At 60.7% G+C, this 54150-nt stretch carries 64 protein-coding genes, 1 tRNA gene and 1 pseudogene (1 of these 66 only partly in view); 33 read left to right on the forward strand and 33 right to left on the reverse strand.

Annotated elements, in window-relative coordinates; genetic code table 11:
• The 3 genes in view from TNEU_RS00930 to TNEU_RS10175 are tightly spaced (at most 48 nt apart) and all read right to left on the reverse strand, a layout consistent with a single transcriptional unit that may run on beyond the window.
• Positions 1-51, reverse strand: partial view of a helix-turn-helix domain-containing protein gene (locus tag TNEU_RS00930; RefSeq protein ID WP_012349563.1) — the start only. It extends 681 nt beyond the left edge of the window; 51 of the gene's 732 nt are visible here — the first part of the coding sequence; its start codon is at positions 49-51; its stop codon lies off the left edge, out of view.
• 48 nt (positions 52-99) lie between these two features.
• Positions 100-846, reverse strand: coding sequence for a HesA/MoeB/ThiF family protein (locus TNEU_RS00935; protein ID WP_012349564.1), 747 nt, complete (start codon positions 844-846; stop codon positions 100-102).
• Positions 824-982 carry a hypothetical protein gene (locus TNEU_RS10175; RefSeq protein WP_187146727.1) on the reverse strand — a complete coding sequence of 53 codons (159 nt, stop codon included), beginning with the start codon at positions 980-982 and terminating at the stop codon, positions 824-826. The genes TNEU_RS00935 and TNEU_RS10175 overlap by 23 nt, the downstream gene beginning before the upstream one ends.
• Positions 983-1031: 49 nt before the next feature.
• Here TNEU_RS10175 and TNEU_RS00940 point away from each other — a divergent pair, with 49 nt between their 5' ends.
• The 3 genes from TNEU_RS00940 to TNEU_RS00950 all read left to right on the forward strand — a co-directional run bounded on the left by TNEU_RS00940 (position 1032) and on the right by TNEU_RS00950 (position 3937).
• Positions 1032-1715, forward strand: a complete 684-nt coding sequence (locus tag TNEU_RS00940) for a glycerophosphodiester phosphodiesterase (RefSeq protein ID WP_012349565.1) — start codon at positions 1032-1034, stop codon at positions 1713-1715.
• A gap of 123 nt (positions 1716-1838) precedes the next feature.
• Positions 1839-3215, forward strand: a complete 1377-nt coding sequence (locus tag TNEU_RS00945) for an ABC transporter permease subunit (RefSeq protein ID WP_012349566.1) — start codon at positions 1839-1841, stop codon at positions 3213-3215.
• On the forward strand, positions 3203-3937 hold the full coding sequence (locus TNEU_RS00950; protein WP_012349567.1) for an ABC transporter ATP-binding protein: 735 nt from the start codon (positions 3203-3205) through the stop codon (positions 3935-3937). Before TNEU_RS00945 ends, TNEU_RS00950 begins: the two co-directional genes overlap by 13 nt.
• On the opposite strand, the gene TNEU_RS00955 is transcribed toward TNEU_RS00950, so the two are convergent.
• Both TNEU_RS00955 and TNEU_RS00960 read right to left on the reverse strand, forming a co-directional pair.
• Positions 3934-4380, reverse strand: a complete 447-nt coding sequence (locus tag TNEU_RS00955; RefSeq protein WP_012349568.1) for an AAA-associated domain-containing protein — start codon at positions 4378-4380, stop codon at positions 3934-3936. The two genes, TNEU_RS00950 and TNEU_RS00955, sit on opposite strands and share 4 nt — an antisense overlap.
• Before the next feature lie 90 nt (positions 4381-4470).
• The gene (locus TNEU_RS00960; RefSeq protein ID WP_012349569.1) at positions 4471-4764 is read right to left on the reverse strand and encodes a translation initiation factor aIF-1A; all 294 of its coding nucleotides are present in this window, start codon (positions 4762-4764) and stop codon (positions 4471-4473) included.
• A 66-nt stretch (positions 4765-4830) separates the two neighbouring features.
• Between TNEU_RS00960 and TNEU_RS00965 the strand changes: the two genes are divergently transcribed.
• Both TNEU_RS00965 and TNEU_RS00970 read left to right on the forward strand, forming a co-directional pair.
• On the forward strand, positions 4831-5562 hold the full coding sequence (locus TNEU_RS00965) for a zinc ribbon domain-containing protein (protein ID WP_012349570.1): 732 nt from the start codon (positions 4831-4833) through the stop codon (positions 5560-5562).
• A gap of 22 nt (positions 5563-5584) precedes the next feature.
• Positions 5585-6211, forward strand: coding sequence for a metallophosphoesterase (locus TNEU_RS00970; protein ID WP_012349571.1), 627 nt, complete (start codon positions 5585-5587; stop codon positions 6209-6211).
• Here TNEU_RS00970 and TNEU_RS00975 read toward each other — a convergent pair.
• A complete protein-coding gene (locus tag TNEU_RS00975; protein ID WP_012349572.1) occupies positions 6198-6977 on the reverse strand; it encodes an RAD55 family ATPase in 780 nt (259 codons plus the stop codon). The two genes, TNEU_RS00970 and TNEU_RS00975, sit on opposite strands and share 14 nt — an antisense overlap.
• On the opposite strand from TNEU_RS00975, the gene TNEU_RS00980 reads away from it, so the two are divergent.
• From TNEU_RS00980 to TNEU_RS00995, 4 genes are all read left to right on the forward strand, one after another.
• On the forward strand, positions 6976-7917 hold the full coding sequence (locus TNEU_RS00980) for an SPL family radical SAM protein (protein WP_148682259.1): 942 nt from the start codon (positions 6976-6978) through the stop codon (positions 7915-7917). The genes TNEU_RS00975 and TNEU_RS00980 overlap by 2 nt on opposite strands.
• Positions 7918-7982: 65 nt before the next feature.
• Positions 7983-8957 carry a hypothetical protein gene (locus TNEU_RS00985; RefSeq protein ID WP_012349574.1) on the forward strand — a complete coding sequence of 325 codons (975 nt, stop codon included), beginning with the start codon at positions 7983-7985 and terminating at the stop codon, positions 8955-8957.
• A gap of 31 nt (positions 8958-8988) precedes the next feature.
• Positions 8989-9906 (forward strand): helix-turn-helix transcriptional regulator, encoded by a 918-nt coding sequence (locus tag TNEU_RS00990; protein ID WP_012349575.1) that lies wholly within the window; start codon positions 8989-8991, stop codon positions 9904-9906.
• 28 nt (positions 9907-9934) lie between these two features.
• The gene (locus TNEU_RS00995; protein ID WP_012349576.1) at positions 9935-10633 is read left to right on the forward strand and encodes a rhomboid family intramembrane serine protease; all 699 of its coding nucleotides are present in this window, start codon (positions 9935-9937) and stop codon (positions 10631-10633) included.
• 354 nt (positions 10634-10987) lie between these two features.
• On the opposite strand, the gene TNEU_RS01000 is transcribed toward TNEU_RS00995, so the two are convergent.
• Positions 10988-11248 (reverse strand): winged helix-turn-helix domain-containing protein, encoded by a 261-nt coding sequence (locus TNEU_RS01000; protein ID WP_012349577.1) that lies wholly within the window; start codon positions 11246-11248, stop codon positions 10988-10990.
• A 212-nt stretch (positions 11249-11460) separates the two neighbouring features.
• On the opposite strand from TNEU_RS01000, the gene TNEU_RS01005 reads away from it, so the two are divergent.
• Positions 11461-11907 carry a class I SAM-dependent methyltransferase gene (locus TNEU_RS01005; protein WP_012349578.1) on the forward strand — a complete coding sequence of 149 codons (447 nt, stop codon included), beginning with the start codon at positions 11461-11463 and terminating at the stop codon, positions 11905-11907.
• A 28-nt stretch (positions 11908-11935) separates the two neighbouring features.
• Positions 11936-14773 (forward strand): leucine--tRNA ligase, encoded by a 2838-nt coding sequence (leuS, locus tag TNEU_RS01010; protein ID WP_012349579.1) that lies wholly within the window; start codon positions 11936-11938, stop codon positions 14771-14773.
• Here the strand turns inward: leuS and rgy are convergent.
• Entirely contained in the window at positions 14758-18453 is a 3696-nt protein-coding gene (gene rgy, locus TNEU_RS01015; RefSeq protein ID WP_012349580.1) for a reverse gyrase, read from the reverse strand. The genes leuS and rgy overlap by 16 nt on opposite strands.
• Before the next feature lie 73 nt (positions 18454-18526).
• Between rgy and TNEU_RS01020 the strand changes: the two genes are divergently transcribed.
• On the forward strand, positions 18527-18919 hold the full coding sequence (locus tag TNEU_RS01020) for a hypothetical protein (RefSeq protein ID WP_012349581.1): 393 nt from the start codon (positions 18527-18529) through the stop codon (positions 18917-18919).
• Here TNEU_RS01020 and TNEU_RS01025 read toward each other — a convergent pair.
• Complete coding sequence (locus TNEU_RS01025; RefSeq protein ID WP_012349582.1) at positions 18912-19448, reverse strand: ADP-ribose-binding protein; 537 nt, start codon at positions 19446-19448, stop codon at positions 18912-18914. The two genes, TNEU_RS01020 and TNEU_RS01025, sit on opposite strands and share 8 nt — an antisense overlap.
• A 31-nt stretch (positions 19449-19479) precedes the next feature.
• Positions 19480-19588, reverse strand: a tRNA-Ile gene (locus TNEU_RS01030).
• Between the two features lie 69 nt (positions 19589-19657).
• On the opposite strand from TNEU_RS01030, the gene TNEU_RS01035 reads away from it, so the two are divergent.
• Positions 19658-20062 (forward strand): SRPBCC family protein, encoded by a 405-nt coding sequence (locus TNEU_RS01035; protein ID WP_012349583.1) that lies wholly within the window; start codon positions 19658-19660, stop codon positions 20060-20062.
• Between the two features lie 105 nt (positions 20063-20167).
• On the opposite strand, the gene TNEU_RS01040 is transcribed toward TNEU_RS01035, so the two are convergent.
• Together TNEU_RS01040 and TNEU_RS01045 are read right to left on the reverse strand one after the other, a co-directional pair.
• Positions 20168-20557, reverse strand: a complete 390-nt coding sequence (locus TNEU_RS01040) for a hypothetical protein (RefSeq protein ID WP_012349584.1) — start codon at positions 20555-20557, stop codon at positions 20168-20170.
• A gap of 133 nt (positions 20558-20690) precedes the next feature.
• Entirely contained in the window at positions 20691-22094 is a 1404-nt protein-coding gene (locus TNEU_RS01045; RefSeq protein ID WP_012349585.1) for a V-type ATP synthase subunit B, read from the reverse strand.
• Positions 22095-22139: 45 nt separating this feature from the next.
• Between TNEU_RS01045 and TNEU_RS01050 the strand changes: the two genes are divergently transcribed.
• A complete protein-coding gene (locus TNEU_RS01050; RefSeq protein ID WP_012349586.1) occupies positions 22140-22994 on the forward strand; it encodes an NAD(P)-dependent oxidoreductase in 855 nt (284 codons plus the stop codon).
• Between the two features lie 254 nt (positions 22995-23248).
• Here the strand turns inward: TNEU_RS01050 and TNEU_RS01055 are convergent, their stop codons facing one another.
• Positions 23249-23521 (reverse strand): hypothetical protein, encoded by a 273-nt coding sequence (locus tag TNEU_RS01055; RefSeq protein ID WP_012349587.1) that lies wholly within the window; start codon positions 23519-23521, stop codon positions 23249-23251.
• Positions 23522-23541: 20 nt separating this feature from the next.
• Positions 23542-24228 (reverse strand): GNAT family N-acetyltransferase, encoded by a 687-nt coding sequence (locus TNEU_RS01060; protein WP_012349588.1) that lies wholly within the window; start codon positions 24226-24228, stop codon positions 23542-23544.
• Between the two features lie 24 nt (positions 24229-24252).
• Between TNEU_RS01060 and TNEU_RS01065 the strand changes: the two genes are divergently transcribed.
• A complete protein-coding gene (locus tag TNEU_RS01065) occupies positions 24253-25020 on the forward strand; it encodes a tRNA pseudouridine synthase A (protein ID WP_012349589.1) in 768 nt (255 codons plus the stop codon).
• Positions 25021-25049: 29 nt separating this feature from the next.
• Positions 25050-25697: a hypothetical protein gene (locus TNEU_RS01070; RefSeq protein WP_012349590.1), complete on the forward strand. Its 648-nt coding sequence runs from the start codon at positions 25050-25052 to the stop codon at positions 25695-25697.
• A 4-nt stretch (positions 25698-25701) separates the two neighbouring features.
• Here the strand turns inward: TNEU_RS01070 and TNEU_RS01075 are convergent, their stop codons facing one another.
• Positions 25702-26175 (reverse strand): molybdopterin-binding protein, encoded by a 474-nt coding sequence (locus TNEU_RS01075; protein ID WP_012349591.1) that lies wholly within the window; start codon positions 26173-26175, stop codon positions 25702-25704.
• Between the two features lie 41 nt (positions 26176-26216).
• On the opposite strand from TNEU_RS01075, the gene TNEU_RS01080 reads away from it, so the two are divergent.
• From TNEU_RS01080 to TNEU_RS01090, 3 genes are read left to right on the forward strand one after another with little or no spacing between them, the layout of a single operon-like run.
• The gene (locus TNEU_RS01080) at positions 26217-26978 is read left to right on the forward strand and encodes an SAM-dependent methyltransferase (protein WP_012349592.1); all 762 of its coding nucleotides are present in this window, start codon (positions 26217-26219) and stop codon (positions 26976-26978) included.
• 8 nt (positions 26979-26986) lie between these two features.
• Positions 26987-27514 (forward strand): hypothetical protein, encoded by a 528-nt coding sequence (locus TNEU_RS01085; protein WP_012349593.1) that lies wholly within the window; start codon positions 26987-26989, stop codon positions 27512-27514.
• 41 nt (positions 27515-27555) lie between these two features.
• The gene (locus tag TNEU_RS01090; protein WP_012349594.1) at positions 27556-27912 is read left to right on the forward strand and encodes a hypothetical protein; all 357 of its coding nucleotides are present in this window, start codon (positions 27556-27558) and stop codon (positions 27910-27912) included.
• Here the strand turns inward: TNEU_RS01090 and TNEU_RS01095 are convergent.
• Positions 27909-28712 carry a KaiC domain-containing protein gene (locus tag TNEU_RS01095; protein ID WP_012349595.1) on the reverse strand — a complete coding sequence of 268 codons (804 nt, stop codon included), beginning with the start codon at positions 28710-28712 and terminating at the stop codon, positions 27909-27911. The genes TNEU_RS01090 and TNEU_RS01095 overlap by 4 nt on opposite strands.
• 44 nt (positions 28713-28756) lie before the next feature.
• Here TNEU_RS01095 and TNEU_RS01100 point away from each other — a divergent pair, with 44 nt between their 5' ends.
• Positions 28757-29059, forward strand: coding sequence for an MTH1187 family thiamine-binding protein (locus TNEU_RS01100; RefSeq protein WP_012349596.1), 303 nt, complete (start codon positions 28757-28759; stop codon positions 29057-29059).
• Positions 29060-29133: 74 nt separating this feature from the next.
• Here TNEU_RS01100 and TNEU_RS01105 read toward each other — a convergent pair whose 3' ends face one another.
• Positions 29134-30108, reverse strand: a complete 975-nt coding sequence (locus TNEU_RS01105) for a hypothetical protein (RefSeq protein WP_012349597.1) — start codon at positions 30106-30108, stop codon at positions 29134-29136.
• A complete protein-coding gene (locus TNEU_RS01110) occupies positions 30098-31159 on the reverse strand; it encodes a CofH family radical SAM protein (RefSeq protein ID WP_012349598.1) in 1062 nt (353 codons plus the stop codon). Before TNEU_RS01110 ends, TNEU_RS01105 begins: the two co-directional genes overlap by 11 nt.
• 309 nt (positions 31160-31468) lie before the next feature.
• On the opposite strand from TNEU_RS01110, the gene TNEU_RS10180 reads away from it, so the two are divergent.
• From TNEU_RS10180 to TNEU_RS01120, 3 genes are all read left to right on the forward strand, one after another.
• Positions 31469-31609 (forward strand): hypothetical protein, encoded by a 141-nt coding sequence (locus TNEU_RS10180; protein ID WP_187146728.1) that lies wholly within the window; start codon positions 31469-31471, stop codon positions 31607-31609.
• 523 nt (positions 31610-32132) lie between these two features.
• Complete coding sequence (mqnC, locus tag TNEU_RS01115) at positions 32133-33191, forward strand: cyclic dehypoxanthinyl futalosine synthase (RefSeq protein WP_148682261.1); 1059 nt, start codon at positions 32133-32135, stop codon at positions 33189-33191.
• Positions 33169-33888, forward strand: coding sequence for an MqnA/MqnD/SBP family protein (locus TNEU_RS01120; protein ID WP_012349600.1), 720 nt, complete (start codon positions 33169-33171; stop codon positions 33886-33888). The genes mqnC and TNEU_RS01120 overlap by 23 nt, the downstream gene beginning before the upstream one ends.
• On the opposite strand, the gene TNEU_RS01125 is transcribed toward TNEU_RS01120, so the two are convergent.
• Both TNEU_RS01125 and TNEU_RS01130 read right to left on the reverse strand, forming a co-directional pair.
• Positions 33836-34573 (reverse strand): ABC transporter ATP-binding protein, encoded by a 738-nt coding sequence (locus tag TNEU_RS01125; protein ID WP_012349601.1) that lies wholly within the window; start codon positions 34571-34573, stop codon positions 33836-33838. The genes TNEU_RS01120 and TNEU_RS01125 overlap by 53 nt on opposite strands.
• Entirely contained in the window at positions 34570-35721 is a 1152-nt protein-coding gene (locus TNEU_RS01130; RefSeq protein WP_012349602.1) for an ABC transporter permease, read from the reverse strand. Before TNEU_RS01130 ends, TNEU_RS01125 begins: the two co-directional genes overlap by 4 nt.
• Before the next feature lie 28 nt (positions 35722-35749).
• Between TNEU_RS01130 and TNEU_RS01135 the strand changes: the two genes are divergently transcribed.
• Both TNEU_RS01135 and TNEU_RS10380 read left to right on the forward strand, forming a co-directional pair.
• On the forward strand, positions 35750-36877 hold the full coding sequence (locus TNEU_RS01135; RefSeq protein WP_012349603.1) for a fucose isomerase: 1128 nt from the start codon (positions 35750-35752) through the stop codon (positions 36875-36877).
• A 108-nt stretch (positions 36878-36985) separates the two neighbouring features.
• Positions 36986-37198 (forward strand): hypothetical protein, encoded by a 213-nt coding sequence (locus tag TNEU_RS10380; RefSeq protein ID WP_245521966.1) that lies wholly within the window; start codon positions 36986-36988, stop codon positions 37196-37198.
• Between the two features lie 768 nt (positions 37199-37966).
• On the opposite strand, the gene TNEU_RS01145 is transcribed toward TNEU_RS10380, so the two are convergent.
• From TNEU_RS01145 to TNEU_RS01155, 3 genes are all read right to left on the reverse strand, one after another.
• Positions 37967-38515 carry a PaREP1 family protein gene (locus TNEU_RS01145; protein WP_012349604.1) on the reverse strand — a complete coding sequence of 183 codons (549 nt, stop codon included), beginning with the start codon at positions 38513-38515 and terminating at the stop codon, positions 37967-37969.
• 64 nt (positions 38516-38579) lie between these two features.
• The gene (locus tag TNEU_RS01150) at positions 38580-39017 is read right to left on the reverse strand and encodes a type II toxin-antitoxin system VapC family toxin (protein ID WP_012349605.1); all 438 of its coding nucleotides are present in this window, start codon (positions 39015-39017) and stop codon (positions 38580-38582) included.
• The gene (locus TNEU_RS01155; protein WP_012349606.1) at positions 39014-39289 is read right to left on the reverse strand and encodes a DUF6364 family protein; all 276 of its coding nucleotides are present in this window, start codon (positions 39287-39289) and stop codon (positions 39014-39016) included. The genes TNEU_RS01150 and TNEU_RS01155 overlap by 4 nt, the downstream gene beginning before the upstream one ends.
• A gap of 367 nt (positions 39290-39656) precedes the next feature.
• Between TNEU_RS01155 and TNEU_RS10535 the strand changes: the two are divergent.
• The 3 genes and pseudogenes from TNEU_RS10535 to TNEU_RS01170 all read left to right on the forward strand — a co-directional run.
• A pseudogene (locus TNEU_RS10535) lies at positions 39657-39785 on the forward strand (sulredoxin); the annotation flags it as partial.
• A gap of 236 nt (positions 39786-40021) precedes the next feature.
• On the forward strand, positions 40022-40927 hold the full coding sequence (locus tag TNEU_RS01165) for a 2-hydroxyacid dehydrogenase (protein WP_012349607.1): 906 nt from the start codon (positions 40022-40024) through the stop codon (positions 40925-40927).
• A 16-nt stretch (positions 40928-40943) separates the two neighbouring features.
• A complete protein-coding gene (locus tag TNEU_RS01170; protein WP_012349608.1) occupies positions 40944-41186 on the forward strand; it encodes a hypothetical protein in 243 nt (80 codons plus the stop codon).
• A 72-nt stretch (positions 41187-41258) separates the two neighbouring features.
• Here the strand turns inward: TNEU_RS01170 and malQ are convergent, their stop codons facing one another.
• Together malQ and TNEU_RS01180 are read right to left on the reverse strand one after the other, a co-directional pair.
• On the reverse strand, positions 41259-42698 hold the full coding sequence (gene malQ, locus TNEU_RS01175; protein ID WP_012349609.1) for a 4-alpha-glucanotransferase: 1440 nt from the start codon (positions 42696-42698) through the stop codon (positions 41259-41261).
• Positions 42699-43130, reverse strand: coding sequence for a hypothetical protein (locus tag TNEU_RS01180; RefSeq protein ID WP_012349610.1), 432 nt, complete (start codon positions 43128-43130; stop codon positions 42699-42701).
• 57 nt (positions 43131-43187) lie between these two features.
• Between TNEU_RS01180 and TNEU_RS01185 the strand changes: the two genes are divergently transcribed.
• Complete coding sequence (locus TNEU_RS01185) at positions 43188-43901, forward strand: transcriptional regulator (RefSeq protein ID WP_012349611.1); 714 nt, start codon at positions 43188-43190, stop codon at positions 43899-43901.
• Here TNEU_RS01185 and coaBC read toward each other — a convergent pair.
• Genes coaBC through TNEU_RS01200 form a run of 3 tightly spaced genes read right to left on the reverse strand, consistent with a single transcriptional unit; the run spans position 43872 to position 47683 of the window.
• Positions 43872-45077: a bifunctional phosphopantothenoylcysteine decarboxylase/phosphopantothenate--cysteine ligase CoaBC gene (gene coaBC, locus TNEU_RS01190; RefSeq protein ID WP_012349612.1), complete on the reverse strand. Its 1206-nt coding sequence runs from the start codon at positions 45075-45077 to the stop codon at positions 43872-43874. The genes TNEU_RS01185 and coaBC overlap by 30 nt on opposite strands.
• On the reverse strand, positions 45070-45945 hold the full coding sequence (locus tag TNEU_RS01195) for a spermine/spermidine synthase domain-containing protein (RefSeq protein ID WP_012349613.1): 876 nt from the start codon (positions 45943-45945) through the stop codon (positions 45070-45072). The genes coaBC and TNEU_RS01195 overlap by 8 nt, the downstream gene beginning before the upstream one ends.
• 19 nt (positions 45946-45964) lie before the next feature.
• Positions 45965-47683: a S9 family peptidase gene (locus TNEU_RS01200; protein WP_012349614.1), complete on the reverse strand. Its 1719-nt coding sequence runs from the start codon at positions 47681-47683 to the stop codon at positions 45965-45967.
• A gap of 194 nt (positions 47684-47877) precedes the next feature.
• Here TNEU_RS01200 and TNEU_RS01205 point away from each other — a divergent pair, with 194 nt between their 5' ends.
• Together TNEU_RS01205 and TNEU_RS01210 are read left to right on the forward strand one after the other, a co-directional pair.
• Positions 47878-48126: a hypothetical protein gene (locus TNEU_RS01205; protein ID WP_245521967.1), complete on the forward strand. Its 249-nt coding sequence runs from the start codon at positions 47878-47880 to the stop codon at positions 48124-48126.
• Positions 48127-48146: 20 nt separating this feature from the next.
• Positions 48147-48752, forward strand: a complete 606-nt coding sequence (locus tag TNEU_RS01210; RefSeq protein WP_012349616.1) for a site-2 protease family protein — start codon at positions 48147-48149, stop codon at positions 48750-48752.
• A gap of 48 nt (positions 48753-48800) precedes the next feature.
• Here TNEU_RS01210 and TNEU_RS01215 read toward each other — a convergent pair whose 3' ends face one another.
• A complete protein-coding gene (locus TNEU_RS01215; protein ID WP_012349617.1) occupies positions 48801-49952 on the reverse strand; it encodes a cystathionine gamma-synthase family protein in 1152 nt (383 codons plus the stop codon).
• A gap of 230 nt (positions 49953-50182) precedes the next feature.
• Between TNEU_RS01215 and TNEU_RS01220 the strand changes: the two genes are divergently transcribed.
• On the forward strand, positions 50183-50812 hold the full coding sequence (locus TNEU_RS01220) for a TrkA C-terminal domain-containing protein (RefSeq protein WP_012349618.1): 630 nt from the start codon (positions 50183-50185) through the stop codon (positions 50810-50812).
• A gap of 48 nt (positions 50813-50860) precedes the next feature.
• Here the strand turns inward: TNEU_RS01220 and rnhB are convergent, their stop codons facing one another.
• Positions 50861-51457 carry a ribonuclease HII gene (rnhB, locus tag TNEU_RS01225; RefSeq protein WP_012349619.1) on the reverse strand — a complete coding sequence of 199 codons (597 nt, stop codon included), beginning with the start codon at positions 51455-51457 and terminating at the stop codon, positions 50861-50863.
• 22 nt (positions 51458-51479) lie between these two features.
• On the opposite strand from rnhB, the gene TNEU_RS01230 reads away from it, so the two are divergent.
• Positions 51480-51668, forward strand: a complete 189-nt coding sequence (locus TNEU_RS01230) for a hypothetical protein (protein ID WP_012349620.1) — start codon at positions 51480-51482, stop codon at positions 51666-51668.
• Here the strand turns inward: TNEU_RS01230 and TNEU_RS01235 are convergent.
• From TNEU_RS01235 to TNEU_RS01245, 3 genes are read right to left on the reverse strand one after another with little or no spacing between them, the layout of a single operon-like run.
• Positions 51643-52116 carry a PadR family transcriptional regulator gene (locus tag TNEU_RS01235; RefSeq protein ID WP_012349621.1) on the reverse strand — a complete coding sequence of 158 codons (474 nt, stop codon included), beginning with the start codon at positions 52114-52116 and terminating at the stop codon, positions 51643-51645. The genes TNEU_RS01230 and TNEU_RS01235 overlap by 26 nt on opposite strands.
• Positions 52109-52921: an NAD+ synthase gene (locus tag TNEU_RS01240; RefSeq protein ID WP_012349622.1), complete on the reverse strand. Its 813-nt coding sequence runs from the start codon at positions 52919-52921 to the stop codon at positions 52109-52111. Before TNEU_RS01240 ends, TNEU_RS01235 begins: the two co-directional genes overlap by 8 nt.
• A 2-nt stretch (positions 52922-52923) precedes the next feature.
• The gene (locus tag TNEU_RS01245; RefSeq protein ID WP_012349623.1) at positions 52924-54102 is read right to left on the reverse strand and encodes a thiolase family protein; all 1179 of its coding nucleotides are present in this window, start codon (positions 54100-54102) and stop codon (positions 52924-52926) included.
• Positions 54103-54150 lie beyond the last annotated feature (48 nt).

The raw sequence follows: 54150 nt of genomic DNA on the forward strand, positions 1-54150 counted from the left end.
AGGCGTTAGAGACGTCGTGGCGGCGCGGTTGGGCGGCGGCACATCAGACATATGTGGCTAAACACAGGTGGTTAAAAACCTGCGCCGGGTGAGCCGCCGTTAAAACCTGCGTGATACGCCGCAGACAGGGCACGCTGGGTTCCGCTGGAGCTCTATGGCGTCAAACGCCATGTGTTTCAGATCCACCACCAGCAGTTTGCCCGCCAACGCCGGCTTGCCCAAGGCGGTGTTAAAGACCTCAAGCGCCATAAGAGATGCAATTACGCCGACGGCGGGCCCCAGCACTGGGCAGAACCCGGTGGCGCATGTGGGGAGCGACTTAAACCGCCCGAAGATGTCCTCAAGACAGGGCGTGGCGCCGGGCACCACCGTTGTGACGTGGCCGTACCACTCCTGCACGGCGCCGTGGACAAGAGGCCTCCCCCGTTTGACGGAGGCGGCGTTAACCACGTGTCTAGACGCCCAGTTGTCTAGCGCATCTACTGCTATGTCTGCCTCCCCCAGTACCTCCTCGGCAAGTTGCGGACTTACGGCCTCGGCGATGGGGACGACCTCGACCTCAGGATTGACGTCTCTCAAGACGGCGGCCGCCACCTCCGCCTTAGGCCTCCCCACCTCTCTGCTGGTGTAGAGGATCTGCCTGTGGATATCCGGCGGCGAAACGACGTCGTGATCTACTAGGAAGACCTTCCTAAAGCCTCCGCCCACGACGTACCTCGCGACGAGGGTTCCCAGCCCCCCGACCCCAAAAACGGCGACGGCGGTGGACCTAACCTTCCGCTGGCCCTCCTCGCCAATAACCGCGATCTGTCTACTGTATCTATCAAGTATCTTCACCGGCGACATACACAGACGCAATGGCTAGGAGACCCACGAGGACGAGAAAACCCCTCTTGAGAAGCGAGGCGCCCGCCGCCGGCGTTAGAAGCATCAACACGAGAAGGCCCAACATGGCTAGGCGCAACGTGGAAAAGAAGCCCATAGGGCATTTCCCACGTCCACATATATATCTTTTGATTATATTGTATAATATGGATCTGTTGGAGACGCTTAGGAGGAGGGCTGTGGTGGGGCACAGGGGCTACCCAGCTAGGGAGCTGGAAAACACCCTACAGTCGATAGAGGCAGCCATCGCCCACGGCGCCGACGCCGTCGAGGTAGATGTACAGGTTACGGCAGACGGCGTGGCTGTGTTAAGCCACGACGACACTCTGGAGAGAACCTTCGGCCTGCCGCTTAACGTCAGACAGGCGGCGTGGGAAGAGGTGAAGAAGGTGGAGAGGGGGAGGTACCGCGTCCCAACCCTAAGAGAGGCGCTGGAGCTTGTGGCAGAGCGCGTCGGGGTGTTGGTGGAGGTGAAGCACCCAGAGGATGCCCACATAGTGGCTAGAACAATCAGGGAGGCGGGCGCCGCCAGATGGACGGCCGTCATAAGCTTCCACGAGGAGGCGCTTAGGGGGGTCGACCTCTACCGGGGGCTCATATACGCAAAGCCCCCGGGCCGCGTCGTCGACGCGAAGAGGCTCGGCTGCCATATAGTGCTCCCACACCACGCCCTGGCCACGGAGAGGGCTGTGGCTCTAGCGCACAAGATGGGTCTCTACGTCGTGGCGTGGACGGTGAACAGCCCAGCGACGGCAAGAAGGCTGTGGGAGATCGGCGTCGACGGAGTGGCCACAGACGACGTTGAAAATATAAAGGCGGTTTTGAGTTAGCATCCGGTGATGTGTGGGCGACCTCGCCCGAGGTGTGAGGATTTTGCCGAGTGCTGACCGCAGTCCTCTAGCGGCTCCACCGAGACAACCTATATATAGGGCTGGGAATGAGGGGGCCATGGGGTGGCGGAGGCTCTAGCGTTGTCTATCTTGTCTCTCCTAGCTACCTTCGGGAGGATGGCTCTCGCCTTGGTTTTCACGGTGGCTGTGGCATACGCCCTGGCCTATGCCATGTGGAGGTCGAGGCGTGTCGAAGCTGTGATGTTGCCGGTGTTGGACGTCATGCAGTCGGTGCCCGTGCTTGGCTTCTTCCCCATCGCGCTGTATATATTCGTCTACTTCGTCCCCTGGATCGGCGCCGAACTCGCGGCGCAGTTTCTGATCTTTACATCCATGGCGTGGAACATGATCTTCGGCATATACCAGGCCTTTAAGACGTTGCCCCGGGAGCTCCTCGACATGTCGCGGGTATACCTAAACGAGAGGCTTGAGCTCGCCCACGTCTTTCTGCCGGCGGCTCTCAGGAGCGTCTACTACAACGCCGCGGTTTCTTGGGCAAACGCCTTCTTCTTCATCACAGCCTCCGAGGTGATTACGCTGGGCACCGAGGTGAAGCTCTTCGGCATAGGGAGCTTCGTGGTAGACGCCTTCGAGCGAGGCGACACCACAGCGGCCTACGTCGGCATCGCGGTGGGGGTTGCGGGAAACGTCGCTTTGTACTTCCTCCTCTGGCGGAGGCTCATGAGAGACGTGCCGCAGCCCCCATCTGCGCTGGCCGAGATCTTCACGCCCTGGATTAAACACGGCTCACACGCCGTGTTTGCCTCCGCGGCGCTTCTGTTGGCGGCGGCCCTCTACTACGCCATGCGGAGCCCGCCCCCTCCGGCTACTGGGTTGCTGGAGGGCTTTGCGCAGTCTCTCGCCAGCGTCGCCCCGACGTCGGCGAGGGTGCTTGCGGCACTTGGGATAAGCGCCGCCGTAGGGATAGCCGCCGTTGCGCTGGTCGTTAGGAAGCCAGAGGCGGAGACCCCCATCTTGCTCGCCCTGTCGGCCCTCTCCTCGGTGCCGGCGGTCTTTCTATACCCACTGATTGGGTCTGTGGCACGGGGGGAGGCCCTCGCGGTGGCCCTCCTCCTTCCAGGCAGCATCGTCTACACGGCGTTGAACGCCGTGGCGGCTTGGCGCGATGTGCCTCGTGATTTCGTAAAGGCATATGGCGTTCGAGGCGCCGTCTACTACGTCCACGTCCTTCTACCCGCCGCGTTGCCGTACCTAGTCACCGGGTTGTTGACGGCTTGGGGAGGGGCTTGGAACGCCACGATAGTCGCGGAGCCGCTTGCCGACGTGGCCGGCTTAGGGGCCTACATGACGCAGGCCGCCCAGGCGGGTAACACGCCCGCGTTGGCGGCCTCGGTGGCGGTGATGAGCGCCGTTGTCATAGTGGTCAACAAGCTCGTGTGGAGGAGGTTGTACAATCTGGCGTCGCAATGGCACTCATAGAGGTAGAGGGGGTGAAGAAGAGCTATGGAGAGGTCGTTGTTTTCAACGGCATATCCATGGCTATAGAGAAGGGCGAGTTCGTGGCTCTACTAGGGCCTTCGGGGTGCGGCAAGAGCACGTTGCTGAGGATGTTGGCCGGCCTTGAGAGGCCCGACGCCGGCGTCGTGAAGTTCAGAGGGGAACCCATCAGGGAGCCTCGGCGCGAGATCGCGCTGATGTTTCAGTTCCCCAACCTACTGCCCTGGAAAACGGCGCTTGACAACGTGGCTCTCCCGCTGGTGGCCCGGGGGATGAGCTGGGGCGAGGCCCGAGAGGTTGCGGCGAGGTACCTATCCTTCGTGGGCCTCTCCGGCTTTGAGGAGGCCTACCCACGTCAGCTGTCGGGCGGCATGCAGCAGAGGGTTGCCCTTGCGAGGGCTCTAGCTGTGGAGCCCGAGGTCCTCCTCCTGGACGAGCCATTCTCGGCGCTCGATCCCCTCACCGCCGAGAGCCTAAGGTCTGAGCTTGTCAAGATGTGGCACGACAACCTCACTACCATCCACACGATGGCGATGGTGACCCACTCGGTGGACGAGGCCGTGTATATGGCCAACAGGGTGGTGGTGTTTAGCCCCCGCCCGGCGAAAATCGTCGCGGATCTGAGGATAGATCTGCCATACCCCCGCAACAGGAGGAGCCAAGAGTTTCAGAAGTACCTCGACCAGATATACGCCTACATCTAGGACGGCACCACCCACTGCCCGTCGTCTATCTCCACCAGCTGGGCGAAGACCGCCCAGTTCAAGATCCTCCTCACGCCCCTCTCGTCGTAGCCGTACTTCCGGAGGAGCTCCTCAACCTCCTCCATGCTCACCCTCTTCGCTTCGGCCACCCTTCTCACCAAGGCGGTGAAGGGCTCGACTCTCTGTAAAACATCTCTGAGGTACCTCTGGAGCTCCCTAAGCGGCTTCTCCACCGCCGCCTTGCCGCTCTCCGTCAGCAACAGATCGCCGCCGCTGGACCTGAGGAGACCCAGCATCTCTGCCGCGTCTATGACGTGGGATAGATCCCCAAGGTCGGCGTCTACGGCGTCGTTGACATGCATGGCGTCGACCCTGCCGCCGAGGTTGTGGACGACCTTCAACAAGCCGAGGACTTGGTCGACGGCGACGGCAGGAAATTTCACGGCCGTAGATGGAAGTTGAAATTTAAACTTTGTCCACCGTGGCCTTCGGCTTGCCGCTTTTCTTCACCGTTCAGCACTCCGACCTCGTCGTCACGCGTAGCGGTCAAGGTTCTCGACGGCCTCGGCGAAACCCCTCCTCTTGAGCTCCTCCACGTCTCTCTTGTCGTACTTATGTACGATGTCGCCCTTCTCCTTGTCGAAGTCCCAGAGGGCCACCACCACGTAGTCGCCCGCCTTAAGCCACAGCCTTCTCCTGAGTCGCCCCGGGAGGCGGGCCACGCGGATCTGGCCATCTGCGCAGATCACCTTGAACCTCCCGTCGCCCAGCATCTCAATCACCTTGCCCAAGACCTCCCCCTCGCCAGGTGTCCGAAACTCAGACATAGCTGACGTTTATACACCGCTTTAAAAACGTTCACTTCAAATTAATATACCGGTTCTATAGTCCACGTGTTTACTTACTACCTGAGGTGCGAAGTGGAGAAGGCGAGGGAGGCGATAGACGGCGACTACAGGGTGGTGGAGCTGGGGGGCGCGGTTAGGTTAGTGGACAGCTTCGTCGCGCTTTACTCCGGCGATCTGCCCCTCTGCATGTACAAAAGCTGGAGGATGACGTACACAGACCCCGCCCAGTTCGGGGTCACAAAGGCCGAGGTCCTCCTTAGGAAAGACGGCGCCGTGGTGAGGTTGGTGAGGCCAGACGAGAAGGTGGGTCTTCCCGAGCTCGTCGAGGGGTCGCCCTTCGTGGTACATGCCATGGACGTCAACGAGGGCGGGGTCATGTACCGCGTCTTCCGCATGGGGGGATACGTGGAGCTCGCCGGGAAGGGGATCGCCGGCGGGATAAAGGAGGCGTTCCACCCCAAGAAGGGGGTAAACATCGTAATTGTGGACCTCCCCATCGCGCCGAAGTTCCAACACCTACTGGAGGAGGTCTTCGACCTAGCGAGGGAGCACTACGTGGAGCTCCACACCACCATGATCTCAGACGTGTGCCCCCTCTGCGGGGGGAGGATGGAGAAGCGCGGCAGACTCGTGAGGTGTCCCACGTGTAAGATCCAGCTGAACAGAGACGTCAACGCCGTCTGGGCGCTTGCTAGAAACATCGTGAGGCGGCTGGGCCGCGAGCAACAGCTGGCCGAGCTACGGGAGATCTTCCGCCTGTACTACCCAAACGTATAAAAGCTCGGCCCGACGCGTCGACATGCGGCTTCTCCTCGTTACAGATGTCCACGACGGGGTGGACAAAATAAAGGCGTTGCGCGGTAGCTACGACGCCGTGGTAGCGGCCGGCGACTACACATATAGGAGGACAATGGAGGCGGCGGTGGAGGCGCTGGAGGCGCTGGCCCAGATAGCGCCGGTGTACTTCGTGCCGGGGAACACGGACCCGCCGGAGTTGGCCGCCTACGAAAAAAGCTCGATAGTGCCCCTCCACGGGAGGACCCAGAGGCTCGGCCCCTACATCCTAGGCGGCGCCGGGGGTAGCCTCCCCACTCCCTTCAACGACCTCTTCCGGGTGTCGGAGGAGGAGCTGGAGGCCATCCTCAGATCTCTAGACCCCACGCCGCATATCCTCGTCGTGCACAACCCCCCGCGCGGCCACCTAGACAGGGTGGGCGGGGTGAGGCCGGTGGGTAGCGTAGCTGTGAGGAGGTACATAGAGGAGAAGCAGCCCCTCCTCGCGGTCCACGGCCACATACATGAGGACAGGGGGATAGACCTTCTGGGAGACACCATATTGGTCAACCCCGGCCCGCTGAAGGACGGCTACTACGCCGAGGCCCTCCTAGAGGGGCACAAGGCGACTGTGTGGCTTAGGAGCCTTTAGGCTGGCGCTGCTGGATCTCCAGCCCCATCTCCTTCAGCTGCCTGTTTAACATCTTGAGCATGGTCTTGACGTCGATCTCCACGACGCGCCCGTCCGCAATCTCGAAGTGAATCCAGTCATGCGGCACCCTCATCCTCCTCGCGCGGGCTACCCTCATCCGCCTCACGTAAAGCCCCATCTCCTCCAGGTTGGGGTCCACCTCGATCTGCACTATGACGTCTGCCAGATGCTCTGCGGTGGCTAACACGCCGTATACCTCCTCCACGTCTGTGTGCGCGGTCGCCACCACGATGGAGGAGGTGTATTTGGCAAAGATCTTGAAGGCTCTGAAGAGCTCCAGGGCGGAGCCGGGGCTCCTCATCAACACCTCGTTGAGCGAGTCCACCACCACGACCCCGCCTCTGAAATCCGCCGAAAACTCAGCCAGCTTGTTCAAAAGCGCAAAGGCGTCAGGCGTCTCCAACCTGTGTTTAGCCGGGGGCTTAAGCTTCGAAAAACGCTCGTTGGGCGCCGCGAAGCCGTCCACCACGATGACGCCGTCGGCCGGCGCCCCCCTCCTCTTCACATCCTCCAACACCTCGTCAGCCATGGCGTCGATGGAGAAGAAGAGTATAGGCGCCCCCGACTTGGCCGCCGAAGCCGCGATGGAAGTCGCGATAAAGCTCTTCCCAACCCCGAGGAACCCCTCCACGAGGACGAGGTAACCCGGGGGGATTCCGCCGGGCATCAACTCGTCGAGGGGATCCACCCCCGTCTTAAAACCCATGTATACAGCAGGGGCAGAGTTAATAAAGGTATCCCGCGGCTCTGGAGTGAATACCCAGGTGGTGAAGCCCTTTGACCCGTGGCGGAACCCCCTCTGCACCTGCCCCCCCAAGTACGGCCTTAACCCATACACCGGCTGCGGCCACGGCTGCCTCTACTGCTACATCACGTCCTATATACCCAACGCCTTCAGCCCAAGGCCCAAGGAGGGGCTGGCCGAGAGGGTAAGGAGAGATCTGGAGAAGATACCGAGAGGCGCCGTGGTGGCGCTGTCCAACTCCTCAGACCCCTACACGCCCCCCGAGGCCACTCTGGGGCTGACAAGAAAGGTGCTCCACATCCTCCTCGAGAGAGGCTACCGCGTGTTGATAACCACCAAATCCCCCCTAGTCCTAAGAGACCTAGATCTCTTCAGGAGGTACAGGGGGAGGGTGGTCGTTCAGATAACTATTACTACCCTCCGGAGCGATGTGGCCGCCGCCCTAGAGCCCGGGGCCCCCCAGCCGGCGGGGAGGCTGGAGGCCGTGAGAAGGCTCTCAGCGGAGGGCGTGCCGGTGGGGGTGAGGCTGGACCCCATTGTGCCGTATGTAAACGACGGCGTTGAAAATATAGAAGAGGTGGCAGCCGCGGCCGCAGGCGCGGCCCAGCTCGTGGCCAGCACCTACAAGGCCAAGCCGGACAGCCTCGCCCGCCTGAGGAGGGCCTTCCCGGACAAAGCCCCCCTCTGGAGGCGGCTCTACTTCGAGGAGGGGCGGTACTTCCACGGCCAGTGGTACGCCGCCGAGAGCTACAGGCGGAATGTCCTCGAGCTAGCCGCCGCGGCGGCTAGGAGACACGGGCTTCAGTTCACCGTATGTCGCGAGGAATTCACAGATTTGAACACCCCCGGCGCCTACTGCGACGGTAGCCACCTACTCGCCGAAGTTCCACAGGAGGAATAGACAAAGGCGGCGTTCCGCCCGTGGAAGAAAGGCATTCCTTAAAAACGGCGGGGGCTCCGCCGGCTATGAGGTGGATCCCAATACTGGCGCTGGCCGCCATAGCGATGGCGGCCAACATGACCGTCGTGACAACGCCGTCTGGAAACATACACATAACGTATGTAGACAACGGTACACAGATAGTAATAAACATAAACAACAATAAGGTAATCACGGCGAACATAAAGACAAACGTGTCAATAGCCGGGGAGCAGTACTACCTACACATCGTCGGCCAAGCCAAAGGTCAGTTCTCCAACGCCACGATAAAGCAGCTTCTAGCCCTCCTCAACCAGACGGGCCAGCCCAGGGTGGACAGCCTTATACAGGCCTTCAAGCTGTTGGTAAACAGCAACGAGACCCAGAGGCTTAAGGTAAATGCGATGTTGACCGCCGCATCGTTAAACAAGACCGCTCCCAACGCCACATACCTCAAGATGAAGCTGGAGTACGAGCTTGAGAGGAAGCTCTCCAAGCTCAACGGGACGCTGACGAGGGAGAAGGAGTGGGAGATAAAGATGATAGCCGGCGACCTCAACAAAACAGCGGCTCTGCTCTCCGCAATAGCCGCGAGGCTAGAGAAGTACAACATAAGCGATGCAAAGACCTTGCTCGCAGTGGCCCAGCAGCTCACGCAGATCTCCAACAAGGTGGAGGAGCTGGAGATGTACATAAACGGCACGAAGGTGGAGATAAAGTTCGACGAGAACCACTACAAGATAGAGATAGGGAAGGAGGAAGACCACAAGACAAACCAACACGACGTAGACAAGAGCGGTGAGAAGGAGGAAAAGGCAAAGGAGAAATCAGACGACGAGAGGGACAGTGGCGGCAAGTCCTTAGAGCAGAAAGGAGACGTGAAACAGTCCAGCGGCGGTGAAGAGAAGAAGGACAAGTCCGAGGAGAAGAAGGACGAGAAGGGTAAGTCTGAGGACAAGAAGAAGGACGAGAAGGACAAGTCCGAGGATAAGGACGACAAGGAGAAGAAGTCCAGGGACTAAACCAATTTATTTTTCCGGTTTTCAAGCCGGCATGATTTGGGTGCTCCTGCTTTTCGCCAACGGAACCGCGCTTATGGTCTTCAACGCCACTGTGACAGCCGCCGTGTTTAACGTCACCTTGCCGGCGCAGCCGCTGTCGGCTCCCGTGGTGGAGCTAGACAGGGTCCCGGTGCCGGCCCTATACGACGGGAGTAGGGTGTCGGTCGTCACCGGGGGGCGGGGACTCGTCACGATAAGGTACGTCCCTAGGGTTGTGGACGTAGGGGGGCTCCCGGCGGTGAACATCACCACCAGCGACGTGGTGGTGGTGTGGGCCAACGGCTCGCTCCTCGTGGCGCCAAGCGTCAAGATCCTCAACTACACCAGGGTCGACAAATCCCTCATAATTGTGACAAGGGGGCCCGGCTACATCGCCTACGCCATCCCCCGCCAAGTTAGGCAAAACAACACGCCGCCGGCGCAGCAGAACGGCACAGCTACGCAGCAGACTGCCACGGCGGCTCCCACGACTCAGCAGCCCGTGACCGCCACTGCGTCTGCCACGCCGGAGACCCAGCGGCAGCAGCCGTCCACTACGCCTACGTCTGCGGCACCGTCTGCCACAACGCCGTCTGTCCAAACGACCGCGCCGGCCTCGACGCCTCAAGCCGTGCAGGAGGCGGGCGGCGGCCAGCTCCTGCTAGCCGCCGCGGCGGGCGTTGCGGCTGTGGCGGCGGCGGTGGCGGCACTTGCGGCGAGGAGGGGGAGGGGCGACGCGGAGCTTGGAGATGTGGATAGGAGGATTCTGGAGTACGTGAGGCAGTCGGGAGGCGCGTACGAGGCCGACATCGCCAGGGATCTGGGGATACCTCGCACCACCGTGTTTAGAGCTGTGAGGAGGCTGGCGGAGCGGGGTCTCGTGTCTCTGGAGAAGAGAGATGGGAGAAACTGGGTGGCGCCGGCTGGCTAGACTTTTAATATAGATCTCAACGCGGCTAGTGGCTCTGCCTATACGGGACGTAAACCCAACTTCGACGTTTCCCCTGGTCACGAAAGCCCTCGTCTTCGTCAACATCGCGGTGTTTATATACGAGCTCATGCGGCCCGAGGTGGTGGACCAGTACGCCTTCGTGCCCGCCCTGGCGTGGGAGGAGCCCTACCGCTGGGTCACCCACATGTTTCTCCACGGCGGCCTCCTCCACATAGTCGGCAACATGATCTACCTCTGGGTCTTCGGCGACAACGTGGAGGATCACTATGGACACGGGCGTTTCCTAGCCCTCTACCTCCTCTGGGGTCTCGTTGCGGCGTTTACCCACTACTGGGCCTCGGCGGCGCAGGCCTCCATGTTGGCCGCCGCGGGGCCCTTTGGCAACCCCATGTACATGCCCGCGGTGGGGGCGTCGGGGGCGATCAGCGGCGTCCTCGGGGCCTATATGGTTCTCTTCCCCAGGGCCAGGATACTGACCCTGGTCTTCTTCGTGGTTATCACGCTGGTGGAGGTCCCAGCCTGGGCCTACATAGGCTTCTGGTTCCTCTACCAGCTCTTCTACGGCTTCACGGAGCTGGTCACCCTCCAGGTGAGCGGGGTGGCCTACTTCGCTCACATTGGCGGCTTCGTGGCGGGGGCCGCCACGGCGCTGGTGTACAGGCGGAGGAGGCGTGAGTACTACTGGTGGTACCCCACGCCCTGGTGACGCCTGAGGCTGGAGGTAGTTGAGCAGGGTGGGTCTGCGGGACGGCGGCGAGGCGGCTCTAAGCATCTTGACCCCGCGCTCGCCGAGGATGAACACGGCGCGTGTCTTCGCCCCGCCTCTCCGGGCCCACCTCACCACCCCCAGGGCTTGGGCGGCCTCGAGGACCGCCGGGGCGTCCTCCCCCCATATCTTGTAGAAGTCCCAGAAGGAGGCCTCGCCGCCTAGCTCCGCCACCAGCTCCGCGGTTTTCAACACGTCGCCTAGCCGTACGAAGCCGCGCGGCACATCTCTCCTCTGCTGTGGGTAGATATCTGCACCGGTGATTCAAGGCGCCTGTGGGGGAGTAGGCTGAAACTACCTCCTCTGTGCCGCCTCCCCCCTGGATAGGGCCTGCTCTATGGACTCCAGCTTCCTAACGGCGTTGGCGCAGTGGAGAATATATATAGTTGTCCCGTTGACGTTTACGGACTTTATATATCCGTTGTTTTCAAGCCAGAAGAGGTGCCACTGGGCGGCCCCCCAGCTTATCCCGAGGTCCTTCACCACTTCGCCCACAGTGGTGTACCCCTGGCTCGCTATCTTCCTAAGGATCTGGACCTTCGTGTTGTCCAGCACAGATGCGCCAGATTCCCCACTTATATGTTTTGCGGGGATTAAGTTTATATTAAGCGAGGCGGAGGTAGATGCCCCTGGCGTGGGGCGTCGAGGCGCCGCGTGGGCGGCTGTGAAAATGCCCCCTCCAAGGGGCGGACATTTATAAGGGAGTCCCCGTCAATCCGTATGGACGTCGTGGGGTTGCGATAACCGCGGTCTTGGCTCTGGCGGCGGTGCTCCACTTCGTCTGGCCCTACCTCGCCAGGAGGGGCGGGGCCTACAGCACATCTAGCGCCGAGGCGGCCCGTTGGGCCTTTGCCAGGGTGGGGATCGCCGGGAGGAGGGTCTACGACTTGGGCTGCGGCTATGGGCGGGTGCTGGCTTTAGCTAGGCGCATGGGCGCCGAGGTTGTGGGGGTTGAGATAGACCCAGTTAGATGGCTCATATGTCTTCTGAGGTGCCGCTGCAGGGTTCTGCTTGCCGACATGTTCAAGGTCGATGTCTCAGACGCCGACGTGGTCTACATCTTTCAGTGGCCCTCAGTAAACGCGCGCCTGTCGGAGAAGTTCAGGCGTGAGCTGAGGCGCGGCGCCTACGTAGTTTCGTACATGTGGGAGGTGCCTGGCCTGGAGCTGGTGGAGCAAAGCCCCGAGCTGAGGGTCTACATATATAGGGTCTAACTATTAAAACTGGAGGCATCTCTAGGCCATGAGCGAGCTCTCGCGGTTCTTCATAGAGCTTGGGGAGAGGTGGCAGAGGAGGTGGAGGGAGGCCCGGGTTTTCGAGCCTGAGCCGGCCCCCGGCGTCCCGAAGTATTTCATCACGGCGGCCTACCCCTACCCCAACGGGGCTATACACATCGGCCACGGGCGCACCTACCTGGTGGCCGACGTCATGGCCAGGTTCCAGAGACACCTCGGCAGATCTGTCCTCTTCCCGATGGGCTTCCACTACACAGGGACGCCTATACTCACAATCGCGGAGGTGATCGCGGCGGGAGACAAGGCCGTCATGGAGGAGTACATGGAGCTGTACGGCGTCCCCGAGGAGGAGATCAAGAAGATGGGGGACCCCCTCTACCTCGCCCGCTACTTCCACGGCCAGTCCAAGAGGGCGATGGAGAGGTTCGGCCTAAGCATAGACTGGACTAGGGAGTTCACCACAATAGACCCGGAGTACCAGCGCTTCATCCAGTGGCAGTTCGAGAAGCTGAGGAAGAAGGGGCTGATCGTGAGGGGGAGACACCCCGTGGGCTGGTGCCCAAGGCACTCGATGCCGGTAGGAGCTCACGACACCAAGGACGATAAGGAGCCCGACATTGGCCAGTGGACGCTGGTGTATTTCACGGACTCGGAGGGGCTGACCTTCCCCACGGCCACGCTTAGGCCGGAGACGGTGCTGGGCGTCACCAACCTCTGGATTAACCCAGACGCCGAGTACGTGGTGGCCGAGTTCGACGGGAGGCGTGCCGTAGTCAGCAGAGACGCGGCGTACCGCCTCTCCTTCCAGGTGGGGGTGAAGATCTTGAGGGAGGCCAGGGGCAGGGAGTTCGTGGGCCGCATGGTTCAGAACCCGGTGACCGGGGAGTGGGTGCCCGTATACGAGGCCCGGTTTGTGGACCCCAAGGTGGGGACCGGCGTTGTGATGTCTGTGCCCGCGCATGCGCCTTATGACTACGCCGCGCTCCGCGACCTAGGGACCGTGAAGCTGATCCCGCTGATAAGGGTGGAGGGGTACGGCGATTACCCAGCTAAGGAGGTCGTGGAGAGGATGGGGATAAAGAGCCAGGCGGACCCTGCCTTGGAGGACGCCACCAAGGAGGTGTATTCCGCGGAGTACGCGAGGGGCGTCATGAGGGAGGACGTCGCGGAGAGGGTGGGCGCCCACCTGGAGGAGCCAGCCAGATCGATGTTGCGCGCCGTGTTTAAGATGTACTTCGCGGGCAGGCCCGTGAGGGAGGCTCGGGAGTTCATAGCCAGATGGCTTACGGAGGCCCGCCTCGGCGGCGTCATGTACGACATAATGAACAAGCCTGTCTACTGCCGCTGCGGGACGGAGATCGTGGTTAAGGTGTTGGAGGACCAGTGGTTTATAAATTACGGCGAGTCCAGATGGAAGGAGGCAGCTAGAGAGCTTGTGAAGGAGATGTCCATCGTGCCGGGGGAGGCCCGGGCGCAGTTCCTCGCCACGATAGACTGGTTGGACAAGAGGGCGTGTGCCAGAACTCGCGGCCTCGGCACGCCGCTTCCCTGGAGCTCGGGTTGGGTGATAGAGAGCTTGAGCGACTCGACGATATATATGGCGTTTTACACGGTGGTGAAGAGGATCAGGCAGTTCGGCATAAGGCCGGAGCAACTGACGGAAGAGTTCTGGGACTTCGTCTTCTTGGGCCAGGGCTCGGCAGATGAAGTATCTAAGAAGACGGGGGTGCCGGTTGAGGCCCTCAAGGCCATCAGAGAGGAGTTCGAGTACTGGTACCCCCTGGACTCTAGGAACTCCGGCAAGGATCTCATCCCCAATCACCTGACCTTCTTCATCTTCAACCACGTGGCCATATTCCCCAGGGAGAAGTGGCCGCGGCAGATCGTGGCCAACGGCTGGGTGCTTAGAGAGGGCGAGAAGATGTCGAAGTCCAAGCGCAACGTCCTACCTCTTGATAGAGCGGTGGAGATGTACGGCCCGGACCCGCTTAGGGCCACCCTGGCTCTCGCCGCCGAGGTGGAGCAGGATCTGGACTTCAGAGACGCCGAGGCTAGGAGAAACGCCCAGCAGCTGATGTCCATATATACGCTGGCGCAGAGGCTTGTACAAGGCGCCGAGGAGCGGCCGCCGACGTGGGTAGACCAGTGGCTTGTGGCTGAGATCTCCAGGGTGTTGGAGAGGGCTAGAGAGGCCTACGAGAAGGTGAGAGTTAGGCAAGCGGCGGTGGAGGTGCTCTACAACGCCAAGGCGGTCTTCGACCAGTACCTCGCCATGGTGGAGAAACCATCTAGGCAGGCTGTGGAGGCCGCCAAGGCGTGGGCGGTGGCGATGGAGCCCCTCGTGCCGCATCTGGCCGAGGAGCTCTGGGCTACCCTTGGCGGGGCTGGATTCGCGGCGCTGGCTCCCTGGCCTAAGCTGAGGGCTGAGCCGGCGGCGCTTCTCGCGAAGAGGTACGTCGACATGTTGATTGAGGACGTGAAAAACATACCGGCCTTTGGCCAAGGGGCTAAGCGCGTCGTGATCTACGTCAACAGGTCCTTTGCCTGGGTTAAGGCGGCTTTGGCGGGAGATGTGAAAACGGTCATAGGCGCGGGCGTGCCGCCTCAGCAGGCCAAGAAGGTGGTTGACTTGGTAAAAACGCTGGGGGATGAGATGAGGGGGCTCATAGCCGCCGTGGATCACTTCGACGAGCTAGAGGCGCTTAGATCCTACAGGAACTACGTCGAGAAGGCGCTCGGGGCGCCGGTGGAGATCTACGGCGCAGATGACCCAGCGGCGCCGGATCTCGGCGGTAAGAAGAGGGTCGCCCTGCCTTTGAAGCCGGGCATCTACGTGGAGAAGTAGGCTAGGCGCGGCAGAACATCCCTCCTGAACTCGTCGAAGAGCTCCTTTAACACCTCCTCGTATCTGGCTTTGCCCACCTCTATGGCGTCCATGTGTTGCTCAATGAGGCGCGTCCTCTCCTCGGACACGAGGCTTCCGAAGTTCTCCCTTAGGAAGTGGTATATCTCCGCCCCCCTCTTGGTGGGTATCATCAGCTTTCTGCGTCCGGCGACGTAGACGTAGTACCTCTTGGCTAAGACCTGGAGTATCCGGGCGTAGGTGCTCGGCCTCCCTATGCCCCTCTGTCGCATCAACGCCAAGACGTCCGCCTGCGAGAGTATCCTCCTAACAACGCGGTACCTCTTCACGGCTACGTCCAGCGTTCCCGTGGGGAGCTCGGGCTCAACCGCGGTCACCGGGTAGAGCTGTTGAAAGCCCTGGCTTACGATGTCGACGGCCCTCTCTATCTCTAGGACGTGTCCATCTATCTCCACGGCGTATTTCGCCACTTTTACAACGCTGGGCTCCATCTGGCTGGCGATGAACCTCCTGAAGATCAGATCGTATAGGAGGTAGTGGCTCCTCGTCATCTGCACCGCCAGCTGTAGCACTCCTGCGTTGACGAGGCCCCTCAGCTCCTCAACGTCTATCGGCCTAGTCGGCCTAATAGCCTCGTGGGCCCCCTCGGCCGCCTCCCCCCACGGCCTAGGCCTAAAGGCCGCCTCCCCGAACCTCTTGGCTACGTACTCCCTCGCTATGGCTATACCAGCCGTGGAGACCCTTGTGCTGTCTGTACGGTGGTAGGTGATGAGACCGCTTTCGAAGAGCTCCTGCGCGATCCTCATGGCGTAGTCCGCCGAGAAGCCCAGCTTGTTCACCGCGTCTCTCAACATCTCGTCTGTGGTATAGGGCGGGGGAGGGTTGACGGCTCTCTCCTCCTCGCCGGTCTTCCTAATGGCAACTCTCTTCTTCTTCCGCAGAACCTGGAGAACGTCGCCGGGTATCTGCAGTCTTAAGTCGACGTCGTCCAGCTGGAGGTCTACGTTGTAGACCCTGTTCCTCAGCGATTCCTCGTAGGTCTCCACAACCCAGCCCAAGACGGGGGTCTGGACTCTGCCGGCGGAGAGGTTCTGGTTGCTGAACTTGGCCTGCAGTAGCTTGCTGAGCCCAAAGCCCAGCCATCTGTCCTCGACCCTCCTCACGATCTGCGATTTTACCAACGGATAGCTCACGCCCCTGGGGTTGGCCAGGGCGTTGAGCACGGCCTTCCTAGTCACCTCGTGGAACTCCACCCTTCTTATGTCCGACACGTAAGGCCGCAGGCCCAGGTAGAGGTCGAAGGCGATCTTCTCGCCCTCCGAGTCGGGGTCCGTGCCGAGAAGCACAGTGTCGACCTCAACCGCTATGTTCCTAATGGCCGACAAAACGTCGAGGGGTCTGCAGTCCGCGGGCACATCTGCGTCGTCTACGTAGACCGCCCCGCGGCATCTCCAGATCTTGTTGTAGACTGGGATAAAACCCTCCTCTTTCACGATAACCGCGTACTCCTCGGCGTCGTAGCCGTCATGTTTAAGATCGCCGAACCATTTGGCCAAGACGGCGCGTTGAGCGGGGTCAACCCTCTTGAGGGACGTGGGTAGCTCGTAGATGTGGCCCAGCGACGCCGTGACCATAAGCACGGCATCTCCCGTCGAGACCTCATATATCGGCACGCCGTCTGCGATAATTAAGCTGGGCCGCCCGAAGAAGTTGGCTATCGTCCTAGCCTTGGTGGGGGACTCCACGATCATCAACACGGTCTTTAGAAGGTCGACTCCTCTCGCCGCGGGGCTGACCCTCCCCTCCATTATGTCCCTTATGGCCCTCCTGTCTTTATCCACCTCCTCGAGGACTGCGCCTAGATCCACCTCGTTTATGTGTTTAAACTCCGCCTCGTCGAACCTGAGCTTGAGCTCTCTCCTAAGCGCTTGAAACACCTTCTGGTCGTCCACCACCACAACGCTGAGGCCTTTGGAGAGGCCACCGGCGTATAGACGAGACGTCCTCCCGCTCCCCTGTATATACGTGGTGACGTCTGGCACCAAGACGTAGAGCTCCCCGTCGATATACGCCAGCTTAACCTCCGTCGAGGTCTCTATAGCCCGCCGTATGTCCTCCCTCGCAAGGAGTCCGTTTACGAACTCGACGGCGGACTTCACCACATCCACCGCGTGTCTGTCGAAGCCCGTCAGCTCGGCGCCCTCAGCCGCCTTCTTCAGAGCCTCTTGTACGCTTAGGGCGTAGGGGGCCAGCCTCCGGAGCTGGCCGATGAGCCTATCGGCCCTGTATCTCGCCTCGCCGGCTAGGACCGACCTCACGTTGTAGAGAAAGGTCAAATAGGCCGGTATGGAGAACTCCTCCAGCCTAACCCTAAACCGGAACTTAGGCACGCCGACGAAAACCACGTACCTAATCACGTGGGGTAGATCGATGCCTCTCACTAGGGCAGACCGCGACGAGCCCAGCCCCACGAGGGCCGCCACCTCGCCGCTTTCAAACCTCTCCAACACGCCGCGGCGCGGTCTAAAGAAGTGCTCTACGGCTAGCCCCTCCTCCCTAGCCTTCGCCGCCACCGCCATGCCCAGCTCTCTATCTTGGACATACACAATGCCCCCCGGCCCCAGCCTCCTCAGAAGATCGATGGTCTGTTGCACCACGTCGTGCGCCGCCTCGACGTATAGATCTACCACGTTGCGCAAGCCCTCGGCTCTGCCTCCGACGTCGAAGCCCAAGATCTCCCTAAACAGAAGCAGACGGGTGGTCCTCCTGGCCTTAGCCAAGGCGCCGGACGCTATAAATACGCCCAGCTTTAAGCCTCTGACAGCCTCCTGGAGCTTCGCCCTAAGCGACGCCAGCTCGCGCTCCAAGCGCTCCGCCTCCTTGAGATCGCCCGCCACCTCCGCCTTCCTGAGCTGCTTGGCGAGGTTTATGGCGTCTAACGCGGTTTTCAACACCTCGTCTGAAACCCCCAGCAGACGGAGGATTCTGTCGATGTTTTTGCTCGTGGCCCTCAGTATGCTATCTACGTCGTCAGCCGCGACGAAGTCGAACTTGTATCTGCTCAATAGGTCGAACCTCCTGGGCAGGAAAGCCGACGTGACCACCAACACGTCGAAGTCTCCCCGCTCCACAGCCGCCAGCGCCTCCTCCCTCTCCTTCTCCCCCAGCAGGGAGTGGTAGGCCACCACCCTCACGTTTAACCCAGCTCTTTCGGCGAATCCCAGGAGCTTCCTATGTGCTTGGTGCGCAAGGGCGGAGGTGGGGAAGATCAAGAGCGCCCTCCGCCCCCTCCCCGCCATATACAGCGCAGATACAAGCACGAAGGTCGTCTTCCCGGACCCCGTGGGGGCCACCACGGCGAAGCTCTTCCCCCTCACCAGCCTCCTCGCCCACAGCCTCTGGGCCCCCCACATCTCGTACCCCACGACCCTGGCGAAGAAGGACGAGAAGTCGGAGTACTCGCGGAGGTAGTCGGCGACCCACGAGAGCTCCCTCAGAGCCCTCCTCCTCCGGAGGGCCTCCACAACCTCCCTCAGCGACGCGGCCCTGGGCTCCTTCGGCATACACTCGCGGCAGGGAAGGCCGGCGGCTAGTCTATCGGAGGTTATAGGCCCGCCGCAGTTGGGACAGCTGTGAAGATATACGACGTATGGCAAATCCACGCGAGGCGGTGATCTGAGGGATAAAAAGGTTTGGGGGAGGAGAAAGTATATATAGGCGGCCGTGGGGGGACAGATGGAAAAGATAGCGAACTGGGTAGACGCGTTCAACAACATAGCGAGGAACGAAAACAACTTCCACAGCTTCCTCATAGAGAGGGGCGAAAACTCCCTCGACGCAACGTTGACCCTAGAGGAGGTGGGCCACGTCGGGGGGTGCATAGGAGGCGCCTTCGCCGCCGCGACGCTGACGATGAGGGAGGGAAAGGCAACGCTTGAGATCTCCACCGGGAACTACAGGAAGTGCCCGACAGAGGCGGGCTACGTCGCCGACTACGCCAAGACGTCGGTGGAGAGGCTGGATCTCGGAGGCGACCCGGAGCTCATCAGCTATGTAAAATCCCTCAAAAACGAGGGCGACTTCATCGCCCTCCTAGAGGCGGTGATCCAAAGCGCCGCCTCTAGCTAAACGCCTTTTTAAAAACCTCCACAAACCTCCTGTAGGTCTCGTCGCCGTAGAGAACGACGAGAATCCGCCTCACTCTTTTCAGAGATGGGGCTACCTCCCTAATCGCGGCCGCCATCTGACGCGCCGCCTCGTCGTAGGGACAGCCGAACACCCCGGTGCTTATCGCTGGAAAGGCGATGGAGACGAGGCCCAGCTCCTCCGCCTTAATAAGGGCGTTTTTAACGGCCTCGGCCAGCTTCTCTATAGGCTCGGCCCCGCACCGAGGCCCAACGGCGTGGATGACGTACTTAGCCCTCAGCCTCCCCGCAGAAGTCACAGCGACGCCGCCCACGGGCACGGGCCCGTGCCTCCTCACCCACTCCCTGCTCTCCTCCTGTATCACAGATCCCCCCTTCCTCACTATGGCCCCGGCTACGCCTCCGCCGTGTTCTAGAAAGGAGTTAGCGGCGTTGACTATGGCGTCCGCCTCAACCTCCGTTATATCGCCCTTCATCAGCGAGATGGCGACGCCCCCCACCGCGAAATCCATAGTACACAGTGGCCAGAGGTTTTAAAGATAGTGGGCCCGCCGGGATTTGAACCCGGGACTTCCCGGTTATGAGCCTTACGCTGGACCAGCCCCGGCTGGGCCAGGCCCATGGGCGCTCTGCCGGGCTAAGCTACGGGCCCCGTCACAGATGTGACAGCGGTTTTTAAGTTTTTCCCTCCAACAATATATGTCACAGACGAGGCGAGCCCATGGCTGTAAGGTTCAAGGTGGAACGGAAAACCGAAAGCCCGGACTCGGCTTGGGCAAAGATGTCGGACGTGGAAAATATGCCGAGGTACTGGGGAGGACACAGGGAGGTGAAGATCTTAGAGAGGCGGGGAAGCCTGCTTCTGGCGCAGGTCAGATTCGCCTTCCCAGGCCCCCTCAACAAGGCCATGGCCGAGGTCTATATAGACGGCGGCAGAAGGGAGGTGGTCATGCGGTATTTGAAAGGTCCATTCACAGGCACCGTGGTGAACTACGTGAGAAACAACGTAGTCGGTAGCATCTGGGACGTCCGCCTCCACCCCCTCTTCAGAATTGCAAAGCCGTGGATAGAAAACCATTTTAGAAAGGGGGTAGAACACGCGGTGGAGCAACTGACGCAGACATAAAACCAACGCGGCCGGGGCCTCCAGGCGGCGTATGTACACAGGGCGGTTAGGACAGCGCCCCCGGGGGACCCCGCCCGTGGGCGTACTGTAGGGGACACCGCCGCTTTATGTTACGAGGTCTAGGGCAAATTTTGTGATTTTCCAGGGGTCGAAGGGGCCTTCGGGGTAGTGCGGCTCTCCTTGCCGGGTTTGCTCCAAGGCCTCCTTGGGGCCGAGCGTGGCGCAGACGGCCTCTCCCGAGGCCGCTGAGATGGTCAGCGCCTCTCTTATCTGGTCCCTTCTGCTGAGGAACATCAAGGCGGATATGTTGGGGTTCCTCGCGGGGCCTCTCCAGTGGTAGGCGTAGTACATCGCCTGCGCCAGCTCAAGCCAGTGGGCGAAGGCATCGGGTTTTACGCAGATGGTTAAGGCCCCGCCGGGGGACTCGAAGGAGGGGGTCTGCGTCTTCTCCACCCGGAGGCAGAGCTCCTCCCCGCAACGCATCAGAAGTTCCATATTCGGTGTCCGGTATACTTGGTTTATATGCGTAAAGGGCGTAGGGGAGAAATGCTGGTTGGGGAGGGCGTACTGAGATTCTCTCGTGTCGTTGTGAAGCAAGTAGAGGCCAAGAGAAAGATGGGGGGACGTATCAGAGCTTTATGCTTTCGAAGATGTGTCTACGGTAGAACTTCTGGGTGATCTGCGGCCTGGCGTTGGTTAGCTCGTCCTCCGGCAGTATGGACATGACGTCCCACCCGATGTCCAGCGTCTCCTCGAAGGATCTCCTCTCGTAGTAGCCCTGCTTGATAAACCTCTGCTCGAAGGCGTCGGCGAAGCGGAGGTACCTCCTCTCTCTCCAGCCGAGGTTGCGCTCCCCAACTAGGGTGGCTAGGTTTCTCAGCTCCAGGGCCTTGGAGTAGGCGGATATGAGCGTGTTGGCCACGTCCTTGTGATCCTCCCTGGTCTTGCCCTCGCCGATGGCGTCCTTGGCTAGGCGGGAAAGCGACATGATGACGTCGAAGGGCGGGTAGATGCCCTTGCCCCACATGGAGCGGCTGAGGACAAGCTGGCCCTCGGTGATGTATCCCGTGAGGTCGGGGATTGGGTGGGTTATGTCGTCGTGGGGCATCGTGAGGATGGGGAACTGCGTCACCGAGCCCTTCTTGCCGCGGGCCTTGCCGGCACGCTCGTAGATCGTGGCCAGGTCGGTGTACATATAGCCTGGGTAGCCGCGTCTGCCCGGGAGCTCGCCTCTCCCCGAGGAGAGCTCCCTCAGCCCCTCGCAGTAGTTGGTCATGTCTGTGATGACCACCAGCACGTGGTAGCCCAGCTGCCAGGCGAGGTACTCGGCGATGGTTAAGCCGACGCGGGGCGCCAGGATACGCTCCGCCACGGGGTCGGAGGCGAGGTTCAGCACCGCCACGGCTCTCCTGAGGGCGCCGGTCTTTCTAAACTCGTCCATGAAGAAGATGGCCTCCTCCGTCTTGATGCCGACCCCCACGAAAACCACGGCGAAGCCCTCCTCTGACCCTCTCACGGTGGACTGCCTAACCACCTGGGCGGCCATGAGGTTGTGGGGTAGACCTGTGCCGGAGAATATCGGCAACTTCTGGCCCCTCACCAGGGTGTACAAGCCGTCGATGGCGGAGATGCCCGTCTCAATGGGCTCCTCCGGGTACTCCCTGGAGTAGGGGTTAAGCGGCTCGCCGTTTACGTCGCGGAAGTCCTCGGGCGGCGGAAGCGGCATGTGGTCCCTCGGCTGGCCCTTCCCGTCTAGAATCCTCCCGATGAGCTCCTCAGACACTGGGAGCTTCAGCGTTTTGCCGTAGAACCTCACCGTGGATCCCTTCGCCGGCAGGCCTAGGGTGCCCCCCAGCACCTGCGCCACCGCGTAGTCTGTGCCCACCTCGATCACCTGGACCCTCCTAGGCTCGCCGTCTGGCCCAACAACCTCGCCGATTTCGCCGTAGGCCACGCCCCTCGTCCTCTCAATGACCAGGAGAGGGCCCTTCACCTCTTTTACGGTTGAGTAGGAAACTACGGGTGTTAGCATGGGCCACTGTAAAAACAGATTTATATACATTGGGGCGTGGGGGACATGAGAGTTGGCGTAGTGGGTCTGGGAATCATGGGGGCGCCCATGGCCATGCACCTCCACAAGGCCGGCCTCCTAGCGGCGGTCTACAACAGGACTAGGTCTAAGGCCGAGCCGTTCCAGAAACTCGGCGTATATGTGGCCGACTCGCCTGCCGACCTCGCCAGGAGGGTGGACGTGGCGATAATCATGGTGTCGGATGCGCCTGATGTTGAACAGGTGTTGTTTGGGCAGGGCGGGGTGGTGGAAGGCGCTAGGCCCGGCCTTGTCGTGGTGGACATGTCGACGAACTCCCCCGATTGGGCGCGGAGGTTCGCCGAAAGGCTGGCGAAACACGGGATAAAGTTCCTCGACGCGCCGGTGACGGGCGGGCAGAAGGCGGCTGTGGAGGGCACCTTGACGATAATGGTCGGCGGAGACGAGGCCCTCTTCCGGCAGCTGGAGCCGGTATTTAAGGCATTTGGGAAAACGATAGTGTACGCGGGGCCCGTGGGCTACGGCCAGGCTATGAAGCTGGTCAACCAGATCGTGATCGCGTTAAACACCGTGGCGATGGTGGAGGGGCTACGTCTCGCGAAAGCCCTTGGCCTAGACCTAGAGAAGGTGGCCCAGGTCCTGTCCAGCGGGTCGGCTAGATCCGGGTCGATAGAGCTTTACCTGCCGAAGCTCCTGCGGGGCGATATGTCTCCAGGCTTCAAGGCGGCCCATCTAAAGAAGGACCTGGCCTACGCCTTGGAGCTCGCCCACAGGATGAACCTCTTCGTGCCGGGCGCCTCCCTAGCCCTTGAGCTGTATAAAAAGATGGTGGAGAGGGGGCTGGGCGAGCTCGGCATACACGCGCTGGGAGAGATATACTAGGCGGGGCTGTCCTCTTCTGTGGTGTGGGAAAAGTTCTGCGTTTTGTGCAGGCGGAGGGCTTAAACGTATCTGTGGGGGCGAGGGGGTAGCTCCATGAGGTGCATCAACCGAGCCTGTCCCGAACGTTGGCGGAGGAGGCCGTGCCGTTGGCCCCCGTGCCCAACGCCCCCGCGCTGGAGGCACCTCAGGCGCCGGTGAAGGCGCGGGCGAGGAGAAAGCCCCTAGAGCGGCCAGCGGCAATCAACAACGACCGCCTAGGGATGAACGGAGAGGCGGTAGACCCCCTCCTCCACCTTTTTAAAAACGTAGGTCCCGCCCTCGGTCCTCACGGCGATTTGCCTAGGCCAGCTTGACGCGTCCACCTCCACCCGGCTGAACCCGGCCGCCCTAAAGACCTCCTCCACGTCCCGTCTCGGCAGATCTTCGGGTATCAACACGGCGTAGCTGTAGACCCCCGCCTTGATGAGCTTGGCGAGCTCCGCCCTGTCCTCCTCCTCGGTTATGTCGTAGAAGGCCCGGGGCTCCATATGGGCGTAGACCCAGCCCTTTATAGGTCTATCGAATAGAGGAGGTGCGCCGCGTACCTCTCCCTGTAGCCCTCGGGGCTTAGGGAGGTGGCGTCGGCCGAGGGGTCGCCTTGGGCTTTGCCGAAGGAGAAGCGGCCGATGTACAGCGCCTCGCCGAGGCAAGGCCGCCCCCTACTGAGGAGATCCCAGGGGGTGAGGGCGGTACACACCCAGGGGTCGTCCGGCAGACATGCGTAGCCTCTGCTCCGGCCCAGCGCCTCTGAGACAGCCTCGTAGGCCTCGACGCCGGAGAGGCACCTGCCGTTGCCCCCGGCGGGCCTCCCGCCGTATATGTAGAAGCGCTCCCTAAACCCGATCTTCCTCACAAGACGGTGGCTCGGGGCGTTCCACTCGGCCACCAGGGCGGTGGCGACGGCCGCTCCCCTACGCCTCGCCTCGTCCAGTAGAAACCTGGTGATAGCCTCGCCGATTCCCCTCCCCCTGAGCTCCGGCCTTACCCTAAGGCCGTGGAGGTAGGCCGACTTCCCCACGGTCAATAGGGCGGCCACTGCGGCCACCCGGCCGCTCCAGAGGGCGACGTAGGCCCTCCCCTCCCTCACCCACCTCCCTATCACCTGGGGGATATAGTCGCCCCAGTCCCACGTGTCCATGGTGAAGGACACTATCTCGGGGATGTCCTCCTCCGAGGCGGGCCTAAAGGTGAGCATAAAAGCCGGTTTTTCCACCTCTATATGCCTTACCTATACCGCATCGCCTACGACGGCACCCTCTTCTACGGCTTCACGGGGCACCCGCGGTCGCTGGAGCCCCACCTGAGGCGCGCCCTTGGCGATGTGTTGGGCCGTGGGAGTAGGACGGACCCCGGGGTGTCGGCCGTGGGAAACGTGGTGATGACGTCGGCGAAGGTGCAACCAGCCGCGGCCAACTCCAAGCTTCCGCGCGGCGTTTGGGTCTGGGCGGCGGCGGAGGTGCCGGAGGGGTTCAACCCCAGGAGGGCCAGGAGCAGACATTACCTCTACGTCGCCCCCCACTGGGGGGAGGACCTCGACTCTATGCGGGAGGCGGCGGAGCTGCTGGCTGGGACGCACGACTATGCCTCCTTCGTCCAGAGGCGTGGCGAGCCGGCGTCCACGGTGACGACCATATTCAGCATAACGGTGGAGACCAGGGGCGACCTGGTGTTTCTACACTTCGTGGGGAGGGGCTTCAGAAACAAGATGATTAGGAAGCTGGCGTGGGCTATTCTCGCGGCCGGCAGAGGGGTCTTGAGGAAAAGGGACATCGCCGATCTGCTAGAGAGGCCCAAGCCGGGGGCCGTACCCAGCGCCCCCGCCGAAGGCCTAGTGCTCCTCGACATAGACTACGGCGTGGAGTTCCAAGTGGATTACCCATCGCTTAGGAAGGCCTACCGCTACTTCCTCTGGAGGTATAGATACGCCGCGGCCCACGCCGCGGTTTTCAAAGCCGCGGGGGAGGCTCTAGCCGCTTGGGAGGAGTAAGTCTTTAAATATGGATCGGGTATCTTACTATGGAGCCCTACTGCGATTTCGACGCGGCGGCGGCCGCCATAGACAACATGTTGGGAGAGCTGATAAGGGAGCACTTCGGCGATATGCCGCGGAGGGAGCTCGACACCATCAGGGAGTTCGTCTTCAGAGACTTCATGCACTACCTAGCCACGAGGGCGGGTATATACTCGTGGAGGAGGTTCTCGGAGGCTAAGGCGCGGCAGAGGCTCTGCATATACGTGGAGAAGATGTGGGCGAGGCTGTGGGATGTAGCCTCCGAGTGGTTCGCCCTGTGGAAGATAAAGTGGAACCAGCGGGTTAGGCTGGTCTTCTCCGAGGAGGAGTTCAAGAGGGCTACCCAGTCGGTCAAGTGGTCCAGCCAGCTGGACAAGGCGCTGAAAAACATCGACGTTACGGAGCTTAAGCTCTTCGTCATATCGAATCTGGTTAGAAACGGCGAGGTGGCGGGGGTTGAGCAGATATCTGAATACCTCATCAGAGATGAGCTAAATGCCGTTGTGGAGAGGCACGGCCCCGAGAGGGCTGTGGAGATGTACAAGACGGGGGCTCTCACGGCTAGGTTGCTGGAGAGGATAAACTCCCTTAGGGCCAACACAGACCCGCTTCTGCTCCTCAAGGTAGACTTCGGCAGAACCCAGCTCCCCTAGGGCCTCACCTCACGTGGATCTTCGTCTCCCTGGAGAGGTAGGCCGGCTCCCTAGGCGAAACCTCCTTTATAGAAATGCGTATCCACCTCCCCCCGGCGCCTTGGACGTAGCCCATGAAGTTTGTAAAGACGGGGACGCGGTACGCTATAAGCACGTTGACGAGCTCCGCCAGTTGCTCCACGTCTATCGGCTGGGCAACGCCGAGGGACACGGCGTGTGCTTCGAAGGCCCGGCTCAGCTTCTTGAGCAGAACCGTCCTGAAGCCCGCCACGGCCATGTATACGTCGATGGAGAGCACCACGCCTGCTTTTACGTCGTCGCGCACCTCCGCGATACGAGCGGAGGAGGCCCCGCTCTTGGTCTCAACCCTAATCCCGTCGCCTACCCGCAGCCCCAGGGCGGTGGCTAGATCCCGGCCTACCCACGCCTTGAACCCCGCCTCCTCTGAATAGCCGTACAGCCTAGCAACGGCGTACATCCACCGCGGCCACCTATTTATAATAAATACTTTGCCCCCATGTGTTCTACATAATCGGCGTTGGGCCAGCCCCGGGCTTTATAACCGAGAAGGCGGCGCAGATACTGCGCGAGGCAGACTGCGTATTCTACGAGGACTACACCGGCCCCATAGACGTCGAGACCCTCCGCAGATACGCCAGGTCGCCGCCGACGCGGCTCACCAGGAGAGATCTGGAGGACGAGTCGGGGCGTAGAGTGCTGGAGTGCCTCAGCCGCGGAAAGACGGCGGTTCTCGCCACGGCCGGGGACCCCATGTTGGCCACGTCCCACGCCGCCTTGATCTCCATAGCTAGATCCAGGGGCTACAGCGTTGAGGTGGTGCCGGGGGTTTCGATAGTCTGCGCGGCCTTCTCGGCGAGTTGCCTATCTATATACAAGCTCGGCGGCGTGGCCACAGTCACCTATCCAAGGGGGGGAGTGTACTCGGCCAGGCCCTACGAGCTTGTCGAACAGAACCTGGCGAGGGGGCTCCACACCCTCCTACTCCTCGACGTTAGAGAAGACGGCGTTTTCATGCCGCCTAGAGACGCCGCCGAAATCATGCTGAAGTTGGAGGAGCGGGAGAAACGCGGCGTTTTCGACAAGGGGAGGCCGGTGGTCGTGGTGCCTAAGCTCGGCTGGGGCGGCAGACCCGCCTACCTGCCCCTCGGCGAATTGCTAGGTAGCGATCTGGAGGGGCCGGCTGTGTTTATCGTGCCAGGTGGGCTAAGCCCCGTGGAGAGGGAGTGCATTGAAGCGCTATCGGTTTTAAAAAGCAGGTAGGTAGAGACGTGGGAGAGAGCGATGTGGTCCCGGTATACGCACAGGGCTTCTATGTCGTAAGCCCAGGGGTGGTCAACATGGTGATAATCTTCGACTACCTAGACAGGGGGCAGTACTACCACAAGCTCCTACGGAGGGGGGGAGAGGAGCTTTCTAGGGAGATTTCGACCGTCTGGGAAAACATGCAGAAGTTCATGGACGAAGAGGTGGTGCGGATCAACGGGGAGAGGGTTAGGCCGACGATAAGCGACGTCTACATCGGCCTCAGGGGCTCCCCCACCAGGCCCTACATCGTCTTCATAGGCTCCTTCCCAGCGCCGCTTAGAAGCGGCGAGAACATCTACGAGAACTTCTACGACGAGGAAGTCGCCGAGTACGACTACGAGGCCGTCTGGATATTTCCAAAAAACGCCGAGGTTTTCGAGTGGCGCTTCGGCGGCGCCGTGGAGACCCCGGAGCCGAACATACTAAGGGTGGCCGTGGCGAAGGGGGTGGAGGTGGGCGGTTGGGAATATATAAAATTCAGAATACGCTGAAAGCCGGAGGAACCTTTTTAAGACGCGGCCTCTCTACACCTGTGGAGGAGCTCACGAGGCTTCGCTACATGTGGGCGCACCTCACCTTCAGAAACAAGCCCGTGATAAAGAAGGCCAGGAGGGAGGAGGGGGATCCGCTGGAGGAGGTGCTGAAGCTGTGCCCAAGGCCTTACAGGATGCTCTGCTATATGGCCATGAAGGAGCTGAAGCTGAGCCTATCGGCCGTGGCTGAGGCGGGCCGAGATATCCCCACGGCCGCCGCTTTGGCCCTAGAGGACGCGACCTCGGGCAGGCCGGACCTCCCCCGCCTCCGGCGCTACTTGGCCACGGGGGACCCGGGGCCAGACGTGAGAGAGGTGATAGACAAGTGGAGGAGGGCAGCCCGCCAGATGTACTAGGCCTCATCAAGCACCATCCCCCTCCCCGGCTCTATCTTAACCCTGTAGGCTCTCGCCGAGTGGGCCGTCATCCTCATCTTCTTGATTATAAGCCAGCGCCTGATCTCCTTCGCCGTCTCCACGTCGTCCATCCACATGTGGATGACGCCGTCTGCTATATGCTCAAGGCCGAAGCCGTAGGCCTGTCTCGTCGTCGGCGCGTACTGGCTGGTGAGCATAGCCGTCACGTTCTCCCTGTGTGTGGCGATCTTGAGCTGGTACGAGTACTTACGCGCCATCACCGGTTTATCCACCCAGAAGGCGGACATGGAGTCGATGACGAGGCGGACGTGGCGCTCGGGGGACCCCCTCTCCTTAGCCACGGCCAAGATCTCGTAGGCCTCGTTGATGGCCTCGATTAAGGTGTCTATGGAGAGGGCGGCGTAGCGCCGCACCTTGTCTGGGCTTTCCTCCCTGGCCTTCTCCGTCAGCTGGCGGGCCACCTTTAGAAGCCCAAAGATGTCGATGACGACGATCTCCGGAAGCTCCTCAGGCTCCTTCTTCCACGCTATGTTGTATACGGAGAACTGGGAGAAGTCCATCCCAAGCTGCCTCGCCTGCTCCATAACGTCCCTAAACTCCTGCTCTGTGGTTACATACACAACGGGATCGCCTGACCTCAGCCCGGCGTAGGCGAAGTGTATACAGAGTATAGACTTGCCCACGCCAGGCTCGCCTGTGACCACGACCCAGGAGCCCTGGGGGACGCCGCCCTCCAGCGCCTTGTCTAAAACCTCGATGCCGGTGGGGATCCTCCTCACGCCTCAGACGGCGTAGAGCTTAAAAAATGTGTCCATCTGGAGCCATGGCTAAGATGGTGGTGAGCCTCTCGGTGGTGCCCCTGGGGACCGGCTCGCCCAGCGTGTCGGAGTACGTGAAAAAGGCCACCGCGGTCATTAGAGAGTCCGGGCTTAGGTATAGGACAGGCGCTGGGTTTACAGACGTCGAGTTGGACTCGTACCAGCAGCTCGCCGAGCTTCTGGAAAAGATGGAGAAGGCGCTCGCAGAGATGGGGGTCCAGAGGATACTATATACGATTAAGATAGATAGGAGGATGGACAAGGAGCTCTATATAGAACACAAGATAGCGAAGGCGGAAGGAATATAAACTCGGTCATCTCTAGAAGCGGCAGGATCGGCCTCGGAGTGGGCCGGCGGCCCCCTATGAGAGAGGCCCCGGATCTAAGCGAAAAACGCTTCGAAGTGCCACCTAGCGACAAAGGCCGTCAGCGCTAGAGCCGCCGGGATGTATAGAGAGGGGGAGACCCGTCGGGCGTAGGGGGAGAGGGCGGGGAAGGCGGCGAGCATAAACCTCGGCGCTGAGATGGCGGGCGTGCCGACGGTGAAGAGGTGGGGGAGGATCTGGACGAGGGCGTAGCGGCGGTGGAGACCCCTCAGCGATACCGCGCCGGCGAGGAAAAACGTAGCGATGGCCCAATTCCTCGCGAGCCACATCCAGGGCTCTAGCCTCTGCCCAAACAAAGTCCAGCTCTGGGCGGTGAGCCAGCCCTCCAGAATCCACTGGGCTTGCTGCAGAGGCGTCGCCGGGGCGGCTCCCCAGATCTGCCGCTGTATTTCGAAATACGCCAGCGGAGAGCCCAACGCGGCCGTGTGCCACAGGGCAACGGCAGAAACCGCGGCGGCCGGCGGGAGGTAGTGCCGGAGCCGCCACGTCTTTACGAAGGCCGGCAGGGCGAGAGCCATCTGGTACTTGGCCAACACCGCCAGCGCGAAAAAGGTCGACGAGAGGGCCGGCCTCCTCTCGGCGTATAGCAACGCCGCTGAGGCGAAGAACAGCGCAACGCCCTCCGCGTAAGGCGCCGTGGTGTAGAGCACATACGTGGGGAAGAGCGCGAGGAAGAGCGCCGTCTTGAAGCCGTATAGCCCCCCCACCACGAGGGGCGTGAGGTAGCTGAAGAAGTTGGCGACAATTATAGACGCCGCCACGGCGTCGCACCCCGCCGTCTTAGAAAGCAGAGCTGTGAGAAGGGGGAAGAGGGGCGGAAACGCGTAGTCGGCGGGGTCTCTGTAGCCGAGAGCCGCGATGCGCTGGAAGTGTTGGGCGTCCCACGCGGTTGCCCAACCCTGGTGGAGAACCACGAGGGATTTCGCCCCGGTGAGGAGGAGGGCTAAGACGGCGTATTCCCTAGGGCCCATCTAGGGGCTTTATCCTGCGGTGGAAGGTGTCGCGTAGAGCCGGCGTCTTCCCGGCCTCCCTGGCGATGGCTGCGAGCTCCTCCACGGTAGCGCTGTGTTTTGCCCCAGCCGACGTCAAAACAGCCTCGTTGTACATGGTGCCCACCAAGTCGTTTGCCCCCGCCAGCAGGAGGGTAGAGGCCAGCTTCTTGCCGACCGACAGCCAGTAGGCGGCTACCTTAAGCCTATCCAGCAGGATCAGCCTAGCCAACGCCACCACCTTCACGTCGTAGGTGGAGGGCGCTGGGGCCTTTACCACCCCCCTTCTGTGGAGCTCCGTATTTAGGGGGTTGAACTTGACGGGTATAAAGAGGAGGAGGCCCCCCGTCTTCTCCTGGAGCTCCCTCACCCTGAAGATGTGGTCTACCAGATGCTCCACTGCCTCTACGTGGCCGTAGAGAACTGTGGCGTTGCTCGGTATGCCCAGCTCGTGGGCCACCTCAGCTACCCTGAGCCACTCCTCGCCGGAGATCTTGTGGGGAGCCACTACTTTTCTCACCTCATCGGCGAATATCTCGGCGCCGCCTCCCGAGATGGCGTCGAGGCCCGCCTCTTTCCACCTGGAGAGCACCTCCCTCACGCTCATCTTCCACAGCCCGGCGTAGTAGGCGGCCTCGGCCATGGTGGGGCCCTTAACCACGACGTGGGGCACGCGGCGTTTAACGGCCTTGAACAGCTCGTCGAAGTACTCCGGCGGGAGGAGGGGGTTGAAGCCCCCGTTGATGTGTAGCTCAGTAACGCCGTATTCGACGGCGAACCGCTCCACGAGAGCCGCCACCTCCTCAGCCTTACGGGTGTAGGCCTCGGGGTGGCCCGGGGATCTGTAGAAGGCGCATATGGGGCACTTGGCGACGCAGATATTCGTATAGTTTATCACCACGTTGTTGACAAACGTCACGACGTCGCCATAGAACTTCTGCGTCACGGCGTGGGCCGCCTCCGCAAGAGTGAAGAGGTCAACCTCACGCATTAAATAAACGGCGTCGTTCCTGGAAAGCCCCCTCGCCGTCATTTCAAGGATATCAACAACCTTCACTAAAGGTGAGAAGTACCACCCTTATTAAGTTGCCGGGCGCCGCTTTAAAACCTCGACGACATAGCCCAGACCCCACGGCACCTGGAAACACAGCTAGCCAAATCCCCCGCCACCGCCTTCAGAAACGCGGCGGGGGCAAGCTCAAGTATTACGCAGGCTGTAGGGACAGCCGAGCTCTGCCGCGAAATAAGTCATGAAGCCCGGCGCCGCATTCCTCAGCCGCGGATGAAAACAGTAAAACTTAAAAAAAGGGATTTGTGGCCTTCATGAGGATGGGCGTTGGCCATGTCGGCGGTCGCCGTGTCTGTCTTCGGCCAGGTGGACAACGTCGTGAACTCCACGCTGGCGGCGTTCTCACTATTCGACATGCCGCCGGACTTGCAACATAGAGATGAACTTATACCTCATGTTACAGGTTTCTGTTAGAAAAATAGCATACTTTTTACTACCTATTATTCCAATTTCAATTTTCTCTTATGATGTCATTACTGGCAAGTTTGATATGCTCATGTTTCTGCTTCACACAGCCATTTTCCTAGCGCTATATTATGCAGTTCTAGCATACTGCGGACCTGACGGCGCTTGGTTAATATTTATAGCTTACGGTTATGGGAGGCCTTTTGATCTCGATATAATTAATGTATTGTTAATCTTGTTACTTTACCTTATAACGCTTGGCCTAGTCTACTTTGACAGGCGCAATCTCTGTAGAGCCGCGCGTGAGGTGTAACGCCGATTTGCCGCGGGGCTCAACGAAGGCGGCTCTGCCAGTGGCCAAAACTCAGCGGCGGTTTTCGGCGTGCACGGGGCTGGGCTTAAAATGCCGAGGTAATTAATGGCCGGCCTGGGGCGGCGTAGCTTTGGGCTTTAGAAGCGCGGCTCTATTTCTCGATGGCGCTCGGCGCGCTGAGGGGTGTTAATACTTATAAGACGGATACGGCAGGTGGCTGTGGAGTATAAGAGGGGGGATATCGAGCGTCTCTTGAAGGAGGATTTGTGGGTTTTGGGGAGGAGGGCCTACGAGATCAGGCGGAGGCTGTACGGGGATAGGACGACCTTCATCTCCAACATGGTGCTCAACTACACAAACGTCTGCGTAATCGGCTGCTCCTTCTGCGCCTTCTACCGGCCGCCTGGACACCCGGAGGCCTACGGCTATACGCCGGAGGAGGCCGCGAAGCGTGTGTTAGCCGTAGACGCTAGATACGGCATTAGGCAGGTCCTGATCCAGGGCGGGATTAACCCGGAGATCGGCATTGAGTACTTCGAGGAGCTCTTCCGCGCGATAAAGAGGAGGGTCCCCCACGTGGCTATCCACGCGCTATCGCCCCTGGAGGTGGACTACCTCTCGCGGAGGGAGCGCGCCACCTACAGGGAGGTGCTGGAGCGCCTGAGGGAGGCCGGCATGGAGTCCATGCCGGGGGGCGGCGGAGAGATACTGGTGGATAGGGTGAGGAGGGAGCTGGCGCCGCGGAAGATAGACAGCGCCACTTGGCTCAGAATTATGGAGGAGGCGCATAAGCTCGGCATCCCTACGTCGGCTACCATGATGTACGGCCACGTGGAGACCCTCAGCGATATCGCGGAGCACCTCTACAAAATCGCAGAGCTGCAGGAAAAGACGAGGGGCTTCATGGCGTTTATAGCCTGGAACTTCGACCCCGGCACCAGCGAGCTTGGCAAGCGCGTTAGGTACCCAAAGACCTCGGCCTCGCTTCTGAGGATGGTCGCCGTGGCGAGGATAGTGTTCAGGGAGTTGATCCCCCACATCCAGAGCGGTTGGCTCACCACGGGGCCCGAGACCGCCCAGCTGGCCATGTACTTCGGGGCGGACGACTTCGGGGGGACCCTATACGAGGAGAAGGTGCTTGAATGGAAGCGCGCCGAGGCGCAGATAGACAGGAGGGAGGACGTGGTAGATATCATAAGGTCGGCGGGCTTCACCCCAGCGGAGCGGGACAACATGTACAACGTCGTGAAGGTATATGGCCAAGGTGGTCAGGATTAGGTACGCCCACAGCGACCCCCTCTTCTGGCGGGCGAAGCTCGACGTTGTGGAGGCCGGCAACCTAGAGGCGGCCCGCCTCTTGAGGGAGGGCGCCGCCGATATAGGCTTTGTCCCAATAACCATGGCCGCCGAGCTTGGCCTCCCCATTGTGCCGAGGCTGGCCATATATAGCACGGGCCCTATACTGTCGGCCAGAGTCTTCAAGGGACGCGGGGCTGGGGGGCTCTGCGCGGTGAGCGAGACGACGGTAAGCGCCAGGGTGGTGAACAGGTTGCTCGGCGCTTCGCTAGAGACCGTGGAGGACCCCTGGGCCGCTCTAGACTCGTGCTCCGAGGTTTTGGCGGTCGGCGACGAGGCCCTGCGGATGATCGACAGAGGGGTCCCCACCCTGCTAGACGTCGGCGAGCTCTGGCAGACGCGGGTGGGCACGCCGCTGTTTTTTGCCGTCTTGGTCGCGAAGCCGGGGGCCGAGGGTCTGGAGGAGGCGGTGGCCGAGATGGAGAACTCCCTCGCCCACTTCTACGAAAACCCCGCCCCGCTTGTTGAATCCACGGCGAGGCGCCTCGGCGTAAGCCGAAGGCTCGTCGAGGAGTACTTCCAGCGATCCCGCTATCTGCTAAACGGCGGATATATACAGTACATGGTTAAGGAGGCGGAGGTGTTGGGCCTCCCCCGCCCGCGCTTCCTAGAGCTCTGACGAATGCCTCCTCCAGGTCGGACGCCCCGTATAGCTCCATGAGTTGCTTGGGCGTGCCGCGCGCTATCACGACCCCCTTGTCTATGAAGTACACACGGTCGCAGACGGACTCCACCTCAAGCATGTTGTGGCTTGAGTACACCACGGCGGCCCCCCTCGACTTTGCGTAGTCCTTCACCAGCCTCCTCATCTCGACGGCGTGTACCACGTCGACGCCAGCCGTCGGCTCGTCTAGGAGTAGCGCCAGCGCCTCCACTGTAAGCAGGGCGGCTACGACGAGCCTACGCCTCATGCCCTTTGAGTAGGTCTTGACCTTGTCGTCTACGCGGGGGCCCAAGGCGGAGATCTCCACGGCCTCCCGCACGTTGTCGACGCCGTATAGGCCGTGTATAAACTCTATAAACTGCCTCCCTGTGAGGTTGTCGTAGGGGAGAACCTCCTCCGGCAGATACGCGAGATACCTCCGCCTCTTCTGAAACTCCGGCGAGTCGGTCCTAACGCCTAGAACCTCGGCGTAGCCTCCGTCGGGCTTAAGAAGGCCCGCGAGGATGCGCAAGGTGGTGGTTTTCCCAGCGCCGTTGGGCCCCACAAGCCCAACGACCTCCCCCGCCCGCGCCTCAAGGTCCACCCCTCTGAGGACGTCCAGGCGGCCGAACCTCTTCCTAACCCCAACCGCCCTGATCATCTCCTCCGCCTGCCGGCGATGAGGTACTCCGCGGTGACGATCCTAGACACGATGTAGAGTGCTACGGCCGCAAGCGCCCAGTCCGCCGTTAGCAATAGAAGCGCCTCGCCCCATCTGCCGAAGAGGGCGGCCAAGGCGATATATAGGGGGTGTAGAAGGGGGTCCAGCTTAAGCCAATCAGTTGGGGCGAAAAACACCGCAACCGCGGGCGCTGCGAAGAAAAACACGGCGGTGGTTGCAACGCTCTGCGCGGTTTTGATATCCTCGGCGCGGCTGGCCAAGGCGAAGGACACGGCCACGACGAAGATCGACATCGCCAGGATGGATAACGCCGAGAGGGCCAGCGCCCCCGGCGGTATAGACACATGTAGGCCGGGCCGAGGGAGCTCGGGCGGAGGCGCCCCTCCGACGAAGTTGGGCAGATTGGCCAAGTTGGCGAAGTAGACCCCGTAGCCGGCCAGGAAAACGGCGAACTGTATCAACATGAGGAGTATAGAGCTGACTAGCTTGGAGAGAACCAGCGCGCTCGGCGTAGCGGGTGTGGCGAGTATGAGCTCAAAAGTCCTCTTCTCCTTCTCCACGCCGACTGCTATGGCGGCGGTCGCCGCCACGAGCAGAGGCACCATCAAGGTGGCCACGAAGGAGACCATGTAGAGGCTCAGCAGGGCGCCGGCTTCGGCCTCCCCCAGCCACGCCCCGTCGAAGTACAGGCGGAGGGTGACGTTAACCAGCGCGGGTGGGACGCCCGCCCTCTTCGCCAGCTCCTCCGCCGCGGTTCTCAAAACGGCTGGGGCGACCAGCGAGGGGAAGCCGCTGTATCTCCTGTACACCTCCAGCCTCGCTGGGAAGGTGAAGTTCCTTGGCACCACAACGACGTAGCTGTACTTCTCAAGCAACTCAGGCGTAAACTCGCCGTATACCACGCCTCCGAGCTCCCTCAGCTTCTCCACGTACAGACGCCCAAGCTCGTTTGTATCGTTCGCCACCACGGCGAACTTCTGCGCCGCCGCGGCTCCGCGGATGGAGGCCCCCATCAGGAGGCCCATGAAAACCAGGGCGGCGAAGCCCCCCACGAGGGAGAGGATGAAGTAGCGCGAGGCTAGTATCTCCCTTAAGTCCTTCACCACGAGTGCGGTCAAGACGCCCACGTTTTTATAGAGGGTGGTTCATAAATCTGTGGCCTATCTCCTGACCTCGGCCGTACACGGCGCCGACTTCATCGCCGAGGTGGAGAGATACGTCGCAAAGTACATCTCCCTCAAAGACCCGGCGAGGCCTGAGCCGGAGAGGTTCCCCGTCATAATCCACGGCACCGGCGGGACAACCGCCCAGGCGCTGGAGCTCGTGGAGAGGGCTGGCGCACGCGGCGCCGTTCTAGTGGGCTTCGGCGAACACAACAGCTTCGCCAGCGCGCTACACGCCAAGGCCGAGCTGGAGGCCGCCGGCCGCACGGCCGTCGTCTACCACTGCCCCACCTACGCCGAGTGCGGCCCCGCTTTAGCCAAGGCGGCTAGGGTCTCTGCCGCCGCCTCCTCCCTCATCGGCGCAAAGGCCGTGTTGATCGGTTCCAAGACCAAGCAGGCCGACTTGGTTAGCGAGAGGTTCGGATGGTCGGTGGAGGTCGTGCCTCTTGCCGACTTCGAATCGACCGTCGCGAACTCGGAGCCCGACAGCGAAGCCCTCTCTTTGTTCGGAGATGAGAGGGTGGCGAAGGTCGCCTCTGCCCTCCGCAGGCTGGCAGCGGGGAGCCACCTCGTCGCCATACAGTGCTTCCCCTTCCTTATGAAGGCCGGATACACCCCATGTCCAGCGCTCGCGTTGTTAAACGCCAGGGGCCTCACGGCGGCGTGCGAGGGGGACCTCTCGGCTGGCTTCGCCATGTTGTTGCTGAGGAGGCTCGCCGGGGGGAGCAGCTGGATAGCCAACGTTGTGGAGAGCCGCGGCGAGATGGCCACCTTCGCCCACTGCACGGTCTCGCTGGACCTAGTGGAGCGGTGGTGGTCCATGCCCCACTTCGAGTCGGGCCTGCCCTATGGAATCGCCGGGGAGCTGAGGAGAGGCGTCTACACGGCCGTGTCTATCTCGCCGAGGTTTGAAAAGGCGGCTGTGGGCCGGGTATACGTCGAGCGGAGCGGCAACTACCTACAGAGCGCATGCCGCACCCAAGCCACGGTTAGGTTCGGGAGGCCGGTCCGCTTAGAGGAGGAGGCGCCCGCGAACCACCACGTCTTTGCCCCTGGCGACGTGGCCGCCGAGGCCGCAGCCGTCTTAAAGCTCCTCTCCTTCTCAACCGTTATATACTAAGGCTTTCTTCAACATACAAAACTCTATATAAATTTAGAAATTCCGCATGAACTCGAGAAGGAGCTCAGTAGGAGGTTTAAGGTTGTAAAAGGCGGCGATTTAAGCAACGTGGAGGTTGCTCTTGTCTCTAGGCTCACGCCAGAGGAATTGGCAAAGATGCTTAGGTCAAGTGGTGACGGCTGGTTTAGATCATCTGCCGTGGGAGCATATTCCTCCGCAACCCCCTTTGTAGAACCGGCCTTCCCCGGGGGGCTCGGGGCGCGCCGCCTCTTTTTAACTAGCGGGGATGTGTTCATAGGCGTATTGACAGATTCAGGATAGTGTTGGACGAGTCCCTTCAAAAGGCCGAGGAGCTAGAGGAGGGGCATCAAACCGCTTTCCCCCTCAACGAAGATTAAGATCTATAGGCAGTCGCCTCTTAGGTCTTCTAGTTTTGTAAGAGCTCTGTATACAGTTTCTCGGTCGTAAAGGCGTAGTGTGCCTCTGGCGTTTGTCTCTATTAGGAGGATTTGGCCGAGATCCCGCTATGGTTATATACATGGCGTATCCCCCTGGAACTTGTCGAGAAACTTTTACGGAGTTTCATCTACGTCATTATGTTCTGTTTTTAAACAAAAGCTCAACGTCCCACACAGTCCCGGGGGTGATTAGAGGGGGGTATGAGTAGGTCGGTGGGGGAGCTACTGAGGACGTCTGTGGGAGATAGGTGGAGCTTTTTCGATGCAGAGGGCTACCTCAACGGGCACCCCGCCGTGCTGTAGGCCGACGTATGTTGTAAAGACTGCGTCAGCACCCTCGCCGGAATCGAGTCCAGCATAGTCAGGTGCGACGTTGTTACCTGGAGAATTGACAGGCTGTACCAAAGGCCGCAGGCATGTGGCTAACCCCCATTGTCTCCTGTGGAGTTGCCGCTGGGATAGCTAGGGTAATGGATAGTTGAAAGACCACGCTTAAGGCGCCTATGCCTATAGCCGCACACCGGTGATAGATGAGATACGAGGCGCCTCTGCTTGGTAGCAGGCGCCGCGTATTTATCTCCGCCGTGCCTCAGCCCGGAGCGTGGTCTGTTGGTTAACGCCTTGTATGACTTTAGGCTACCTCCTTCTTCAACGTCTGGAGCGTTTTTTCAAGCTCTGGGCTCCACCTCACTCTGTTTCTTATCGCCTCGACCCTCTCCACAAGCTCTCTCAATAGTAAGATCACGTCTTTTGCGGCTTCTTCTCTTGTGCGGTATTTTGATAGAGCCATGTCGGGATCTGGGCCGTGGTACTGGTAGTCGTGTAGCTTAAGCGCCATCGCTGTCCACGCAGATACGCCTACATGGCCCACGTCCTCCAACGTCTGCGACAGTGAAGTCATTCTGCTGGTGGGCACCCTAGGCACCGCGGTGGACTCAAGCCACCTCCTTTCCTCGCCAGTCTTGGCGATGTTCTTAAGCTTATCCAGCTCAAGCCTTAGCAGAGCCGCCATCAGCGCTTTCCAAGCTTGAAAAGCCTTCCCCGCGGCGTTTCTGACGAGGCCTCGTCTTAGGTACTCAAGGGCAAGGCCCGCCTCCACAAGCGCCTCAAGGAGCCGGACATTCACATAGTCCTCGGCGGAGGGTTTGGGTAAGGGCCTCTCTAATACTTCCATATCCATGTACGTATGGCTGGTTTAAAATCTTCTGTGTGGACGTGTAGGGCGCCTCCTGCATCGCTGTCTGTTATATCTCCACCGTTTTTAGTCCTTCTCTTTCGGCGGCTTTGGCGAGCTCTGCGTCGGCTGTGTAGAGGGCGCCGCATTTGACGTGTAGGCAGCTGGCTATCTGGAGGGCGTCGGCGAAGTAGAGGTGGTGCCTCAGCGTCAGCGTTATCGATCTGCGGAGCACCGCGCCGCCGAGGGGGACAATGGCGAAGTTTCCCAGCCGTGTGAGGGTCTTGAGTTCTCTAAGCATTAACAACACGGCGATCTCTGCGCCGCGTGTCAACTCGCCGCGTCTGGCTTTTTTATCTAGCGCCGACGCTGCCTCGCCTATGTTGTAGATGGATGTGGACAACACGGCCGAGCCTCTATATGCCGATTCGAAGAGCTTATCCACCTCGGCGCTTCCCGGCTCCTCGACGTAGCGCTTCACCAACGCGCTTGTGTCTAGATATATCACAGGCGCCCGGCCCGCCCTCTCCGCATCTCAGCCACGAGGGTAGCCGCCGGAGGCCCGAGGGCTCTGGGCCTCTGCGCTACGATCTCCCCCGGGGTGGTTAGGGGCTCAGCGCAGTCTAGCCCCAGCTCTCTGCACAGAGCATCCGCCAGCCCCTCGCCGTCTATAGACTCCAGGAAATCCTCGACGACTCTGCTCAAAGATCCCAGTCTCCGCGACCTGGCCTTAGCCCTCTCGGCCAAATCCTCCCGTATAGACAAAGTCAACTTCTTCACGTACACACGTATATACGTAATATATAAACTTTTCGAGGTGACCGGCCGCCACTGGGTTGCTGAGGGGGCGTCTGGCGACAGCCACGTCTCATGGCCGGCAGCGGCTCTTGGGGCTACCTCTTTCAGCCTCATCTAGACAATATACCAAGAGCACAAGACGGTGGAGGAGACGGGATAGGGGACATATGAGATAGATACTCGCAGTAGGGAGAGACATGGCATCTACGCAGAGGTGAAGTGGTCCGATGACGTGGACTGCGCGGCGGAGCGCGAGAGATTACAGAAAAAAGCTCTGCCGGAGACGCCTCCCGAGGCCCTCCAAAGCCGGGACCGCCCGTGGTAGTGGCCGCCCAGCAACGCCCGCATCTGCCGCCACGCAGTCTTCGACCCAAAGACAGAGCCGCTTTACGTCGCGCCTAATGCGCCCAAGGAGAAGCTAGGCGTCGAGACATACCCAATTGGAGAAAACGAGGGATGGATCGAGGTAGGCGTCTAACCCCCCCACGGCTTACCTGGCTATCTGGTGGGCTGAAGCGGTGCAAGGCCTTGTGGCTCCCATTTACTCGTATCTCGCCGCTCCGGGGAATTTGCTGGTAGGCGCGCTTGGTGAGGAGAACCTACGACGAGCTAATCGCGTTGCTAGAAGCGTTAGTGGAGAGCCGCGGCGAGATGGCCGCCTTCGCCCACTGCACGGTGTTCTCAACCGTTATATATTGAGGCGTTTCTGCGCCCGTGGAGCTCTACGTAAACTTCGAAATTCCACGGGAACTCGAGGAGGAGCTGGGGAGGCACTTCCGCGTCGTTAAAGGAGGCGACTTAAGCAGGGTGGAGGCAGCCCTTGTCTCTAAGCTAACGCCGGAGGAGCTGGCGAAGATGCCCAGGCTGAGGTTTATACAGGTGGTGACAGCCGGCCTGGACCATCTGCCCTGGGAGCACATCCCCCCACACGTGGCCGTGGCAGGCAACGCCGGGTCAAACGCCGACGCCGTCGTCGAATTCGCCCTGGGGATGTTGTTGGCCGCCTTCAAGAGGGTGTTCTACTACAGCGAGAAGATGAGGAGGGGCGACTACGGGAAGGACATCCCCGTCCCCGTCCTGGCGGGGAAGAAGGTCGCCGTTCTCGGCCTCGGCGAGATAGGCTCCAGAGCGGCTAGGGCGTTGGCGGCTCTGGGGGCGGAGGTGTGGGGCTTCGCCCGCACGCCGAGGGACGGGCCGTGGCGTTTTACAGACAGGCTGGAGGAGGCGCTACGCGGCGCCTACGCCGCCGTCTGCGCTCTGCCGCTCACTAAACACACCAGGGGGCTTGTGAGATACGAGCACCTCGCCCTCATGAGGGAAGACGCGGTGTTTGTAAACGTGGGGAGGGCGGAGGTGGTGGATAGGGAGGGCGCACTCAGGATAGTGAAGGAGAGACCCCGCTTCGTCTTTGCCAGCGACGTGTGGTGGAGCCGTCACGATTTTTCCAAAGACGCCGAGTTCTTCGCCCTGCCCAACGTCATCGCGACGCCTTGGGTGGCTGGGGGGTACGGGAGCGAGGAGGTGTGGAGGAGGATGGTGGAGGAAGCCGTGAGAAACCTCATAACTTGGGCCTCCGGGGGCAGGCCCAGAAACGTAGCCAGGCGTGAAGATTATATATAGGGAGCCGCCGGAGGCCATGGAGCCGGACGTCACAACGGCGATGGCTAAACGCGTGGAGGAGCTACAGCGGCTCGCCGACAGCATTGCGGAGCACCACCCCTACTGGCCTGCGCTACATTTCACCCTCCAGCTACTTGGTAGGCTGGTGGAGAAGTGGCATGAGGACTTCACGGGGGAGGAGAAGGAGGAGCTCCTCTGGCTCGCCGAAAAAATAAGGGAATCTATAGAGAAGATACAGACGGAGTCAGCCGGAGGTTAGTCGTCACAGGTCAGATGCGGCACACCCCATCACCGAGGCAGAGGGGGTGGTTGGTAATGAGCTTTTCGTCCCTCAGCGCCCGTAGATCCTTGCAAGGCGCCTGAGCCGCGCCGCCACAGCCCGGGGCGGGTCTCCGGCCATCCTCCACTTCCAGTTGCCCCTCGCGGTGCCGGGCTTGTTCATCCGAGCCTCACTACCTAGCCCGAGGGCGTCCTGCATCGGGACTACGGCCACGTCGGCCACGGTGGAGAAGAGGAGGCGTATGAAGCACCAGCTCACACCGCCTCTGCAGCCGCCCATGTAGGCGAGGGCCTCGCGCCTCGACCTCGGCGTTGTCTCCTCCCTCCACCAGCCTAGGGTGGTGTTGTTGTCGTGTGTTCCGGTGTACGCCACAAGGTTCCTCTCGTAGTTGTGCGGCTTGTGCTCGTTGGCGGGGTTGCCGTCCCATGCGAACTGGAGCACGCGCATGCCGGGTATGCCCAGCCTATACCTGAGCTCCACAACGTCTGGGGTGATGAAGCCCAGGTCCTCCGCGATGAGCCTGGGGAGGGCATCTTCGGCGGCTCTGAAAAGCTCCTCGCCGGGCCCCGGCGCCCACCTCCCCCTTACGGCCGTGGGCTCCCCGTAGGGCACCTCCCAATACGCCGCATATCCTCTGAAGTGGTCGAGGCGTATGTAGTCGAATATGGAGAGTAGCCTCGTAAGGCGCCGGGTCCACCAGACGTAGCGGTCTCTCCTCAGCTCCGCCCAGTTGTAGACCGGCGTCCCCCATAGTTGTCCGGTGGGTGAATAGTAGTCAGGCGGAACCCCGGAGACGTAGAGGGGGGCGCCGTCGGGCGCCAGCTTGAAGTACCTCTGCCCCTCCCACACGTCGGCGCTGTCTAACGCCGGGTATATGGGGAGGTCGCCTATGATAAATACGCCGAGGCTGTTGACGTATCTCTTCAGCTCCTCCCACTGTAGCCAGAAGTGGAACTGGACGTATCTGTAGAAATCCGCCCTCCTTTCTAGGCGTGGCGGCAGATCGGCGTTGGGTCTCCTCGCCCAGGCGGGCCAGGCGGTCCACGGCCCCCCGAAGGCCTCCCTTAGCGCCATGTATCTACCGTAGGGCTCCAGCCACCAGCTATTTCGGGCGGCGAACTCCTCGTAATCCCGCCAGCCCAGCCTTCCCTCGAAGGCCTCCTCAAGATACCGCCTCTTGAGCTCCCAAGCCTCTGCGAAACGCGCCCTCTCGGCGGGCGGACAGCTGGGCGGCGCCCTCTTCGCCAACCCCAGCTGGGCCATCTTCTCCAGGCTGACGAGGGCCGGGTTTCCAGCCAGCAGCGAGGCTGCGCTGTAGGGGGAGTCGTCGTATTCAGGTAGCGTGTGGCTCAGCGGCAGGATCTGCCAGTAGGTGGCCTCGGCTTCGGATAGGAAGTCGGCGAATCTATAGGCGGAGGGCCCCAGGTCGCCGACTAGGCAACCCCCGGGGAGGCTAGATATGTGGAGAAGTACTCCAAAGCCCCGAAGCACCTATAAGCTGAACTCCACCATCCCGCTTGTGGTGGACTCGGCCAGAACCTGTTCATCTATCTCGATGTAGTACTCCACCTCGGCCTTGTAGACGTAGTTGTTCCCCTCCTCCCCAGCGGGGGTCTTGGGTATAGCCGCCTCCATGACGGCTCTCCCCTTCGCCTCGCCGGCCTTCAAGAGCGGTATCTCCAACCTCGCCCTCACGGCGTCTCCCTCCGTTTTTATATCCCATTTCTTCTCCCCGACCTCCAGCCCGTAGTCTGCGGCGTAGATCTGGACCAGCTTCCCGAAGTTGGAGCCGGATTCGTCTAAGACCACGGAGGTGCCGGCCTCCCTAGGCCACCTCTCTAGCTTCCTAATTCTCGCCTGCTCGTCGGCGCCTTTGGAGATCCTTATGGGTATCTCAACCCGCCTCTCGTAGACCCTATGCATAGGGTGGACTCTTTGGCGCTTTATAAACTTTTATAAACTTGTGAGGGGGAGGGTGGGGTGAGCCTTGAGAGGGTTCTGTCGGCGGTGAGGGCCCTATTGGCGCGGGAGCTGGTGGAGAGGGGCTTAAGCGTGAACGAAACCGCTAGGCTCCTCGGCCTCACCCCCGCGGCGGTTTCCATGTACCTCTCAGGCAAGAGAGGGGGGGAGCTCGTGGGGGTGTTGGCGAGCGACGAAAGAGTCATGGCGCTTGTTAGGAGCCATGCGGAGCTGTTCGTAGACGCGGCTAAGCGCGGGGCGAGGGGGCCCATCGATTTGACGGAGCTAGCCAAGGTGATATCCAACATCTTGGCGCAGAAGACGCCGGGAGTGGAGCTTGAGGAGCTCATCAGGGAGCGGATCCGCCTCGAGCAGGAGACGGCAACTAGGGCGATGGCGTATTCCTACAGGATGAGGAACCCGCTGGTGAGAGCGCTGTTTATGCAGATCGCCACGGACAGCCTCCGCCACGCCGAGATCTTAACCATGATACTGGACCACCTCACGGGTAGGCTTAAGGCGGATGGGCTGGACATCTCAGAGGAGGAGCTCGAGGCGCTTGCTCAAGAGGAGGCCTCCATGAGGGAGAGCATAGCGGATCTCTACAAGGTAGGCGACCCGGTCCTGAGGGCGTTGATTCTCTCCATCGAGCTCGACGAGCAGAAGCACTTCCAGCTGATCAAGGCCCTCCAGCTGGCGCCCCGCCTACCGCGCGGCAACCCCGGGCCTAGCTAGCGTTAGGACGGCCCTCGCCAGCTCCCGCTTGTGGGCAGGCCCCAGCTTCTCAACCCTGTCTTTCGTGAGGAGGAGGTACTCGTCCTTTAGAGTTCCGAAGCCCATCTTGGACACGTCGTGGGCGAGGGCGATGTCCCACCCCCCCGACTCCATCCTCGACCTGGCCTTCCTCAGCAGCTCGGCCTCCTCTACGCCGTGTTCAGCCTTAAAACCTATTACGTAGGCCCGGGGGTTGTGCCGTTTGACGTCCTGCGCGATCTTCGGCGCCTGGCGGAGCACAACGGTGTACTGTTGCAGAGAGCTGTCGATCTTGCCGCTGGCTCTACCGTCGACGTAGAAGTCGAGGGGGGCGGCCGCGAATATGAACATGTCGTTTTCCCCGGCTCTCTCCAAGACGGCGCGGTACATCTCCAGAACCGAGGTGACCTTGACCAGCTCCACACCTGGGGGCGGCCTTAGCTCGGCGGGGCCGGCCACCAGCGTTACCCTCGCCCCCCTGGCCGCCGCCTCCCTTGCGAAGTAGTACCCAGTCAAGCCGCTGCTGGGGGTGGTTATGTATTTCACGTCGTCGATGTGCTCGTGGGTGGGGCCCGCCGTGACCAAAACCCTAACTCCTCCGTAGTCCTGGGGGGCGGTGGCGTCTATCACGTACTCCGCCACCTCCTCTGGAGGTGGGTACTTGGCCTTGCCCTCCTCAAAAACCGGCGGTACAACGACCGCATGTTTTCTAAGCCTTTCAACGGCCTCCTGCACTTGCGGCGTGTTCCACATGGCGATGTTCATGGCTGGAACGACCACCTTCCTAGCCCTGGAGGCGGCCAAGGCGCAGGTGAGCGCCGCGTTGTCCGCTATGCCTAACGAGAGCTTAACCAGGGTGTTGGCTGTGGCCGGGGCGGCCAGCACCACGTCTGCGTTGCTACAAATCTCTATGTGTTCGGTAGCTCCCGTCAGCTCCACAACGGGTCTGCGGCCGGTTGCCCACCAGAAGAGGTGTGGGGATACAAGCCGGGCTGCCTTTGGCGTCATGAAGACGTGTACGTCTGCCCCATGTCTAATAAGGAGGCGGGCGGTGTCTATGGACTTATATAGGGAGACGCCGGACGATACCAGCAGAGCAATTCTGACGCCTCTTAGGAGGTTGCTGTAGGTCCCCCTTATTGCCTCTACCTCAGACACGGCGTATCTTCCTGTGTATGGGGAGAGACATGAGCCCCAGGTGGGTTCTGCCGGAGTAGAAGTGGGTTTGGACGCCGCGTTCCCTAAGCCTTCTATCGACCTCCTCCGGCGTTAACGCGGTGGGGTTGTACTTGAGCGACCCGAGGATGTAGTTCACGGCGTATCCGAAGGAGGGGATCCAGACGCTGTATTCAGCCACCGTGGGGAAACTGGATCTCACCCCATGGAGCACCATGTCGTAGGCCTCGGGGAAGAAGAAGCTGTTCCCAGCCTGGGTAACCACCAACCCGTCCTCCCTCAGCAAGCCCCTCACCTTCTTGAAGAAACCCGGCGCGTAGAGCTGCTTCGCGATGTCTGAGCTGTAGGGGTCGGTCAGATCCATGATGACGACGTCGAATTTGTCCCCCGCGGCCAGCGCCCTCTCCACGTAGACAAAGCCGTCTTCGATCACGACCTGGGCCCGCGGGTCGTCGAAGGCGCCTTGATGCATCTGTGGGAGGTACCTCCTGGCCACCTCAACCACGTCGCCGTCTATGTCCACCATGACTGCCCTCTTGACGGTGCGGTGTTTCAGAACCTCTCTCAGGGTTGCGCCCTCGCCTCCGCCTAGTATCAAGACGTCGGCGGGGGATGGGTGTGTAGACATGGCGGGGTGCACCAAGCTCTCGTGGTAGTACACCTCGTCGTAGTAGGACGACTGGATGTAGTCGTCTAGGATGAGGGCTCTCCCGAAGTCCTCTGTGTCTGCGACCACGATCTCCTGGTACCTAGACCGCTTCACCACATACACAGCGTTTATCTTTACGAGGAGGGCGGAGTTGCCGCTCAAGGGCTCAATCAGGGAGATGGGGCCCGGCGTCTTCGCCATGGCCGACGTTAGGGACGAGTTAATAAACCTGGTGCCGTTCTACGAACTTCAAAACCTCCGTGTAGACCTTGACCCGGTTTTCCACCTTTGTAATGACGTGGCCCTCGTCGGGGAGCACCAAGAGTTTAACCTCTCTCCCCAGCTCCCCCAGCCTCTTGGCCAGCTGCTCGGCTTCGTGGATGGGCACGCGTATGTCGTTTGCGCCGTGGACGGCTAGGAGGGGGGCCGTGATTTTGTCCACGTACGTCGCTGGGCTCAGCTGGAGCAAGAGATCGCGATGTCTGTCGAGAGATCCGTATTCCGCCTCTCTGTACCTCCTCCTCCAAGGCGCGGTCCTCTCCAGAAACGTCACCAGGTTGAAGATGCCGGCTATCTCCACGCCGCATGCCCAGAGGTCGGGGGCTGTGGCGAGGGCCATCAACGTGAGGTAGCCGCCGTAGGACCCCCCCATTACGCAGGGCTTCGCCTTAGCGATGCCCTCAGCGGTGAGCCACCTGGCGAAGGCTTCGACGTCCTTTATCGCGTCCCACCTCTTGTCTAAGTCGTCGAGGCGGAGGAAGCTTTTTCCGAAGCCGGCGCTCCCTCTGTAGTTAGGCGCCGCCACGACGAAGCCCGACATGAGCAAGGCCAGCACCAGCGGCTTGAGCTCCGGCCTATCTTGGCTCTCGGGGCCTCCGTGGAGGTAGACGACGACTCCCCTAGCCGCGCCCGGCGGCTTGTAGATGTTAGCCTGGATCTTCCTACCGTCGTGGCTCACGTACCACACGGACTCCGGGTCGGGTAGGGACTCCAGCTGTAGGCCGAACCTGGGGGATCTCGTGAGTTGCCTCAGTGCCCCTCCCTGGTGGATGTAGACCTCATGGCCTCTGTTTATGCTGGAGAGGGAGAAAAGGATGAGCCCCTCTCTGTACTGTAGAGATGTCACGACGCCCCTCGGCGTAGCTATCTTGTGGGTTAGGCCCGAGGGCATGTGCATCATGTAGAGACCCGACGACCCCTCCTCGTTTAGAGAAAAGACGAGGTAGCTCCCCCACACGTCGAAGAACTCGACGTCTCTGTCCAGCTGAATTAGGTATTTCCAGGAGCCGGTCGTCAGATCCATCTGGGCCACCCCCATGTGTTCCCACCCCTCGTTTGTTAGATAGAGTAGCTTCCCCCCTCCGATGTATCTAGGGGAGAGGCTCATGGTGTCCGGGCTCCTCTTGGTCAACTCCCGCACCTCCCCGCCTCTGTAGAGCAGTATGGCGCTTTCGAGGTTTGTCTCATAGTGCGTGACGAAGAGACCCACCTCCGACCACTCCTCCACGACGTTGATGCCGGGTATCTCGGCGAGCTTGGCGATAGACCTCGTAGCTCTGTCGTAGAGGTATAGGTGGAAGTTCTGCTGGTCATCCCTGGTGGAGGTGAAAGCCAGCTTCTGCGAGTCGGGCGACCAAGCCCCCAGGCTGTTAACCCCCTCAGCGGAGACGGGCGCCGCCTCCTCGCCCTCAAGCACGTAGAGACGCCACCTTTCGTCGCCCGCCACGTCGCTGGTGAACGCGAGAGTGCCGTCATCTGCAACCCGGTACTCCGACACCCTTTCCTCCCAGGGGAGCACCATGTCGTGGACATGTCCATCAAACCTCCAGAGCTGGGGAACGCCGGTAATATCGCTGATGTAGTAGATCTCCCTGCGGGGCCCCAGGCGGGGCGCATAGGCGGATCTTACCGAGAGAGCCCTTTTCGCAAGAAGGCTCATGACAGCGACAAACGGCAACAATTTATAAAAACCTCGCCCCCTTGCCACGCTGTTAACACTCCCGGGGGCGTGTTCTAGATAACCTGCGGCGTGGAGGTGCCATCGTCGGCGCGGATATGTGCTTTTTTGTGCGGCTACCGGGTGCCGCGGACGGTGGCGCCGGCCGTAGTTGCTTAAAAATGAGGGATATATACGTGAAACGCGGCCTCTACCTCTCGGCCCTTATCTACTACCTAGCCGGAAAGAGGCGCGAGAAGGGGGCCGTAGTTGTCGTCAGAACGCGGGAGATATGTGGTACTGACAGGAGATGCGGCTGGGAGCTGAGGCGGCTTATGCTCTTCCTCGTCACGAGGGGGTTGGCCCGTCGCCACAGGCGGGGGATTTACATCATGGAGCGGGCCGCGGTAGAGAGGGCCCTCCACGCGTTAAGTGAACAGATTTAAATGGGAGAAAGTGGCGCCACGTGTATCACGAGCTCAGGAAAAGGGAGCTTGTGGATCTCGCGGTCGCCTTTGCAACTCTCACAGTTGGTTTCTCAATCGCCATCGCGGGAGGCGGAATAGTCGGCGGAATAAACTGGAGGAGGGTTCTTGAGGCTGTGCCCATCGTCGCCTTCGTGCTCCTCTTCGCCTTTGTAGGCCACGAGATGGCGCATAGGCAAGTGGCTAGGAGGCTGGGCTACATAGCGATGTTTCAAGCGGACTACAACCTACTCCCCCTGGCGGTTATACTGCCGTTGCTCTTTGGCGTAGTCTTCGCAGCCCCCGGCGCAGTGGTGGTGCTCCCCTTTAGACCCCCCGGCGGTGGAAACGAGAGAAGAGATCTGTTCTACATAGCGGCGGCGGGCCCCATAACCAACATCGCCTTCGGCGCCGCCGGCTTAGCTATAGCAACCTACACCAATTCGCCCATCTGGTGGTTCTTCGCCTACACAAACGCCTGGCTTGCCTTCTTCAACCTCCTCCCTATACCGCCGCTAGACGGCAACAAGATGCTTAGGACAAACCTGCCGATGTGGCTCGCCATCACCGCAGTCGCGGGCCTACTGGTAGCAAAGCTGTGGCAATAGGCGCGGACCGCCAAGTTTTGAGTACTGTGATTCGACGCGAGCCCCGGCTTACGCGTTGAGGGCCTGGTCTAGGTCCTCGATTAAGTCGTCTACGTCTTCGAGGCCGACGGAAAGCCTCACAAGGTCCTCGGTTATGCCCAATATTTTTCTATCCTCCTCAGGTATAGGCGAGGCCGCGCTGGCCACGGGGTAGGTGGCGATGCTTTCCACCCCGCCTAGGCTCGGCCCAGGCGTCACCAGCTTGAGAGATTTGAAGAACTTAAACACGGCGTCTCTCCCGCCCTTAACCCTAAAGGATACAACTGCGCCGAACTTATCGCCGAAGAGCTTCTTGGCCACTCCATGATCTGGATGTGTGGGCAGACCTGGGTAGATGACCTCGGCGACCTTGCTGTGTTCGGCGAGAAACTCGGCGATGGCCTTCGCCGACTTGCACTGATACTCAAATCGCACAAACAACGTCTTCAAACCCCGAAGCGTCAGGAAGGCCTCGAAGGGCTGCATTATGCCCCCCAGCATCGCCCTCCAAACCCACAGCTCCTCCAGCATCGCCCTCGACGAAACCACGGCCACGCCGCCGATGACGTCGTTGTGCCCCGCTATGTACTTCGACGTTGAGTGCACCACCACATCGGCGCCGTGGGATATCGGCTGGATGAGGACAGGCGTGGCGAAGGTGTTATCCACCACAACCACAGACCCCAGATCTTTAGCCGTCTTCACCACCTCGGGAATATCTAAGACATGGAGAAGGGGATTAGTTATAGTCTCTACAAAAGCCACGGTAGGCCTCCCGCTTTTCAGCCCCTCTATATACGTCTCCGTACTTGGATACGTCTTTCGTAGCTTTACGCCAAATCTACCAAGCGAGCTCAAAAGCCTAAGGGTAGTTCCATATGCCTCCATGGTGGTGAGGACGGTGGCGTCTGCGTTTAGAAGAGAGAAGAAGACCGAGGAGAGAGCCGCCATACCGCTGTTAAACACGAGGGCGTCCACGCCGTCCTCGAGCGTAGCCAGCGCCTCCTCCAGCGGCCTGAGGGTGGGGTTCTCCTCCCTACTATACTTGAGGTCGAACCCCCTGTCGGACTTCAGCGCCTCCCCCTCCATCCTAAACAACGCCGTCTGATAAATGGGGGGCTGGAGCGAGCCGTAGGGGTCAAGAAGCCTGAACCCCCTCACGGCGGCCGTCCCCCTACGCATTCGACAACAAACAACCTAACTATATAAATTTTTACACCCCTATAATATCAACATCAATATTTTTATAAATAACAATGATATAACTAAGGATATTTAATAAAAGTATTGAAATTAATATGGCAATATTGCTACATTCAATACCCTCTAAAGCGTAGAGGAGGCATGACTCCCCTCTCCGCCCTAGGCGGGGTCTGCAGTGGTAATTTAAAAACTCGCTAGATGGGTCGTTCGTGGTTAGAGAGGCCGTAGTTCTAGACAGCAACGACGACCTAGGCCCTCTCCTCGCGAGGATGCTCGTCGACAACGGCTACGTTGTAAGAGTGCTCGCGAATCAGGAGCGGGCTAAGATGTACGAAAGAGAGGCTGTCTACATACACAACCTAGTTGAGAACTACGAGAGGGTCCTTAGAGGAATCGACTTCTCCCGCGTAGAAGTCGCCGTCTTCCCCTCGCCAAACGACATGTTGAACCTCAGCTTTGCTAAATTTGCAAGATCGCAAGGCGTTCCCATCGTCGTCATCGTTGCAAGAGGCGAGGCCGTGGCGAGGGAGGCGGAGGAGCTCGGCATTATGGCCATAGTGTCCTACCACTGCGTACTCTCAAGGCTCACCAGAATCCTCAACCTAAGATTCACCAGGATCCTCCCGCTGAAAGCAGGCGTTGCTATGCTAGAGATGTTGGTGACCTCCGACTCCCCGCTCCTAGGAAAGACCATCGGAGAAGTGGAGGAAGAAACCGGCGCAAAGGTGGCAATAGTCAGGGGAGACGAATACCTAACCTCCAGCGACGTGGAGATACAAGATGGAGACTACCTCATAGCCGTCGGCCCCCAGGCAGACCTGCAGCAACTCACCAAGTAGCTGCCGTTTGTCCCTTGGCGTCTGCTGCCGGCGCTTGTCGACTCACGCCTAGGGGCTTTCCCCCCGGAGGGTCCGCCAACTCCACCTAACGCACTCCGGGGGTAGTCTTCCCCACTTGAGCCACTCCCTCGTGCGGGGGTCGGAGGGATATCCGCTACCGAAATCCCCCACCTCCTTCTTCAGAAGCGCCACAAGCCTATCTCTCACCACCTTAGCCACTATGCTGGCGGCGGCCACTTGCGGAACAGACTCGCCCTTGTGCATAGCCACCACGCGTCTGCCCGTGATAAACTCCAGCGCTGAGCCGTAGCGCCGGGGGTCGACGTCGGGGGAATCCACGTAGTACACGTCGGCGGGACACAGCTCGATCAGCTTAGCCGTGTAGTCGAGCTCCAACGCGTTTAGAAGCCCCCTCCACACGTATGTATCGACAACCGCGGGCTCAACCACCACGTAGTTAACGCAGTCCGCCGCCTCCAAGATCAGTTGGTACAGCCGCTCCCTCCTCTCCGGGCTCAGCCTCTTGGAATCCCTCACCCCCAGGCGGGCGAGAACGCCGCCGTCTCCAACAACGACGGCGATCACCATAGGCCCCACCACCGGCCCCCTGCCCGCCTCGTCGACACCGCCTTCCAAAAAAGACATAAACAGCCAAATCTACTGCGCTGTGGAGATCCCCCAGGAGCTTAAGTCGTACCTCGCAGTTGAGGCCGACCAGTGGGACGTCAAACACATCGTATGTCTTAAGTGTAGAAAGAAGTTCTTCACAGTGAGAGACGCCGCTCTGCACCTACACGCCGTACATGGCCTAAAGGCGGCCCAGAAGTACATCAGCGCCTCGCACGGGCAAGCCTAGCCTGTGTCTTGTCCTCAAGCCTCTTAAGGATGGCGAGTATCTCCTCCAACACGGCGGTGTCGCCTCCCTCAACCTCGTCAAACACCTCGTCGATGTACACGAGCTCGTCGCGGATCGCGGTGAGGAGATCCGGCGAGGCGCCGCCCTCTATCTGTTGGACAAGCGCCTTGAATTCCTCGTCCTCCAGTAGCTGCTCCAGCAGCTCCCTACCCCGATCCGTCAGTTGGTAGATCTTCTTCCTCCTCCTCCCGACGTAGCTCTCCCTCGACTCGATAAGCCCCTCTGCCTCTAGGTAAGACAGGAGGGGGTACAGAGTGCCGGGGGACGGTACGAACCTCCCCGCCGTGAGCCTCCCCAGCTCCTTAAGAATCTCGTACCCACTTAAAGCCCTAGATCTGAGGATGTAGAGCACAACCCCCTTGAAGACCCCGCGGCGGCGTTTATACATCCCTCCGCGCCTGTGAGAGATCCGGCGAGGGGGGCGGCCTCAGCTTGTGGGCGTTTGCCCTCGCCCTAGCGACCACGAGGTCAACGACGCTTCCGAAGGCCCTCTTGGCCTCCTCCAGAGGCATCTTCCTGTCGTATATGGCGTAGAGAACCACGTCTAGCACCTCGTAGGGCGCGCCCAGCTCCCCCTCTGCTGTGTGGCCCTGCCACAGCCTTGGGCTACTTGGCTTCTCGGCGATGCGTCTAAACCCCAGCCTCCTCGCCATCTCTCTAACCTGCACCTTGTAGAGCGACCCAATTGGGAGTATGTCGACGCCGCCGTCGCCGTATTTGGTGAAGTAGCCGAGCAACAGCTCGCTTCTATCCCCGCTACCCGCCACCAGGAGGTTATCCCTATTAGCGTAGTAGTACAGGATCGTCATCCTCACCCTGGCCATGATGTTGCCCACCGCCACCCTCTCAGACTCCGAGTACCCAGGCAGAGCCTTGGCGAAGCTCTCCACGATGGGCGTGATATCTACGGTGATCAGCCTAATCCCCAAGGCCTTGGCCACCTCGGCGACGTCGGCGGCGTCCTCTGGCGGCGTGTGGCGGGAGGGCATAAAGAGGCCGAGCACCCTCTCGGGGCCCAGAGCCTCCACGGCCAAAGCCGCAGTGACGGTGGAGTCCACCCCGCCGCTTAGCCCAACCACAACCCCCCTAGCCCCGGCCCCCTCTACGTAGCTTCTGACGAAGGAGGAGATGATCTCACGCGCCCTCTGGTAATCCAGGGCGTTTATGACTGTCTGGAGGTCAAACGGGGCCACGGCTAGATAAGCTCAAGCGCCACCGCCGTGCCGCCGCCCGTCCCGTGGCAGAGAGCCGCCACCCCCCGCCGCCCGCCCATCCTCCTCAACACTGAAATCAGGGTCGTGACTATGCGCGTGCCCGATGCGCCGAGCGGGTGGCCGAGGGCAATGGCGCCTCCGAAGACGTTCATCCTATCGTAGGGAACGCCGAGCACCCTGTTGACAAGGACGTTCACTACCGCGAAGGCCTCGTTGGCCTCGTAGTAGTCGAAGTAGTCCACCGAGACGCCGAGCTTCCTAAGTAGCTTCTGTATCGCATAGACAGGCGCCTCTGTGAAACGCCACGGCTCCAGCATGTGCCAGCTGTAGCCGAGGATCCTGGCGATGGGCTTAACCCCCAACTCCCTGGCCTTCTCCTCGGACATCAGGAGAAGCGCGGCCGCGCCGTCGGAAAGCTGGCTGGAGTTGCCGGCGGTGTGTAGGCCGTCGGGCTTAAAGGCGGGCTTCAGCTTCGCCAGCTTCTCCAGAGACGTGTCCGGCCTAATGCCCTCGTCTCTATCCAGCTTGACCCCGCCGAACTCACCCTCCACGGGCTCCATGTCGTCGAACCACTTGTTCTCCGTGGCGCGCCAAGCCCTCATGTGGCTCTCGTAGGCGACCTTGTCCAGCTCCTCCCTGGCGATCTTGTGCTCCTTGGCCACCATGTCTGCCTCCTCGCCCATCAACATCCCAGTCGCTGGGTCCGTAAGCCCGTCGAAAACCATGAGGTCGGTCAGCTCAAACCTCCTGCCTATGGAATGCCTCAGCCCCCACCTTGCCTCGTGCGAGACGCAGATGGGCTGCGTAGACATCGACTCCACGCCGCCCGCTATAACCACCGACGCGTCCCCCAGCGCTATCTCCCTATATGCCTCGATGATCGCCTGCATCCCCGAGGAACACACCCTGTTGACCGTAAAAGCGCTGACGTCCACCGGCAGACCAGCCAGAAGAGCGGCGTAGCGGGCCACGTTCTGCCCAACCCCGCCCTGAAGCGTAGAGCCGAATATCACCTCCTCCACCAACTTCCCGTCGACCCCGGTCCTCTCCAGGAGCTTCTTAATGGTGAAAGCCGCCAGGTGGGGCGGCTTCACGTCTTTAAAAGCCCCCCCGAACTTGCCGATGGGAGTCCTCACGTAGCCCACGACCACGACGTCCATGTGGGAGTGACATTGGGAGTATTTAAGCAGTTAAACTTAAATTATAAA

Source organism: Pyrobaculum neutrophilum V24Sta, from assembly GCF_000019805.1.
GTDB classification, from domain to species: domain Archaea; phylum Thermoproteota; class Thermoprotei; order Thermoproteales; family Thermoproteaceae; genus Pyrobaculum; species Pyrobaculum neutrophilum.

Coding starts and splice junctions, on each gene's coding strand:
- TNEU_RS00935 (WP_012349564.1), bottom strand. CDS start 846: ATGTCGCCGGTGAAGATACTTGATAGATACAGTAGACAGATCGCGGTT.
- TNEU_RS10175 (WP_187146727.1), bottom strand. CDS start 982: ATGGGCTTCTTTTCCACGTTGCGCCTAGCCATGTTGGGCCTTCTCGTG.
- TNEU_RS00940 (WP_012349565.1), top strand. CDS start 1,032: ATGGATCTGTTGGAGACGCTTAGGAGGAGGGCTGTGGTGGGGCACAGG.
- TNEU_RS00950 (WP_012349567.1), top strand. CDS start 3,203: ATGGCACTCATAGAGGTAGAGGGGGTGAAGAAGAGCTATGGAGAGGTC.
- TNEU_RS00960 (WP_012349569.1), bottom strand. CDS start 4,764: ATGTCTGAGTTTCGGACACCTGGCGAGGGGGAGGTCTTGGGCAAGGTG.
- TNEU_RS00970 (WP_012349571.1), top strand. CDS start 5,585: ATGCGGCTTCTCCTCGTTACAGATGTCCACGACGGGGTGGACAAAATA.
- TNEU_RS00980 (WP_148682259.1), top strand. CDS start 6,976: ATGTATACAGCAGGGGCAGAGTTAATAAAGGTATCCCGCGGCTCTGGA.
- TNEU_RS00975 (WP_012349572.1), bottom strand. CDS start 6,977: ATGGGTTTTAAGACGGGGGTGGATCCCCTCGACGAGTTGATGCCCGGC.
- TNEU_RS00985 (WP_012349574.1), top strand. CDS start 7,983: ATGAGGTGGATCCCAATACTGGCGCTGGCCGCCATAGCGATGGCGGCC.
- TNEU_RS00990 (WP_012349575.1), top strand. CDS start 8,989: ATGATTTGGGTGCTCCTGCTTTTCGCCAACGGAACCGCGCTTATGGTC.
- leuS (WP_012349579.1), top strand. CDS start 11,936: ATGAGCGAGCTCTCGCGGTTCTTCATAGAGCTTGGGGAGAGGTGGCAG.
- TNEU_RS01020 (WP_012349581.1), top strand. CDS start 18,527: ATGGAAAAGATAGCGAACTGGGTAGACGCGTTCAACAACATAGCGAGG.
- TNEU_RS01025 (WP_012349582.1), bottom strand. CDS start 19,448: ATGGATTTCGCGGTGGGGGGCGTCGCCATCTCGCTGATGAAGGGCGAT.
- TNEU_RS01035 (WP_012349583.1), top strand. CDS start 19,658: ATGGCTGTAAGGTTCAAGGTGGAACGGAAAACCGAAAGCCCGGACTCG.
- TNEU_RS01040 (WP_012349584.1), bottom strand. CDS start 20,557: ATGGAACTTCTGATGCGTTGCGGGGAGGAGCTCTGCCTCCGGGTGGAG.
- TNEU_RS01045 (WP_012349585.1), bottom strand. CDS start 22,094: ATGCTAACACCCGTAGTTTCCTACTCAACCGTAAAAGAGGTGAAGGGC.
- TNEU_RS01050 (WP_012349586.1), top strand. CDS start 22,140: ATGAGAGTTGGCGTAGTGGGTCTGGGAATCATGGGGGCGCCCATGGCC.
- TNEU_RS01055 (WP_012349587.1), bottom strand. CDS start 23,521: ATGGAGCCCCGGGCCTTCTACGACATAACCGAGGAGGAGGACAGGGCG.
- TNEU_RS01060 (WP_012349588.1), bottom strand. CDS start 24,228: ATGCTCACCTTTAGGCCCGCCTCGGAGGAGGACATCCCCGAGATAGTG.
- TNEU_RS01065 (WP_012349589.1), top strand. CDS start 24,253: ATGCCTTACCTATACCGCATCGCCTACGACGGCACCCTCTTCTACGGC.
- TNEU_RS01070 (WP_012349590.1), top strand. CDS start 25,050: ATGGAGCCCTACTGCGATTTCGACGCGGCGGCGGCCGCCATAGACAAC.
- TNEU_RS01075 (WP_012349591.1), bottom strand. CDS start 26,175: ATGTACGCCGTTGCTAGGCTGTACGGCTATTCAGAGGAGGCGGGGTTC.
- TNEU_RS01100 (WP_012349596.1), top strand. CDS start 28,757: ATGGCTAAGATGGTGGTGAGCCTCTCGGTGGTGCCCCTGGGGACCGGC.
- TNEU_RS01105 (WP_012349597.1), bottom strand. CDS start 30,108: ATGGGCCCTAGGGAATACGCCGTCTTAGCCCTCCTCCTCACCGGGGCG.
- TNEU_RS01110 (WP_012349598.1), bottom strand. CDS start 31,159: ATGACGGCGAGGGGGCTTTCCAGGAACGACGCCGTTTATTTAATGCGT.
- TNEU_RS10180 (WP_187146728.1), top strand. CDS start 31,469: ATGTCGGCGGTCGCCGTGTCTGTCTTCGGCCAGGTGGACAACGTCGTG.
- TNEU_RS01120 (WP_012349600.1), top strand. CDS start 33,169: ATGGCCAAGGTGGTCAGGATTAGGTACGCCCACAGCGACCCCCTCTTC.
- TNEU_RS01125 (WP_012349601.1), bottom strand. CDS start 34,573: ATGATCAGGGCGGTTGGGGTTAGGAAGAGGTTCGGCCGCCTGGACGTC.
- TNEU_RS01145 (WP_012349604.1), bottom strand. CDS start 38,515: ATGGATATGGAAGTATTAGAGAGGCCCTTACCCAAACCCTCCGCCGAG.
- TNEU_RS01170 (WP_012349608.1), top strand. CDS start 40,944: ATGGAGCCGGACGTCACAACGGCGATGGCTAAACGCGTGGAGGAGCTA.
- TNEU_RS01180 (WP_012349610.1), bottom strand. CDS start 43,130: ATGCATAGGGTCTACGAGAGGCGGGTTGAGATACCCATAAGGATCTCC.
- TNEU_RS01195 (WP_012349613.1), bottom strand. CDS start 45,945: ATGGCGAAGACGCCGGGCCCCATCTCCCTGATTGAGCCCTTGAGCGGC.
- TNEU_RS01200 (WP_012349614.1), bottom strand. CDS start 47,683: ATGAGCCTTCTTGCGAAAAGGGCTCTCTCGGTAAGATCCGCCTATGCG.
- TNEU_RS01215 (WP_012349617.1), bottom strand. CDS start 49,952: ATGCGTAGGGGGACGGCCGCCGTGAGGGGGTTCAGGCTTCTTGACCCC.
- rnhB (WP_012349619.1), bottom strand. CDS start 51,457: ATGTCTTTTTTGGAAGGCGGTGTCGACGAGGCGGGCAGGGGGCCGGTG.
- TNEU_RS01235 (WP_012349621.1), bottom strand. CDS start 52,116: ATGTATAAACGCCGCCGCGGGGTCTTCAAGGGGGTTGTGCTCTACATC.
- TNEU_RS01245 (WP_012349623.1), bottom strand. CDS start 54,102: ATGGACGTCGTGGTCGTGGGCTACGTGAGGACTCCCATCGGCAAGTTC.